General features: G+C 34.8%; 55 protein-coding genes (2 of these 55 cut by a window edge). 28 read left to right on the top strand and 27 right to left on the bottom strand.

Translation table 11 applies throughout. The features are described from left to right. Positions 1–219 carry the 5' end (the start) of a prenyltransferase gene (locus DOK76_RS01435; protein WP_206964442.1) on the bottom strand. It extends 690 nt beyond the left edge of the window, so 219 of the gene's 909 nt are visible here — the first part of the coding sequence; the start codon lies at positions 217–219; its stop codon lies beyond the left edge, outside the window. A gap of 134 nt (positions 220–353) precedes the next feature. Here DOK76_RS01435 and DOK76_RS01430 point away from each other — a divergent pair, with 134 nt between their 5' ends. From DOK76_RS01430 to DOK76_RS01390, 9 genes are all read left to right on the top strand, one after another. Further along, positions 354–1,334 (top strand): polyprenyl synthetase family protein, encoded by a 981-nt coding sequence (locus DOK76_RS01430; protein ID WP_206964441.1) that lies wholly within the window; start codon positions 354–356, stop codon positions 1,332–1,334. 265 nt (positions 1,335–1,599) lie between these two features. Continuing rightward, the gene (locus DOK76_RS01425) at positions 1,600–2,514 is read left to right on the top strand and encodes an AraC family transcriptional regulator (RefSeq protein ID WP_206964440.1); all 915 of its coding nucleotides are present in this window, start codon (positions 1,600–1,602) and stop codon (positions 2,512–2,514) included. 42 nt (positions 2,515–2,556) lie between these two features. Next, positions 2,557–3,063 (top strand): hypothetical protein, encoded by a 507-nt coding sequence (locus tag DOK76_RS01420; RefSeq protein WP_206964438.1) that lies wholly within the window; start codon positions 2,557–2,559, stop codon positions 3,061–3,063. A 2-nt stretch (positions 3,064–3,065) separates the two neighbouring features. Further along, positions 3,066–4,814, top strand: a complete 1,749-nt coding sequence (locus DOK76_RS01415) for a glycoside hydrolase family 3 protein (RefSeq protein WP_206964436.1) — start codon at positions 3,066–3,068, stop codon at positions 4,812–4,814. Positions 4,815–4,865: 51 nt separating this feature from the next. Beyond that, complete coding sequence (locus tag DOK76_RS01410) at positions 4,866–5,678, top strand: alpha/beta hydrolase (protein ID WP_242542152.1); 813 nt, start codon at positions 4,866–4,868, stop codon at positions 5,676–5,678. A gap of 26 nt (positions 5,679–5,704) precedes the next feature. Continuing rightward, positions 5,705–6,811 carry an alpha/beta hydrolase gene (locus DOK76_RS01405; protein WP_206964432.1) on the top strand — a complete coding sequence of 369 codons (1,107 nt, stop codon included), beginning with the start codon at positions 5,705–5,707 and terminating at the stop codon, positions 6,809–6,811. A gap of 3 nt (positions 6,812–6,814) precedes the next feature. Further along, positions 6,815–7,618, top strand: coding sequence for a phosphatase PAP2 family protein (locus DOK76_RS01400; protein WP_206964431.1), 804 nt, complete (start codon positions 6,815–6,817; stop codon positions 7,616–7,618). A 151-nt stretch (positions 7,619–7,769) separates the two neighbouring features. Continuing rightward, complete coding sequence (locus tag DOK76_RS01395) at positions 7,770–9,053, top strand: serine hydrolase domain-containing protein (protein ID WP_206964429.1); 1,284 nt, start codon at positions 7,770–7,772, stop codon at positions 9,051–9,053. A 118-nt stretch (positions 9,054–9,171) separates the two neighbouring features. Continuing rightward, positions 9,172–10,236, top strand: coding sequence for a bifunctional transcriptional activator/DNA repair enzyme AdaA (locus DOK76_RS01390; RefSeq protein ID WP_206964427.1), 1,065 nt, complete (start codon positions 9,172–9,174; stop codon positions 10,234–10,236). 36 nt (positions 10,237–10,272) lie between these two features. On the opposite strand, the gene DOK76_RS01385 is transcribed toward DOK76_RS01390, so the two are convergent. Then, positions 10,273–10,641 (bottom strand): hypothetical protein, encoded by a 369-nt coding sequence (locus DOK76_RS01385; RefSeq protein ID WP_206964426.1) that lies wholly within the window; start codon positions 10,639–10,641, stop codon positions 10,273–10,275. 158 nt (positions 10,642–10,799) lie between these two features. Here DOK76_RS01385 and DOK76_RS01380 point away from each other — a divergent pair, with 158 nt between their 5' ends. Together DOK76_RS01380 and DOK76_RS01375 are read left to right on the top strand one after the other, a co-directional pair. Continuing rightward, complete coding sequence (locus tag DOK76_RS01380) at positions 10,800–11,648, top strand: glycosyltransferase family 8 protein (RefSeq protein WP_206964425.1); 849 nt, start codon at positions 10,800–10,802, stop codon at positions 11,646–11,648. 20 nt (positions 11,649–11,668) lie between these two features. Continuing rightward, the gene (locus tag DOK76_RS01375; protein WP_242542163.1) at positions 11,669–12,394 is read left to right on the top strand and encodes a MerR family transcriptional regulator; all 726 of its coding nucleotides are present in this window, start codon (positions 11,669–11,671) and stop codon (positions 12,392–12,394) included. Between the two features lie 33 nt (positions 12,395–12,427). Here the strand turns inward: DOK76_RS01375 and lepB are convergent, their stop codons facing one another. The 3 genes from lepB to DOK76_RS01360 form a co-directional block, all read right to left on the bottom strand. Beyond that, the gene (gene lepB / locus DOK76_RS01370; RefSeq protein ID WP_206964423.1) at positions 12,428–12,979 is read right to left on the bottom strand and encodes a signal peptidase I; all 552 of its coding nucleotides are present in this window, start codon (positions 12,977–12,979) and stop codon (positions 12,428–12,430) included. Positions 12,980–13,068: 89 nt separating this feature from the next. Continuing rightward, positions 13,069–14,715 (bottom strand): MutS-related protein, encoded by a 1,647-nt coding sequence (locus tag DOK76_RS01365; protein ID WP_206964422.1) that lies wholly within the window; start codon positions 14,713–14,715, stop codon positions 13,069–13,071. Positions 14,716–14,771: 56 nt separating this feature from the next. Then, the gene (locus DOK76_RS01360; protein WP_206964421.1) at positions 14,772–15,089 is read right to left on the bottom strand and encodes a hypothetical protein; all 318 of its coding nucleotides are present in this window, start codon (positions 15,087–15,089) and stop codon (positions 14,772–14,774) included. A gap of 177 nt (positions 15,090–15,266) precedes the next feature. Here DOK76_RS01360 and DOK76_RS01355 point away from each other — a divergent pair, with 177 nt between their 5' ends. Beyond that, on the top strand, positions 15,267–15,698 hold the full coding sequence (locus DOK76_RS01355) for a GNAT family N-acetyltransferase (RefSeq protein ID WP_206964450.1): 432 nt from the start codon (positions 15,267–15,269) through the stop codon (positions 15,696–15,698). A 105-nt stretch (positions 15,699–15,803) separates the two neighbouring features. Next, positions 15,804–16,349: a GNAT family N-acetyltransferase gene (locus DOK76_RS01350; RefSeq protein ID WP_206964419.1), complete on the top strand. Its 546-nt coding sequence runs from the start codon at positions 15,804–15,806 to the stop codon at positions 16,347–16,349. 35 nt (positions 16,350–16,384) lie between these two features. Here DOK76_RS01350 and DOK76_RS01345 read toward each other — a convergent pair whose 3' ends face one another. Continuing rightward, a complete protein-coding gene (locus DOK76_RS01345) occupies positions 16,385–17,605 on the bottom strand; it encodes a M20 metallopeptidase family protein (RefSeq protein ID WP_206964418.1) in 1,221 nt (406 codons plus the stop codon). Positions 17,606–17,831: 226 nt separating this feature from the next. Here DOK76_RS01345 and DOK76_RS01340 point away from each other — a divergent pair, with 226 nt between their 5' ends. The 6 genes from DOK76_RS01340 (at position 17,832) to DOK76_RS01315 (ending at position 26,111) form a co-directional block, all read left to right on the top strand. Then, complete coding sequence (locus tag DOK76_RS01340) at positions 17,832–19,325, top strand: AcpB/EbpR/MafR family transcriptional regulator (RefSeq protein WP_206964417.1); 1,494 nt, start codon at positions 17,832–17,834, stop codon at positions 19,323–19,325. 189 nt (positions 19,326–19,514) lie between these two features. After that, positions 19,515–21,410, top strand: a complete 1,896-nt coding sequence (locus DOK76_RS01335) for a beta-glucoside-specific PTS transporter subunit IIABC (protein ID WP_206964416.1) — start codon at positions 19,515–19,517, stop codon at positions 21,408–21,410. A gap of 13 nt (positions 21,411–21,423) precedes the next feature. Next, on the top strand, positions 21,424–22,857 hold the full coding sequence (locus DOK76_RS01330; protein ID WP_206964415.1) for a glycoside hydrolase family 1 protein: 1,434 nt from the start codon (positions 21,424–21,426) through the stop codon (positions 22,855–22,857). Positions 22,858–22,983: 126 nt separating this feature from the next. Continuing rightward, complete coding sequence (locus tag DOK76_RS01325) at positions 22,984–23,793, top strand: Cof-type HAD-IIB family hydrolase (RefSeq protein WP_206964414.1); 810 nt, start codon at positions 22,984–22,986, stop codon at positions 23,791–23,793. 11 nt (positions 23,794–23,804) lie between these two features. Next, positions 23,805–24,761: a LacI family DNA-binding transcriptional regulator gene (locus tag DOK76_RS01320; RefSeq protein ID WP_206964413.1), complete on the top strand. Its 957-nt coding sequence runs from the start codon at positions 23,805–23,807 to the stop codon at positions 24,759–24,761. A gap of 264 nt (positions 24,762–25,025) precedes the next feature. Next, on the top strand, positions 25,026–26,111 hold the full coding sequence (locus tag DOK76_RS01315; RefSeq protein ID WP_206964412.1) for an AI-2E family transporter: 1,086 nt from the start codon (positions 25,026–25,028) through the stop codon (positions 26,109–26,111). A 52-nt stretch (positions 26,112–26,163) separates the two neighbouring features. On the opposite strand, the gene DOK76_RS01310 is transcribed toward DOK76_RS01315, so the two are convergent. The 7 genes from DOK76_RS01310 to yfmF all read right to left on the bottom strand — a co-directional run bounded on the left by DOK76_RS01310 (position 26,164) and on the right by yfmF (position 32,477). Beyond that, entirely contained in the window at positions 26,164–26,877 is a 714-nt protein-coding gene (locus DOK76_RS01310) for a B3/B4 domain-containing protein (protein WP_206964410.1), read from the bottom strand. Positions 26,878–27,026: 149 nt separating this feature from the next. Then, entirely contained in the window at positions 27,027–27,563 is a 537-nt protein-coding gene (locus tag DOK76_RS01305; RefSeq protein WP_206964408.1) for an HdeD family acid-resistance protein, read from the bottom strand. 88 nt (positions 27,564–27,651) lie between these two features. After that, complete coding sequence (gene pgsA / locus DOK76_RS01300) at positions 27,652–28,230, bottom strand: CDP-diacylglycerol--glycerol-3-phosphate 3-phosphatidyltransferase (protein ID WP_206964406.1); 579 nt, start codon at positions 28,228–28,230, stop codon at positions 27,652–27,654. 5 nt (positions 28,231–28,235) lie between these two features. Next, a complete protein-coding gene (locus tag DOK76_RS01295; RefSeq protein ID WP_206964404.1) occupies positions 28,236–29,195 on the bottom strand; it encodes a helix-turn-helix domain-containing protein in 960 nt (319 codons plus the stop codon). Beyond that, positions 29,183–29,908, bottom strand: a complete 726-nt coding sequence (gene ymfI, locus DOK76_RS01290) for an elongation factor P 5-aminopentanone reductase (RefSeq protein WP_206964402.1) — start codon at positions 29,906–29,908, stop codon at positions 29,183–29,185. Before ymfI ends, DOK76_RS01295 begins: the two co-directional genes overlap by 13 nt. A gap of 5 nt (positions 29,909–29,913) precedes the next feature. Next, positions 29,914–31,209, bottom strand: a complete 1,296-nt coding sequence (gene yfmH, locus DOK76_RS01285; protein ID WP_370590069.1) for an EF-P 5-aminopentanol modification-associated protein YfmH — start codon at positions 31,207–31,209, stop codon at positions 29,914–29,916. Continuing rightward, on the bottom strand, positions 31,209–32,477 hold the full coding sequence (gene yfmF / locus DOK76_RS01280) for an EF-P 5-aminopentanol modification-associated protein YfmF (RefSeq protein WP_206964397.1): 1,269 nt from the start codon (positions 32,475–32,477) through the stop codon (positions 31,209–31,211). The genes yfmH and yfmF overlap by 1 nt, the downstream gene beginning before the upstream one ends. Positions 32,478–32,715: 238 nt before the next feature. On the opposite strand from yfmF, the gene mscL reads away from it, so the two are divergent. Continuing rightward, the gene (gene mscL / locus DOK76_RS01275) at positions 32,716–33,147 is read left to right on the top strand and encodes a large conductance mechanosensitive channel protein MscL (RefSeq protein ID WP_206964395.1); all 432 of its coding nucleotides are present in this window, start codon (positions 32,716–32,718) and stop codon (positions 33,145–33,147) included. Positions 33,148–33,167: 20 nt separating this feature from the next. Here mscL and DOK76_RS01270 read toward each other — a convergent pair whose 3' ends face one another. The 11 genes from DOK76_RS01270 to DOK76_RS01220 form a co-directional block, all read right to left on the bottom strand. Then, positions 33,168–34,136, bottom strand: a complete 969-nt coding sequence (locus DOK76_RS01270; protein ID WP_206964393.1) for a ribose-phosphate diphosphokinase — start codon at positions 34,134–34,136, stop codon at positions 33,168–33,170. A 94-nt stretch (positions 34,137–34,230) separates the two neighbouring features. Further along, the gene (gene glmU / locus DOK76_RS01265) at positions 34,231–35,604 is read right to left on the bottom strand and encodes a bifunctional UDP-N-acetylglucosamine diphosphorylase/glucosamine-1-phosphate N-acetyltransferase GlmU (RefSeq protein WP_206964391.1); all 1,374 of its coding nucleotides are present in this window, start codon (positions 35,602–35,604) and stop codon (positions 34,231–34,233) included. Positions 35,605–35,705: 101 nt separating this feature from the next. Further along, entirely contained in the window at positions 35,706–36,533 is an 828-nt protein-coding gene (gene purR, locus DOK76_RS01260; RefSeq protein WP_206964389.1) for a pur operon repressor, read from the bottom strand. Positions 36,534–36,655: 122 nt separating this feature from the next. Further along, positions 36,656–37,477, bottom strand: coding sequence for a metal ABC transporter permease (locus DOK76_RS01255; protein ID WP_206964388.1), 822 nt, complete (start codon positions 37,475–37,477; stop codon positions 36,656–36,658). Continuing rightward, positions 37,450–38,130: a metal ABC transporter ATP-binding protein gene (locus tag DOK76_RS01250; protein WP_206964387.1), complete on the bottom strand. Its 681-nt coding sequence runs from the start codon at positions 38,128–38,130 to the stop codon at positions 37,450–37,452. Before DOK76_RS01250 ends, DOK76_RS01255 begins: the two co-directional genes overlap by 28 nt. A gap of 131 nt (positions 38,131–38,261) precedes the next feature. Continuing rightward, positions 38,262–39,119: a 4-(cytidine 5'-diphospho)-2-C-methyl-D-erythritol kinase gene (ispE, locus tag DOK76_RS01245; protein WP_206964386.1), complete on the bottom strand. Its 858-nt coding sequence runs from the start codon at positions 39,117–39,119 to the stop codon at positions 38,262–38,264. Positions 39,120–39,271: 152 nt separating this feature from the next. After that, positions 39,272–40,345: an ABC transporter substrate-binding protein gene (locus tag DOK76_RS01240; protein ID WP_206964385.1), complete on the bottom strand. Its 1,074-nt coding sequence runs from the start codon at positions 40,343–40,345 to the stop codon at positions 39,272–39,274. A gap of 13 nt (positions 40,346–40,358) precedes the next feature. Next, on the bottom strand, positions 40,359–41,180 hold the full coding sequence (locus DOK76_RS01235) for an ABC transporter permease (protein WP_206964384.1): 822 nt from the start codon (positions 41,178–41,180) through the stop codon (positions 40,359–40,361). Then, positions 41,177–41,986, bottom strand: coding sequence for an ABC transporter permease (locus DOK76_RS01230; protein ID WP_206964383.1), 810 nt, complete (start codon positions 41,984–41,986; stop codon positions 41,177–41,179). Before DOK76_RS01230 ends, DOK76_RS01235 begins: the two co-directional genes overlap by 4 nt. A 12-nt stretch (positions 41,987–41,998) precedes the next feature. Next, positions 41,999–43,087, bottom strand: a complete 1,089-nt coding sequence (locus DOK76_RS01225) for an ABC transporter ATP-binding protein (RefSeq protein WP_206964381.1) — start codon at positions 43,085–43,087, stop codon at positions 41,999–42,001. Between the two features lie 14 nt (positions 43,088–43,101). Next, the gene (locus DOK76_RS01220) at positions 43,102–43,644 is read right to left on the bottom strand and encodes a helix-turn-helix domain-containing protein (RefSeq protein WP_206964379.1); all 543 of its coding nucleotides are present in this window, start codon (positions 43,642–43,644) and stop codon (positions 43,102–43,104) included. Positions 43,645–43,837: 193 nt separating this feature from the next. On the opposite strand from DOK76_RS01220, the gene DOK76_RS01215 reads away from it, so the two are divergent. The 7 genes from DOK76_RS01215 (at position 43,838) to DOK76_RS01185 (ending at position 51,758) form a co-directional block, all read left to right on the top strand. Next, a complete protein-coding gene (locus DOK76_RS01215; protein ID WP_206964375.1) occupies positions 43,838–44,833 on the top strand; it encodes an acrylyl-CoA reductase family protein in 996 nt (331 codons plus the stop codon). Positions 44,834–45,225: 392 nt separating this feature from the next. Then, a complete protein-coding gene (locus DOK76_RS01210) occupies positions 45,226–46,638 on the top strand; it encodes a helix-turn-helix domain-containing protein (RefSeq protein WP_206964373.1) in 1,413 nt (470 codons plus the stop codon). 34 nt (positions 46,639–46,672) lie between these two features. Then, positions 46,673–47,191 (top strand): recombinase family protein, encoded by a 519-nt coding sequence (locus DOK76_RS01205; protein ID WP_206964372.1) that lies wholly within the window; start codon positions 46,673–46,675, stop codon positions 47,189–47,191. A 76-nt stretch (positions 47,192–47,267) separates the two neighbouring features. After that, positions 47,268–48,281 carry a DUF916 domain-containing protein gene (locus DOK76_RS01200; RefSeq protein ID WP_206964371.1) on the top strand — a complete coding sequence of 338 codons (1,014 nt, stop codon included), beginning with the start codon at positions 47,268–47,270 and terminating at the stop codon, positions 48,279–48,281. A gap of 1 nt (position 48,282) precedes the next feature. Continuing rightward, entirely contained in the window at positions 48,283–50,664 is a 2,382-nt protein-coding gene (locus DOK76_RS01195) for an L-type lectin family protein (RefSeq protein WP_206964370.1), read from the top strand. Positions 50,665–50,700: 36 nt separating this feature from the next. Next, positions 50,701–51,384: a WxL domain-containing protein gene (locus DOK76_RS01190; protein WP_206964369.1), complete on the top strand. Its 684-nt coding sequence runs from the start codon at positions 50,701–50,703 to the stop codon at positions 51,382–51,384. 32 nt (positions 51,385–51,416) lie between these two features. Beyond that, positions 51,417–51,758, top strand: a complete 342-nt coding sequence (locus DOK76_RS01185; RefSeq protein ID WP_206964368.1) for an EF2685/EF0750 family sortase-dependent surface protein — start codon at positions 51,417–51,419, stop codon at positions 51,756–51,758. A gap of 53 nt (positions 51,759–51,811) precedes the next feature. On the opposite strand, the gene DOK76_RS01180 is transcribed toward DOK76_RS01185, so the two are convergent. Together DOK76_RS01180 and DOK76_RS01175 are read right to left on the bottom strand one after the other, a co-directional pair. After that, positions 51,812–53,254, bottom strand: coding sequence for a M20 family metallopeptidase (locus DOK76_RS01180; RefSeq protein WP_206964367.1), 1,443 nt, complete (start codon positions 53,252–53,254; stop codon positions 51,812–51,814). Between the two features lie 28 nt (positions 53,255–53,282). After that, on the bottom strand, positions 53,283–54,569 hold the full coding sequence (locus DOK76_RS01175; RefSeq protein WP_206964366.1) for an anaerobic C4-dicarboxylate transporter family protein: 1,287 nt from the start codon (positions 54,567–54,569) through the stop codon (positions 53,283–53,285). A gap of 450 nt (positions 54,570–55,019) precedes the next feature. Between DOK76_RS01175 and DOK76_RS01170 the strand changes: the two genes are divergently transcribed. Then, positions 55,020–56,231 (top strand): chloride channel protein, encoded by a 1,212-nt coding sequence (locus DOK76_RS01170; protein ID WP_370590068.1) that lies wholly within the window; start codon positions 55,020–55,022, stop codon positions 56,229–56,231. Between the two features lie 111 nt (positions 56,232–56,342). On the opposite strand, the gene DOK76_RS01165 is transcribed toward DOK76_RS01170, so the two are convergent. Then, positions 56,343–57,671, bottom strand: partial view of a sigma 54-interacting transcriptional regulator gene (locus DOK76_RS01165; RefSeq protein ID WP_206964365.1) — the 3' portion only. The gene runs 39 nt beyond the window's last position; only the last 1,329 of its 1,368 coding nucleotides appear in the window; its start codon lies beyond the right edge, outside the window — the gene reads right to left on this strand; it ends in the stop codon at positions 56,343–56,345.

Raw genomic sequence — 57,671 nt, 5'->3', positions numbered from 1 at the left:
GTAGTCATGGACATCTGTTGCATTGTGATAGTCCATGTAGTTGTCCATAATGTCTACAGCCATATTAAATAAAACCATAGAGATGAAAAAGAGAAGCATGTTCCCTAAATAAATTTGTTGATAATGATACCATGAAAAAAGAAATCCCATTAAAAATGGAAAAATACTGGCTGTTTTAGCTTTTAATTCCACTAATTCAGCGAAAATTTTAAATGTCACTTACTATTCGTCCCTTCACTTTTCTTTCAGTGTTTATTATACTGTTATAGTAGGAATTTTCAATGATTTAAAATTGACACACACGACTTAATGAGCTAAATTGAAGCTATTATTATTTTTCTAGGAGGCCAATAATGGCAGTACATCCACTTTGGGAAAAATATCCCACTATTCAAAAGGATTTAATCGAAACAAAAAAAGTCATGGAGAAATCTGTGAAGATTAGAAATAAAGATATCACTCAAGCGTTGCAACTTTTTTTTGAGGCTGGTGGCAAATTACTTAGACCGGCTTATTTCTTGCTATTTTCAAAACTTGGCGAAGAGGTATCTGAAAAAAAAGCACACCGTATGGCGGCATCTTTAGAGATTTTACACGTAGCCACACTAATCCATGATGACATTATCGACGACTCACCAATGAGACGTTCGATGCCATCTATCCAAGCTATGTATGGCCAAGATATTGCTGTTTATACAGGTGATTTTTTATTTACTGTGTACTTCCATTTACTAGCGACCTCTACTAAAAGTTTTAGAACGATTGAGATGAATGCTCATAGTATGAAACGTATATTAGTAGGTGAGTTGGATCAGATGAAGTTAAGATACAATACAGATATTACTGTTAAGCAGTATTTCCAACACATTAAAGGAAAAACGGCTCAATTATTTGAGTTTGCCTGTTTTGAAGGAGCTCATTTTGGCGGTTCATCTAAAGCAGTCCAATTAAATGCAAAACGAATTGGCTATAACATCGGTATGGCCTTTCAAATCATGGATGATGTACTTGATTACAAAGCCACAGCTACAGACATGCAAAAACCGGTGTTTGAAGACATGAAAAATGGTTATTATACATTGCCTCTGATATTAGCTATGGAGAAGAACCACGATGCTTTTGTGCCTTATTTAGAGAAAAAAACAGAGCTGAGTAACGCAGAGATGAAAGAAGTGCAAGACTTAATTGCTGAATCAAAAGGTATTGAGAGAGCTGAAGAAATTGCTAAGCGATTTACAGATAGAGCTCTATCTGGCATTAAAAAATTACCAGCAAGCCAAGAAAGAGATATTTTATTTGATGTGACGTCTACTTTGTTAAATAGAAATAACTAAATGACTTAAAGGAATCTTCATTAATGAGTGAAGGTTTCTTTTTTTATTTCAAAGTGGTCAAAAATTGATGTAGATGACTTAAGATACGTTTAAAAACCAGATATAACAAGGGTTATTCGCGAATATCAATAAATGACCATAATGTGCTTAATTAATCGGATTAAGTGAAAGCGGTTTAAATGTATAATAAAAGCAAGATAAATATAAAGAAAAGGGGTAATATAAAAGAAAAGACATCTAGTTTAGAAGTGAGAGGTTATCATTTATGGAAAAAACAACATTTGAATTTGTCCAAATGGATCAAGACTTACCTATGAGAATACTGCATTTTTCTAAGGAAAATCCTCAAATTTATTCTCAAATGGACATAACAGAAGGAAATAGTGGTGCAATCAGCTTTATTCCAATTCATTGGCATAAGGAGCTAGAATTAACGTATGTTGTCAAAGGAAGTTTAGAGCTTAGAAAAAATACTAAAAGCAAAGTCTATGAAGATGGCTCATTTTTTATCGTAAATTCAGGAGAGATTCATGAGTTAAAAGGGACATTATCCCCAGAATTTAATGTGATTTGTTTTATTATTTCTTATGAATTTGTCAAAAGGTATTTACCGAATATTGACACATTATATTTTGATTTAGGCCAAACTCAACAAACACATGATAAGATGGCAGCGCTTTTTTTATCTATTTTAGAAAGTTCCCAATCAGAAGACCCATTTGCTAATCTGAGTATTCAATCAGATTTACTTGCCTTGTTTCATCTGTTATGTAGTCATCATTTAGTGGATAGAAAAGAAGAAGTCTTGCGGAGTGATTACACAAATCAATTGAATCAAGAAATTCTTGAATATATCCATGGGCACTACGCAGAAAAAATAACCTTAGATGATATTGCCACTCATTTTAATTTTTCCAGAGAACATTTTGCACGAGTTTTTAAAGAGCAGTTTAGTCGGACTTTTTTAAGTTATTTGACAGATTATCGGTTGTATCGAGCGTTTCCAGAAATCATGAAAGGAAATAAAACAATTGAAATAATTAGTCAAGAACATGGGTTTCCAAGTTCAAAAGCATTGATTCGACATTTCAAAAATGTTTATCAAGACACACCGATTCAGTATAGGAAGAAAAATGATGTGAAGATTCTGGATCATAACGACGAGATAAATGAGAGTTAATGCTTAGTTTAAAAATAAAACAAGCAGAAAGGTGATTCCACCATGACCATTAACCAATTTCGTTTGAAAAAATTGATGACTGATTTTGTCATTATTAATATTATCCTTAACGGCGCTTTTTATCTTATCAATTTTCGTAAACACACAGGAACTGTTACTTTTGGAACAATTTCCACAGATTTAATGATTGGATTAACAATTCTAGCAGTTGCCTGTCCTGCAGCAGGATTTTTAAATATTCCGAAAGCGCTTAATAAGTCAACTTTAGATGTTACTAACCGAAAAAAAAGTTTTTTTAACAGAATGTTTCCAAAGAAAAATAGTATGAGAAGTCTTGTACTAACAGTATTCACACTTGCCTTCTCATTTGTCTTCTTTTTGGTATTACCTAATGCACTAGGGGTTAACACTATCAACCATTACATCGGTTTTAGTATCAAAGTTATCACAGCTATTATCATGTCAGGAATTGTTGGCTATGTTGTTATAGAGCTAACAATGGATGATTATCAAGACAAACAAATTACATTATTAAAGGAGAGTTATTAAATATGGTTCAATTAAGACAAGCGCCCTTCAACTTAGATGAAAAAGGGATTGAATGGGTAGAAGAAACGCTAAATAAGATGACAGTAGAAGAGAAAATCGGCCAATTGTTTTGCACAATTGGTATGTCAGATGAAAAAGAAGCTCTTGATTACTTAACCAAAGAGGTGCAAATTGGCGGGATTATGTACCGTCCTGCAAATGGCAAAAGTTTAATTGAAACTCATAGCTACTTACAAGAGAGTTCAAAGATTCCGTTACTGATTGCAGCTAACTTAGAATCAGGAGGTCAAGGAGCTGTTACTGAAGGAACACAATTTGGAATGCCAATGGGAGTTGCAGCGACAGATCATGCAGAGATGGGCTATCGTTTAGGGAAAGTTAGTTGTAGTGAAGGAGCAGCCGTAGGAATTAACTGGTCATTTGCTCCGATTGTGGATATTGATATTAATTTTAGAAACCCAATTACTAACTTGAGAACCTTTGGTAGTAGTGTGGAAAAAGTCCTTGAAATGAGTAAAGGGTATTTAAAAGCAGCTGACGAAGAAGGTTTAGCAGTAAGTATCAAGCATTTCCCAGGAGATGGGGTAGATGAGCGTGATCAACATTTAGTAACAAGTGTGAATGACTTATCTGCAACAGAATGGCGTGAAACATATGGTCGTGTGTACCAAGAATTAATCAATGAGGGTGCTAAAACAGTCATGATTGGTCATATTGCACAACCAAATGTGGTGAAAAGCTTTAAACCAGAAGCAAGTCATAAAGAACAATACACACCAGGAAGCCTATCGCCGATTCTTTTAAATGACTTACTACGTGATGAACTTGGCTTTAACGGTTTAACAGTGACAGATGCAACTTTAATGGTTGGTTTTACAAGCTTCATGAGCCGTAAAGATGCTGTTCCTGCAGCAATTGCTAATGGGTGTGACATGTTCTTATTCAATAAGAGCGTGGCAGAAGATTACTCTTATATGTTAGCAGGTTATGAAGCAGGTGTGATTACCGCAAAACGTTTAGATGAAGCTGTGACACGTATATTAGGGACAAAAGCCTCTCTTAACCTACATGAGAAACAAGCAGCAGGAACACTAGTGCCAACTTTTGAAGAATTACAATCTGTTTTAGCTAATGAAGAGCATCAAGCATGGACGAAAGAATGTGCTGAATCAGCCGTGACTTTAGTTAAAGACACACAAAACCTATTACCATTAGATGTGACTAAACATAAACGTTTATACTTAAATGTTATTGAACGCAGTATTGTAGCTGAGAGTGATTTTGCAAAACAAGTGAAAGAAGCACTTGAAAAAGAAGGGTTTGAAGTAACATTAAGAAATCGTCTAGGAAATATCGATGCCGCTAAAATGATGGCAGGAGACGCTAGTGAAGAGATGATGGCTTCTCTAGCTGATATGCAAAAACCGACAAGTGATTTTACAGAGCAATTCGATGCTGCTTTAATCGTTGGAAATTTAGGTACATCAAGTAATGAAGTGACAATTCGTTTGGCCTTTGATGCCCTAGGTAATGATATTCCTTGGTTTGTTAATGATATCCCAACGGCTTTTGTGAGTTTTGGTAATCCGTATCATTTACTTGATGTACCAATGGTCTCAACTTTCGTTAATAGTTACACAGCATCACCAGCTGTGCTAGAAGCAACAGTTGATCGTTTGTTAGGTCGAGCTAAATTTACTGGTGTATCACCAGTTGACCCATTCTGTGGTCGCGAAGAATTGTCATATTAAAAAAACAAAAAGAAAGAAGAGATAAAAATGGCTATATTAGAAGTAAGTTTTATGTCAAAGAAATTATTAAGAACGGTATCGTTTACTGCGATTTTACCAGCAGATAAATTATTATTTGGTGGAGAACAACCTGAACCTAAAGAATACAAAACTCTTTATTTATTACATGGTGGCTTTGGTTATCGTGGGGATTATATTTCAGGAACTCGTATTCAACGTTGGGCAGAGGAAAATAATTTAGCAGTTATTATGCCTTCTGGAGAAAATCAATTTTATGTAGATAAACCTGAAAGAGATGAATATTTTGGTGCCTTTGTTGCTGATGAATTAGTTGAATTCACTAGAAAAGTTTTTCCTTTATCAGATAAAAAAGCAGATACTTTTATCGCAGGCTTATCTATGGGTGGCTACGGAGCTTTAATCAATGGATTGAAGTATCATGAGACATTTAGTCATATTGGTGCTTTCTCACCTGGCTTAATGAATGATGTTCTAGCATTAGGTGATCCATCATTAATGGTGGGAGGACTTTGGCAACAAGGCTTCTACGATAATGCGATTGGGAAACCAGAAACCATTAAAAATAGTGAAAAAGATTACTGCTACTTGATGGATCAATTATTAGAAAATAAACAAGCGGTGCCAAATATCTATATGGCTATTGGAACAGAAGACTTTTTATTAGAGCCTGTTAGAGCTTATCATCAATTTTTAGAAGATCGCAAAGTCGATGTGACTTACATCGAAGATAAGGGTGGACACGAGTGGGACTTCTGGGATAAATATTTGAAGAATTTCTTAGATTGGTTGCCGTTAGATGAGCAAGAAAAGGGATTAAATAGCGGAAATGTTATGGTTGATTAAGACGAAATATAGAGGGGAAAAGTAAAATGAGCAGAAAATACGATGAGTCATTGGTAAAAACTATTAAAGATAAAGAATATCAAACAACAAAACGTGGCGTGGAGATTACAGTTAAACCTATTCCAGATTTTGAAGGAAAAGGAGCTATGGATCCAAGATTATTAAAATCAACGAAGAAAATGAATCTGATGATGAAGTTTATGCCTAAAAACCTCATGAAAATGGATGGTAGTCCTAAGTCAATTCAGCGTTTAAGAAAAATCTTCAATAGTGTAGACAGTACAGAGTTTATTCATGATCATTTTACAAGAGATAATCGTGTTGTAAAAGCAACAGACGGTTATGATATTCCAATATCTATTTTTAAATCAGACACACCTCTGGAAAACGCTCCGATTCTTTACTTTATTCATGGGGGAGGATTCTTTGCAGGGAGTACGGACGTTGTGGCTGAAGCTTTGAAACTATTTGTTACAACAACTAACATGATTGCAGTTGGTGTTGATTACCGTTTGGCACCAGAGAACCCTTATCCAATTGGACATAATGATTGTTACACGGTTTTAAAATGGATTGGGGAGAATGCGGCTAGTTTTGGTGGCGATCCTAAAAATATCTTTGTTGGTGGCGATAGTGCTGGAGGAAACTTGACTCTTTACTGTAGCAATAAAAACATTGAAGATGGACTTGATTTAGTTCGCGGTCAATTATTATTCTATCCAACTGTTAATATGGGTGGCGTAAAAGATGCTGATACAGAGTTTACGATTGATGATATTGATATGTACCCAGAACATGAAAAATACATTAGACCAGGAATTGAAATGTTTAGTCAATCAACTGCTTCATTGTCTGATATTATTGGAACCAATGACGTCATGAATAAATATTTGACGCCTTATATGGACGTTTCAGAGAAATCACCAGTGACTTTTATCTCTTCAGGTGAACATGACTTCTTAACGATTGAAAGTCTAGCTTATGCAAAAAAATTAAACAAATTAGGTGTGGATACAACCTTTACTTATTATTGTGGTTTAGGTCATGCTTACTTAGATCATGTTGGTAATTACCCTCAAGCAGAAGATTGTGTAGCTGACATTGGCGAGTTCATCAGAAAGAATCGAGTATAGACTATGAGAAAAGACGTTAAAATAACTATCGGTGTTTTTGTCGTACTACTAGCTATTTTTACCTTTGCAGATTTGAGCATTTCTAATGCTCTGTATAATCCAGATAGCACATTTGGTTGGTTTTTTGAATCATTTGGTGAATTAGTCTTATCATTCATCGGGTTATTTAGTGCTTGTGTATTATTTAGAACACAAACAGAAAAAGTTATCCCAATGCGAGTATTGTATGGTGTATTAGGTTTGTTTAATGCTTTGATGGCAGCTAGTTTGAATAAAATGTACTTACATTTATCTACGGTTGTGATGGTATTAATCATGATTGCTTATCTAGCTATCTTCTACTTCTTAGCAGGTTTTGTGAAGGAGTCAGAAACAGGATTAGTTCGAAAAATTGCTAAAATAGGGATTCTTCTATCTCTATTACCAATCTTAATTATCACTATCCTTAAAATGGTGTGGGGACGTCCGAGATATCGTTCAATGGCAGATCCTAGTAGTGAGTTCACACCGTGGTACTTAATCCAAGGATTTACAACGGATAATGAGCATATGTCATTCCCGTCAGGTCACTCGGCTAATAGTGCTGTTGTGATTTGGATTACCTTACTACCATTGTGGTTAAAGAAATTACAACCTTATCGTAAGCTAATCACTGTAGGAGCTTTCCTTTGGATTGTTTGTGTCATGATTAGTCGTGTTATTATGGGAGCACACTTTGCTTCTGATGTGTTAATGGGAAGTATGATCACCCTATCTCTATTTTATTACTTACGACATGTCTTTTTGAAAGATGAATTAACTTATTAAGCGAAATTCCCTCTATAAATTGGTATAGAGGGAATTTTTTTAACTATTTTAAGTACTTTGAACAGTAAAAAAAGTCAACAAATAATTTGTTTATCTTCATATTTGTGTGGTAAACTATCCTAGATTTCAAACAGAAAAGGTAGGGTAATTAATGGAACCATCAAAAATAACTATAAATTACTTTAGAAAAAAATTTAGACAACAAAAAAGACGCACTGTTTTTATGTTTTTTGTGGGACTCATATTAGGTGGGGCAATTGTTTTCAATGTGTACTATTGGTATCCGTTATTACAAAAGCAATTTGATTTACCAACTGTTAAACAGTTCGGTAATGCTAATAAGCCCTCACCTAAAAAAGTAGAGGCTAGTACAACAAAGCTCTCAACTGAAGAAACCGCTCAAACTACTGAAAAAAAAGAAAAAACCTTCAAGCCCCGAACAGACGTAGCCAATTTTACGAAAGTTGACCCAAAATATGAAGCATTAAATAAACAATTAAATCAAACAGTTGAGTCCTTCAACACAACAGGAACTGTTTTAGCTGTTAAAAATAATCAAGTAGTGCTACTAAATAACTACGGAAATGCTGCAGAAGCTAGTAATGATCCTGTTAACAGTAAATACATGTTGGCATCTATCCAAAAGATGGTGACTGGCTTACTAGTGATGAAGTTGATTGAAGAAGGTAAAATAACACTAAATACGACTTTATCAAATTATTTTCCATCTATTCCCAACAGTCAAAATATAACCGTTGATCAAATGCTCACCATGACATCTGGTTTATTTTTAAAAGAAAAACTAGCAGATTCAACTTCTAAAGAAGAGAGTATTGATTATGTGGTAAAGAACGTCACGTATCAACCTCTAGAAAAATGGCGCTATTCAGATGTGAATTTTTTCTTATTAGCTGCTATTGTTGAAAAAGTAACGAATATGTCATATGAAGACTACTTTTCTCAAGTGATTGGAACGCCTCTAAATCTAGAAAATACTGGTTTTTATGATGTGTCAAATGTGCCAGAAGGGATGATTGCTTCTCATAGATATAATGAGTCAGGTGAGCTAGATCCCAAACCAGTTAAATTTTCTGAGTCAAATGTGATCAATGAACTTGGGACAGGCAATATGTATGCCTCCGCTGGTGATTTATTGACAATTGTTCAAGGAATGTTTGATGGCAAAATTGTCTCTAAAAAAGTGCTAACGGATAGTTTAGCCCAAAGACCAGCATCTGTGTATTACGATTATAAGGCGGGCTTTTACGATAAAGGCAGTCATTATTATGGACATGGTGTATTCAGAAGTTATGAACCAACGATTGTTTTTAGCAAAGACGGAAATAATGCGGTGATTGTTATGAGTAACGCCGTTACGGAAAATAAAACAAACGTTAATTTAGCCAATCAATTATTTACTGACATTAGTCAATAACAATTACTTAAGAGGTGGTTCGAAAGAATCATCTCTTTTTTAGAAAAATACTTGTTAAATTTTCGAAAGCTTTTTTTGAAGAAGGCTTTTATAATAAAGTCAAAGGGAGGGATGCTATATGACAGTATCTGAGGCAAAGAAGAAAGAATACTATGAGGCGTTAATAACTAAAAATTCTCAGTACGATGGGATTTTTTATGCAGGAATTGTAACAACAGGTATTTTTTGTCATCCAACTTGTACAGCGAGAAAACCTAAATTTGAGAATTGTCTATTCTACGAAACAGCAGAAGAAGCTTTAATTGCAGGATTTAGACCATGTAAAATTTGCCGACCATTATCCTATCCAAGGGATATTCCTGAAGAAGTTCAGTTATTAATAGATGCAGTAGAAGAGCACCCTGAAAAACGTTGGCAAGAACAAGATTTTAAAGCATTAGGTATTCATTCAGCAACAGCTAGAAGAAAATTCAAGCAAGTTTATGACATGACCTTTGTTCAATATGCAAGATCAAGAAGGATGGGTCTGGCATTTAAAGAAATAATGAAGGGTGACAAAGTAATTGATCAACAATTGGCATCAGGTTATGAATCAGCAAGTGGCTTTAATGATGCGTTTACCAAAATAATGGGAAATCCACGTAAAAAAGAGAATATAAAGTTATTATGGGCTCATTTTATCTCGACACCAATTGGAACGATGCTATCACTAGCAGATGAAGAGTATTTGTATTTACTTGAGTTTACTGACCGTAGAGGATTAGAAAGAGAGATTGAGCGTTTGCGGTTGTCAGAAAATTTCAGGATTGTACCTGGGAAAAATCATATTAATCAACTAACAGAAAAAGAACTTCAGGCATACTTTAGAAAAGAGCTAAAGAGTTTTAGTGTTCCTATCAGAAAAAAAGGCACACCCTTTCAACAATCTGTTTGGGCTTTATTGGACGAGATACCAATTGGCAGTACGTGGACATACAAAGATATTGCCGAAAAGCTAGGCAATGCAGATAAAGTTAAAGCAGTAGGAAACGCTAATGGTTGTAATCAACTAGGGATTATTGTTCCGTGTCATCGAGTGATTAAAACCAGTGGAGAACTGGGAGGTTATGCAGGTGGTATTGAGAGGAAAAACTACTTGCTGAGTTTAGAAAAAGAGATGGTGCTAACTAAAAAAGGACAGTAACATAAGCAAAAAACTTATGTTACTGTCCTTTAACTATTAGTAGCCTAAACGGCGTGGGTATAAAAGAGAAAACGCATTGATGATTAAGAGAATACTAATCAATAAGCTAAGATCTGTTTTGATTTCTGAAGCAGATAATAACAGGTTTAGTCCGTTTATCAACAAGGCAATAGCTGGAATAGCGAGTTTGACTTGATTGATAGAAAGACTTAGATCTTTTTGGCTAAATAATAAAACAAACAAAGCAAGTATAGGAGTTGTCATCAAGAGACCAGTTGCACTTAAGTTACTGGTAGAATACCAAGGAAGACTTTTGATGTTAGTTGATAAAATAACTAAGTTAGTGATTAAAACGACAATTAAAAAGATGTAGCGACCTTGAAGTGCTTCGTGACGATGTCTCATGATAATTCCCTCCTTTTTGTTTTCGAGCAAGTAAAAATGTTATCTATAGTGTCACATGTTTTAAGAAGATGAACCTCAGACCAAGGACTGATTTAGGTATCCACCTCTGAAAGGATTTGTTTTATAATAGAGATAACAAGTGATAAGGAGATAAGTATATGACTGAAGAAATGGCAATTTTGGTGACAGTAGATGAGAATTATTTAGAACCCTTAGAAACCATGTTGTTTTCCTTGCGAGAACATCATTTGAATCAGCGAATGACGATTTGGCTCATTCATGAGGAAATCCCTGAAACTAAGTTAGAAAAGCTTCAACAGTTGATAGATTCTTTTGGTTGGCAATTGGCACCAGTAGCAGTAACTCAATATATTTTTAAAGAGGCACCAACAGTGACACGTTATCCTAAAGAGATGTATTTCCGTTTATTATGTGGAAAGATATTACCTAAAGAAGTGGAACGCATTCTTTATTTAGATCCTGATTTATTAGTGATTAACTCATTGAATCCTTTATGGGAGCTAGATTTAGAAGGTAAATTATTAGCTGCTGCTTCTCATAGAGGAGTTACTAATATTACAAATAGTTTGAATCAACTACGTCTCAATACGGATCATCCTTATTATAATTCTGGTGTGATGTTGATTGATTTAGAGAAGGCTCGTGAGACGATTTCCATAGAAGCAATTAATGAAACTATTGATAGATATGGACCTTATTTGTTGTTACCTGATCAAGATGTATTGAATCATTTGTATGGTAAATATGTTAAGGAAGTCCCTGATGATGTGTGGAATTATGATGCTAGAAAGTATGTTAGTTACTTAGCAAAAAGTATGGGAGAGTATGATATTCATCAAGTTATGAATCAAACGGCTATCGTGCATTTTTGTGGTAAGCCAAAGCCGTGGAAAGAGAAAAGTGATACGCGATTTACTGGTTTGTATTTGGATTATGTGCATCGTTTGAAGCATTATAAACAGCAACATAAACTGGTAAAAGAGTAAGAGGAGAGTTGCTTGTGGAAATGTTACTAACAACAGGACAGTTAGCTAAATTGTTTGATATACCTAAGTATACCATTAGATACTACATAGAGGAATCCCTTTTATTACCTAAAACAAATAAAGATAACGGCTATCATTATTTCGATGAATCAGATGTATACCGGTTGTACCAAATTCTCTTTTTGAGACAATGTGACTATACAATTGAAGAGATTAAACATCTATTACAAGAGGAGGCAATTTACCCTTTCTTTACTAAAGGTATTGCTAAATTAGAGGAGCAAATTAATGAACTAACTCGGGTAAAAGAAGAATTAGAAAGAGTAGTCGAGGAGAATAAAGTTCTATCTGTAGGAGACTCAAAAACAGTTAAAAGAGCAAAGCGTTACTTAAAAAAGATTCCTGATGCAGTTGTAGTGAGTGGACAAGTAGACTTATTAAAGGCTAAAGAACAAGGATTTGGAAATTTAGAATTATTTATTAGAGTTGCAAACGAAGAGGGAGAAGAGCATATTTATGTTTTTGGTACTCAAGAAGATTACGACCTAGTTCTTGAAGAAGTCCAATACGTAAAGAAAACAATTGAAGTCACTAGTGAAGAGCAGTTGCAAGGTCAATTAGCTACTTTTATTAAAGAAAACATACATGACACTAGCTATGAGCTGATTTATTATGAAAATATAGATGTATCACTAGGCTATCGTGATAAGTTATTTGTTACATTAGAAGTCAAAAATAGAGACTGACATGTTAGTCAGTCTCTATTTTTTTGAACTTCTTTATTTGACCAAAGCCCATTCGCTAGGTGGCCAAATAATCATTTTTGCTTTTCCAATAATATTTTCTTTAGGAATGAAGCCTACTTCTTCAAAGCGGCTATCTTTTGACACTTGTCGATTATCACCTAAGACAAAATACATATTTGGTGGTACTGTGTCATGCCCAGTTAACTCTTTTAAAGTGAAGTCATCTGTTAGTGGTGTGGTGTGTCCTTCTTGTTGCCATTTGATTTTTGTGTCATTTAAGTAATCTTCAGCTAAAGGTTCACCATTAATATAAAGTTGATCGTCTTTGTATGCGACAGAGTCACTAGGCAAGCCAATCACACGTTTCACATAATTAAGTGACGGATCATCTGTTGCCACTAGTGGGATGACGTCAAAGCGATGAACATCGCCAAGCTTATAGGCGATGGCTTTTTCACCATCTTCTAAAGTAGGCATCATTGATTCTCCTTGGACTTTAATAGGAGCCGCCACGTAAATTCGCACCATCGTTAGGACAAGAAAAAGCGCAAAAAACCATAAGACATCTTTAAAAAATGTTTTCATCATTATCACCTCTTAAGTACTGCTAGCATACCACAAAACCTATCAAAACAAGGCAATATACTCATTAAAATCATAAAAAATTAATAGATTTAAGCTTTCCAGTGTCTGTTTTCATCAAAGAATTGCGCTTTCTTTAAGGAGTCAGTAATAATGGATGACGGGAAATTCATACTATCTATTAAGTTAATGGCATTTCGTGAAGTAGCTACGCCTTCTTTTAACAAGTAGTCAAAAGAAATCCCGTCTTCTTTTGACACGGTTTCTTCAAAATGAATATTGGCACAATCTTTACCAAGAATTTGTGGTAATTCAATGTCGTGAGTGGCCACAAAGGCTAATTGATTTTGTTTTGTCAGCCAAGAAAGGATACTAGAAGATGCAGCAATTCTTTCAATAGTGTTAGTTCCTTTAAGAATCTCATCAATAAAGCAGTAGCAAAATGTATTCGTTTCAACTACTTCAATCAATCGGTACAAGGATTTTAGTTCAGCGATAAAGTAACTATCCCCGTCAATCACGCTATCTTGAACACCCATAGAAGAAATAACATGTCCAGGTTGCAACTGAAAAGAAGTGGCTAGACAGGTATTTAGTGTTTGAGCAAATAAGATGTTAATGGCAACGGCTCGCACATAAGTGGATTTACCAGAGGCGTTTGAACCAGTGATTAAGGTACTTTGTTGCCAATGAATAGGATTCGGAACAGGTTCTTGCAATAGAGGATGAATGACTTCCTCAGCTGTTACCCCATTATCACCAAAAGTAGGATGGCACCAATACTCACCGTAAACAGTGCGTAAGTTTAAAACAGCAATCGCCACTTCTAGTTGGCCCATTAATTCCCAAAGCGCTAAAGCTTTTTCATGGTCTTTTTGCACTTTTTTAGAGACAATCCCAAAGGAAATAAAGGGAAGTAAAAAGGCTGCACTAAGCATTTCGATAAACATCTCAGATTCGCTACCGCTCTTGGTGCGAAAAGCAAAGGCCACTTTTAAAACCGGCTTGAATGTTTGATTATTTTGATTAATAGCTTCTTTTAGTGGTGTGTCTAGTTTACCTAAATAATTACTCAGTGATAAGCCTTGGACTAAATAATTCATGGCACTAAGTTCTATTTCTAGTTGCCCTTTTTTGATTAAATAGAGCACCGTATTAACACATAGTGAAGAGATGGCAATAATCAATCCTGGTGCACCAATGACAATGGCACTTAGTAAGCTAATAATTGGTAAGATACCTAAGAAAGTATAAAGATTTAAATGTTTAAAAGGATTGGTTGTTTCTTGATTTAAGTAAGCCTGAGCGTAGTTAAAAGATTTTTTTCCAAGACGAGCAAATCGGTAAGAAACAGTTTCCCTCGTATCAGGATGTTCTTTAAAATAAGTGATTAAGGTTTCAAGTTCATCTAATTGTGTCGTTGTTAAGTTATAGCCACGCAAGTAATGATAAAGTTCCTCAGAACCAATGCTTGAATAAGTTAAATTAATTCGCTTGAAAACTTCAAACATATCTAAATCATGCCATGTTAAGTCATCAATCAAGACATCTTGGTCTTTTTTTCTAAAACCATAGGCTTTTAATAAACTTTCCTCACTGTCTTTTGAGCTATGGCGAGGTAGTTTTCCCCAGTCAGATTTAATTTGTTGCTTTAGTTTGATTTTATTCACTATATCTAGTAATAGAAAAAGGATAATAATGCCTATAACAAAAGCAGCAATTAGTTGATATTCATTCATCAGACAACACCTCAGATTCTTTTTGTATATATTGTAGCACAGAGGGGGGAGCTAATTTAATGATTGATGAAATCTTTGATAAGGTGATAATTAGTGTCATCAGGTAGTTTAGTTAATGAATCAACCTCTAACCAGTCATCTTCATTAATACCAATTGTTTCGTAGAACACTTCATCACTTAAGTGCAAAGCTTCTTTCTTTTGTTTGGCATCCACAATAGCAATGATTTTCTCTAAGTCTTCATCAGAAATTTGTTGGGTGTCAGTTTGTTCAAAGCTTAAAATATTTTTGATAGAATCCTTACTAAGCATTGCTCCTAGACCTTCAGCAAGTTGTTTGACCTGTCCCATAATCCAATCTTTTTCCTCGTACATAGCAATCAACTCCGTTTCATCTTTATTGTTAATTATACCATGTTGATTTAGAGAGTTTGTTTTGGGTATTGAGAGTTATGATTTGTAACTATCGTTTAAGACGAATGCATTAATTATGGTAGTATTAAAACAAAAGGAGTTTTAAACGTGGCTATTAGACGAGAAAAAGATTCTGAAATGAAACAATTAATTGTCAAAGAAGTTCTTATGGATCTACCTGAGTGGTTTGGCATAGAATCAGCTATTGATGAGTATGTAGAAAAATCATCAGAGTATCCATTATGGGTTGCTAGAGAAGAAGACACTATTTTAGGATTTATTAGTTTGAAACAAACAGCTCAAAAAGTGGGAGAAATTTACTGTATGGGTATTAAAAAGAACTGGCACAATCAAGGTATAGGGACTCAATTAATGACTGAATTAGAAGCATATGCTAAAGAAAAATATGAATTTTTACAAGTGAAAACTGTTGAAGAAGGTCGTTATAAAGAATATAATCAAACCATTCGATTTTACAAATCAATTGGTTTTACTGAGTTTGAAATATTTCCAACTCTTTGGGATGAGTGGAATCCTTGCTTAGTTATGATTAAGTCTTTGGGGTCTTAAAAAAGGAATGATTTTATTGAAAAAATATAATTGTTCATATAAATATATAGAGAGTTTTAACAATGTGTATTCATTGTCATTCAGACTTATCTTTAGGAGGAATCTATGAAAAAGCAAGTATCATTACAACCAATTTTAGAGGAAGATATCAAAGGTATTTGGGAGATTAGTTATGGACCAAAAGCTGATTTAGAGTGGATGAAATTCAGTGGTCCTTATTTTAATGACCCAGTGGAAACATGGGAAGAATTTTCAACAGGTTTTGGGAAAAGTCTAATCAATAGTCCTATGAGAAAAGCGATAGTTGTTGATGACACTATAGTAGGTCTGGTAACAGCTTATTGGGAAGATGGTCAGTTGAAGCAATGGTTAGAGGTAGGTATTTTAGTGTACGACTCTAATATGTGGGGGAAAGGGATTGGCGGTATTGCTCTTTCTAACTGGTTGAAGGAGTTATTTGGGCAATTTGATTACTTACCTCACATTGGCTTTACGACATGGTCAGGGAATCATGGCATGCAAAAAATAGGTGAAAAGTGTGGTATGACAAAAGAAGGAGTTATTCGAAAAGTAAGGTATTTAAATGGACAGTATTACGACTCTGTGAAATATGGTATCTTAAGGGACGAGTTAGTAATAGATAATGAATAGAAAAAGCTCTCATTTTCTGAGAGCTTTTTTCTGTTTTAGTCAATAGTTGATTGAGAATTTTCTTTTAAGTATTCCATAGCCATTCCTACAAAAGCAGTGACACCAGAAGCCATACAACTCTCATCTAGTACTAGTTTTGGATGATGGACAGGATAAGGTGTAGTAACACGAGCATCAGAAGCTGCAAGGTTAAGTAGAATAGTAGGTACTTCTTGAGAAATATAACCAAAATCTTCAGAAGCCATAATAACACCTAGAGAAGGAAGATTATTCGTATCTAACAGACTATTTTTGGGTAAATACTCTTCTAGATAGGTGCTTACTTTTGATGATAGATCAGCATTATTCATAAAGACAGGGCAATTATCTCCCCATACGACTTCTCCTTCACAACGGTATAAACTAGTAACCGCTGAAGTCATTTCTTCGACTCGTTTTTTCACAAAGGTACGAACCTTTTCATCACGTGTACGAAGTGTTCCCTTTAAGACAATATGATCCATAATAACATTACTAGTCGTACCGCCCTCTACACATCCAAAGGTTAAAGCGATAGGGTTATCAACAGAAAGTTCACGAGCTTGAATTTCTTGTAAAGCAGTAATTAGATTTGCCATAGCAGGTAATGGGTCAATAGCACTAGAAGGTGTAGATCCATGCCCACTAACTCCTTTAATATGAATTTCCAACCAATCGCAAGAAGCCATGATGACTCCTGGTGCGTGAGTTAAGATAGTTCCCACAGGTAAAGGTAGACCTGGAGCGATATGAATCATCATAGCAGCATCTACTTTAGGTTCAGTTAAAATGCCAGCTTCAATCATATCTGCAGCGCCAGCCATAATCTCTTCAGCAGGTTGGAACATTAATTTAACAGTTCCGTGTAGTTCAGTTTCATATTGTTTTAATAGTTTGGCAGCTCCTAGTAACATAGTTGTATGCATGTCATGTCCGCAAGCGTGCATCTTTCCATTAGTCGATTGAAAGGGCAGGTTCGTTTCTTCTTTGATTGGCAAACCATCCATATCGGCTCTTAATAAAAAAACAGGTCCATTGCCATTTCCAACAGTTGTCGTTAAACCAGCTTTACCACAATTTTGTACCGTGTAGCCCATTGTCTCTAGTTCTTGTCTGACTTGTTCCACGGTTTCTTTAATGTCAAATCCTGTTCCTGGGTGTTCGTGTATACGTCGTCTAAATGCGACCATATCAGAGTTTAAAGCTTGTGCATCCTTATAAATCATTTGTTTATCCAATTTGTTTGCCCCCTTCTTTATCATTACAGTCTACTACTAAAAAAAATTAAAACAAGTTAAGTTTTTTTAGTAGTAGACTACTTATTGCAGTGGAAAGTATGAAAAAATAACCAAGAAAGCGCTACTAATTATTTTGACCAGCTATTAAAATTGTGCTATATTACGACACAGACAAAAGGATCGTAGAAAGAATACTTTGATTGATAAAATGAGAGAGGGAAAAGAGATGCGTGAACTATTAGGTGAGAAAGATAAGCGAAGATTGTGTTTGTTTGAAACGATTGCACTTTTTCCAGGGATAACGATAGATGAGTTGGCAAGTAAGTTAAATTTATCCACTATTCAAGTTCAAACAGATATTGGCTTTTATCATGGAGAGCTTGATCCGGTAAAAATTGTTGTGCAAAAAAACAAAGAATGCTACTTAGATATTCCTAGTGAAGCGTCCATCAAATTAGTTTATCGTTTTTTGCTAAAAAATAATCTGAATTTTCGGGTGTTAGAGAGTGTTTTTTTAAATAAATACGAGAGTTATGAGCAACTTGCTAAAGAATTATTTATTTCTCAAGCCACATTGAAACGCGCTCTGACCATGATTAATCAAGAGCTAAAACCTTATGAGATGAAGATAAAAAGTAGACCTCTTGGAATTTATGGAAAAGAAGAAAATATCCGTGGTTTTTATAGTTTTTATTTTCAAGAATGTTATCCAGATTTAATGTATTCCTTTGACCCAGCCGCTATAAAAATAGCAGAAAGTTTGATCGATACATTTATTCAAGAATTTTCCAATGACAAAAATAATTTTGCTAGTCGAAATCGCTTGCGTTTACAAGTTGTAGTAGCTTTGTACAGAGAACAAAGAGGCTACGTAGGCAAGGGCGCGACAACGTTACAACCTATGATTCAAAAAAGAATTGCTAATAGTATTCAAAGGTTTAAGTACAAAGAGATTTTTCAATTATATGTGGGAACTCCTTTGAGTGAAACGGTGTATCAAAGTTTGTTTCATCATTTTTTTAACGATCATTTTGCTTTTTCAGAAGAAGATTTTAAAGAAAGATTAGTAAAACAACCAGAAAACCAAGATCTTTTTCAAGGAGTTGAGGAGTTAATTACTGGGGTAAGTCGAGAATTAGCTCTTCCTGTTGAGAATCTAAACGCCTTTACCTTAAAAATTTATAATGTGTTAGCGATTACGTATCAGATGACTATTACACCCTATGTGTTGCATCAAAATCGTGAAGCTTTTACCTTACTGAGTGTGCCATTAAATGGAAAAATATTGAGAACGGTAAAAGAATTGTTTTACCAATATTTGCCTGAGGTAGCTCAACGGAATGAAGCTTATTTTTATGAGGTGTTTTATTTATTGATTATTCACTGGCCGGACTTTTATGAGTTGCTCATTCAAGCCATTCCAGCTTGTAAGATCGGGTTGTTTTTTATTAGCGATTTAGAACATATGAGCTACGTGAAATCTCATTTAATTTTTTTATACGGCAAGAAAATTGAGGTTGATATTCTATCAGTAAATGAATTACGAGAGTTACCAAGTGCTTGTAAAGACAAAGACGTCTTGCTTTGTAATTTTATTTTAGATGATCATGTAAAACTACCAATCCCTCATGTGAGTATTGTTGACGTCCTTAGTCAAGATGACACGGACCGGATTGAGAAAATAATAGATCGAATTTACTATCGGAATATGCACGAGTAGCAATTAATGTGACTAAATATAAATATTAGTAGACTGTGATAGGAGTTGTTACTCGTGTCACAGTCTTTTTTTTTATAACGTTAGTTCTATATAGCTCAAAATTTCAAAAAATAACTTAAAACATGAGCCTTTCACCTTTAGAATAGTTGCTACACTTAATGTGTAATTATCACATAAGGGGGAACAAAAGTGAAAAATCAAGAAATTGCTAAAGATGTGTTGAAACTTGTTGGTGGTCAAAAGAATATCAAAACAGTTGTTCATTGTGCAACGCGACTTAGATTTCAATTAAAAAATGAAAATAAAGCTGATACAGAAGGGCTAAAACAACACGAAGGTGTTATTCAAGTTGTTCAAAGCGGAGGGCAGTATCAAGTAGTTATTGGGAGTAACGTTAGTGATGTCTACGAGGAATTAATGAAAGTAGGTTCATTTAGCAGCTCTGATTCAGAAACAGGATCAGGTGGTGAGAAAAAAGGCTTTGTCAGTAACGCCATTGATATTATCTCATCTATTTTTACACCTTTCTTAGGAATTATTGCAGGGTCTGGGGTATTAAAAGGGTTATTAAACTTATCTGTCTTTTTAGGATGGATTGGTGTTGATTCAGGCACGTATCAATTACTTTATGCAGCAGCAGACGGTGTTTTCTTCTTTATGCCAATGGCATTAGCGATAACAGCAGCTCGCAAATTTAAAACAAATGAATTTTTAGCTTTAGCTCTGGCGATGGCTATGCTTTATCCAGGTTTTGGTACGTTTGCTAAGAGTGTTGCTGAAGCGGGTGGTAGCTTAACATTTTTAGGATTACCAGTTATTTATTCAGCAGATATTGGTGGATATGCTTCAACAGTTATTCCAATTATTCTAGCTGTTTGGATTCAAAGTTATGTTGAAAAATTCTCCAAAAAAATTGTCCCTACATTTTTACGTATTTTCGGGGTATCGTTGATAACTTTATTAATTATGGTACCACTAGCTTATATCGTTATTGGACCACTAGGGTTAGTATTTGGTCAGGCGATTGGTGCAGGCTATAAAATGATTTACGGCTTTAGCCAAGTCTTAGCAGGGGCTATATTAGGTGGCTTCTGGCAAGTGTTAGTTATTTTTGGTATGCATTGGGGCTTAGTGCCAATAGCCTTAAATAACCTAGCTACGACTGGTATGGATACAATGATTCCAATGTCACTACCAGGCGTTTTAGCTCAAGCAGGTGCAGCGCTAGGTATTTTCTTAAAAGCAAAAGATACAAAATTAAAAGGGCTTGCTGGTTCTGGGACATTAACAGCTTTATTTGGTATTACTGAACCAACGGTATACGGAGTTACTTTGCCGTTGAAAAAACCATTCATTTTTGCTTGTATCGGTGGAGCAATTGGTGGAGCGATTACGGCTTATAATGGTGTTATTTCTTATGCATTTGGTCAAAGTATCCTAACTTTCCCTAACTTTATTGGCCCTGATGGGGATACAAGTAAGGTGATTGCTTCAATGATAGCATGTGGTATTGCTTTTATCTTTGCTGCAGTAATGACTTATTTCTTTGGTGGGGTTAATAATAAAAAAGAAGAGGTTACAGAGAATAACCAAACAGAGCCTTCAAAAGATGTGACTGAATCAAGTGAAAAAGAATTATTATTAGTTAGTCCTTTATCTGGTCGAGTGATGCCACTAGATACTATCGCAGATCCTGTTTTTTCATCAGGAACAATGGGGAAAGGTTTAGCTATTGAACCTGTTGAAGGAAAATTATTTGCTCCAGCAGATGGTGAAATTGCTTTGATGTTTCCAACAGGTCATGCAGTTGGGTTGAAAACAACAGATGGTGCTGAGATATTAATCCATATTGGTATGGATACAGTGGAATTAGATGGTGAAGGTTTTACAACTCATGTGACACAAGGGGAAAAAGTTCAAAAGGGACAATTACTTGTTGAATTTGATATTCCTTTTATTCAATCAAAAGGTAAGCCGATTGTGACACCAATTGTTGTGACAAACTCTTCAGATTTTTCAGACTTAAAGGTAGCCGATTTAAAAGAAACTAAAGTCGGTGACTTACTAGTAACAATTGAAAGATAAGAAAAGTGGTGTGATGATGAAATTTCCAACTAATTTCCTTTGGGGTGGCGCGACAGCAGCTAATCAATGTGAGGGTGCGTACCTTGAAGACGGCAAGGGTTTATCTATCGCAGATGCTATGCCAGGCGGTAAATTACGATTTAAAAAAATAAATGCAAAAGAATTTGATTGGACGATTGATGAAACAAGCAATCAATACCCGAATCACACAGGCATTGATCATTATCATCGTTATGAAGAAGACATTGCCTTATTTGCTGAGATGGGTTTCAAGTGCTATCGATTCTCCATTGCTTGGACAAGAATTTTTCCAACAGGTATAGAGGATATACCAAATGAAAAAGGCTTAGCTCACTATGAAAAAATGATTGATACTTGTCTAAAATACGATATCGAACCAGTTATTACCATTTCTCATTATGAAATGCCTCTTTATTTAGCGAAAGAATATGGCGGTTGGCAAGATCGTCGTTTAATTGATAGCTATGTTAGGTATGCAACGACGTTAATTGAGAGATTTGGCTCAAAGGTCAAGTATTGGATGACATTTAATGAGATTAATGGTGCGCTTCATTTTCCATCTTTGAGTCTAGGTATGGTACCTTCAACGGGATCTTTAGACAAGCAAAAGGTTTTCCAAGGTCTACATCACCAATTCGTTGCTTCTAGTTTAGTGGTTAAAAAAGCTCATGAACTTGTTGAAGGGATTCAAGTTGGAATGATGACTATTTACGCAACGGGCTATGGATTTGATTGTAATCCTTTGAATCAAGTAGCTAACATGGAGAAAAATCAGGAAGTAAATGGTTTTTGTTGTGAGGTTCAGGCAGGTGGAGCCTATCCGACTTATACAAAACGCCTGTTTGAAAAATATGGGATACAGTCATTAGAAATGGAACCAACTGACATAGAACTTCTTAAAAGTTATCCTGTTGACTATATTGGGCTTAGCTACTATATGTCAACAAGTATTGATGTTGTTGATCCAGAAGCGGCTAAAGTAGCTGGTAATCTAACAGGTGGGATTAAAAATCCACACTTAGAGACAAGCGAGTGGGGTTGGCAAAAAGATCCTATTGGTTTACGTATTGGACTAAATGAGCTCTATACTCGTTTTAAAAAGCCTTTATTCATCGTCGAAAATGGTTTGGGCGCAATAGATACACTAACTGAAGAGAAGAAAGTTTACGATACTTATCGAATTAGTTATCTACGTGAGCATATTGAGCAAATGGGACTTGCGATTGCTGATGGGGTGGATTTAATCGGATATACACCGTGGGGATGTATCGATCTAATTAGTGCTTCAACTGGAGAGATGTCAAAACGTTACGGTTTCATTTATGTCGATCAAGATGATCAAGGGGAAGGCACATTGAAACGTTACAAAAAAGAGTCTTTTTATTGGTATAAAGAGGTTATTGGTTCTAATGGGGAGCAACTATAATCTATATGAAAAGTCAAACCTTGATGGTATCAGGTTTGGCTTTTTTGAGCATACTCACCTTTTTCTTGACCTGAAACGGGTTTTAGTCGCTATAGTAGAGTCAATAAGTTCAAGGAGCGATGACTAGTGATTAAACATATTTTTACCGATTTAGATGGTACTTTATTAAATGAACAAGGACAAGTAACTGATGTGACAGCTCAAACTGTGATAGATAGTCATATTCCTTTTACACTTGTATCAGCAAGAACCCCTAATGACATGGAACCAATTGTAGCCAAACTGCAATTAAACTCACCTCAAGTAGCTTTTAATGGGGGGCTTATTTACCGCAAAGAGGAAGAGAAACGAGTGATTCTTTCAGAAAGCTTTATTAGTTGGGAATTAGCTAAAGAAATCATTACGTTAATCCAAACAAACTTTGAGGAGTTAGGATTTAGTTTTTATGATGACGACAATTGGTACACGTGTCGATTAGATGAGGGAATCGAAAAAGAAGCAAGCATTGGTAGTCAAACACCTCAATTAGTTGAGCGAGAGGCTTTTTTTAAGCAAAAACCCGTAAAAATTTATAAAATTATGCTATGGATTTTTGATGAAGATAAAATGAAAGAAGCAACAGATTTCTTTGAAGGATTAGGCATTGAAGAACTAGCGATTGTACAATCAAGTCCATTCACGTTAGAATTAACAGATAGCCAAGCTAAAAAATCTAAAGGAATTGATTTCATATTGAATCATTACCAATTAGAAAGTCATGAGGTAGCTGCTTTTGGCGATGGGCATAATGACATTCCCATGCTAGAAAAAGTAGGTCATCCAGTGGTGATGGCTAATGCCTCTGATGAAGTTAAAAGCTATGCTAAGTATTTGACGAAAAGTAACTTAGAAAATGGCGTTAGCTACGGGATTAACACATTTTTTAATCAAAAATAAGAGGTGGAGAGATGGCAACAATTCATGATATTGCTCGTTTAAGTGGTTATTCGGTCTCAACGGTTTCTAGGGTTTTAAATCAGAAGAATCATGTGTCAAAAGAAGCAGAGACGGCAATAAAAAAAGCCATTGAAGAGCTAGATTATGTGCCAAGTGAGATTGCACGAGATTTAAGTCGCGGAAAGACTCTCAATATTGGGATTGTTTTACCCCACATTAAACATCCTTTCTTTTCTGATATTTTAAATGGCGCTATTAATGCTTCATTTTTAACAGAGTATCACTTGGTCATTTTGCCATCTGCCTATGACGAAAAAAGAGAGTTGGGTTACTTAGAACAATTAAGAAGTCATGCCTTTGATGGATTGATATTTACGTCTCATGGGTTACCCTTAGAAACCTTAGCGACTTATCAAAAGTATGGACCTGTTGTGTGTTGTGAGAACCCTTACGAGGTGCCAATTTCTGCCGTTTATTCTGAACGTTCTATGGCACTGCAATCATCATTATCATGGCTTAAAGAACAAGGCTACAAGAAGATTGGCTTTTTCTTTAGTAGAGAAGAAAAATTGAGTGCTACAACTAGGGAAACTTTAAATGCGTATCGTTCAGTTTTTAAAAAAGAGCCAGAGACAACTTATGTCAAAACAGGGGTAGCAACTTATGCAGAAGGTTATCAAAAGGCGAAAGAGTGGGTCGATGATTCTGTTGAACTTGAAGTAATTTTTTCAAATGGCGATGATATTGTAGCAGGAGCGAGACAGTATTTTTTAGATCAAGGTTTACCAGTGCCGTATTTAGTGGGGCAGGAAAATCAATTAAGTAGTCAATTAATGTCCATTTCAACGAATGACTACCAATTCCAAGAGATTGGTAAAAAAGCTTTCGAACTTGTTTTAAAACAAGGAGAGATCGAACAAATTAGTGTCCCATCAACTTTTATGTTGAGAGAGACAAAGAAAAACTAGGTTCAAGTAAGAGAAACTTATTTGAACCTAGTTTTTTAATAGATCAAGAAGGGTTTGTCCTACTCGTTGTTCATTTCTTTTGTAACAAAATACTCCTGTTTTTTATTAATAAATATAGCATAGGAGCAAACAGTTTAAAAAAGAGTAAAGGGGAAAAGAATCCGTTAGATGTGTGGGAATGACTATCTTTTGCCGAATTTTTATCGTAAAATATGAGTATCATACCGTTTTTGAAAACGGCATTTGAGAGGTTGTGTGAAGGCGATGGTAGGTATTTGGCAGAAAATTAAAGAGAATGATTCACTTAGGCGGACATTAGTTTTAATAAGTGTGTGTATCATTTTATATTTGATTCGTAACATTTTAAGTTTAATTTTATTAACATTTATTCTGACATACTTGATTGTCAGAGGGGTTGAGGTGATTTATCGATACACTAAAATCCCTAAAAAAATCATTGTAGTCGCCGTATACTCCTTGATTTTAATCTTTTTGTATTTCGCCATTACGGTGTATGTTCCAAAAATGTTTACTTCTTCCATCAAGACAATTGAAGAAGTGTTTGCATTCTATCAGAAGATGAATACAGACAATCGGATGTTTGAATGGATTATGGAAAATATTAACTTTAATGACATTAAGACCCAGTTAACGACAGGGGCTAAGGTAATCTTCAGCACCCTAACTAGTATCGGTTCAATGGGACTAACGTTTTTCTTATCCTTCTTACTAAGTTTCTTCTTTAACATAGAAAAAGAATGGGTCACTGATTTTGGTAAAGCTTTTTATAATAGTAAAATTGGTGTGTTTAGTAAAGATGTTGGTTATTTAGGAAAAAAATTCGTTAACACATTTGGTGTAGTAATTGAAGCACAATTTATTATAGCTCTTGTTAATACAGGATTAACAACTATTGGCTTATTCTTATTACATTTCCCACAAGAACAATTGCTTATTTTGGCTTTAATGATTTTCCTTTTGAGTCTGATTCCTGTTGCAGGGGTTATTATTTCTTGTATCCCACTAAGTTTGATTGCTTATACTATTGGTGGCATTCAAAACGTGATTTACGTATTAGTTATGATTATGGTGATTCATGCAATTGAGTCTTATATCCTAAATCCAAAATTAATGAGTAGTAAAACAGATTTACCTGTGTTTTATGTCTTCATTATCTTGATGTTCTCTGAAAAATTCTTCGGCATTTGGGGACTGATTATTGGGATTCCAGTGTTTGTCTTCTTACTAGATTTATTAGAAGTTAAGACAAATCATAAAAAACCAAATATTCCAGCCATCCCGAATATCCCAAATATGATTGGGACAAAAGAAAAAGAGGAACAAGAATAAATAAAAACCAGTTATTACAATGTTAATTGTAATAACTGGTTTTTTAGTTTACTTAGACAATAATCGCTTCAGGTTGCTCCTGGTTAAGGACATGTGCCGTTGTTTTAATCTGGAAGTAATCTTCCACTAATTGTTTCATAGCAGCCATCGCTAAGTCAGCTTGTTTACTTTGTCTAGGCTTGATGGATTCAATCACTAAAACAGCATGCTTGGTATTTTCTGTTAGCATCGTTCGTTGGGCTTCACGCCAGTTTAGAGAACGACAAATCGCGCCTTTATCATCTGCGTGGATAATCTCCTCAGGTAAAGCAGGTGCGTCGTCTTCTGCGCCTAAAGGTCTAAAGCTTTCGCCACCAGTTGCTTTTTTGAGTACTAGATTTCCCTCAATTGTTTCAATGTCTTCACCACCACAAGGAACAGCGAAAGTTAAAGAAATGGAGTTATAGATATCAACTAAAGGATTGATTGGGTGGAACTCACGGTCTTGACTCACTCGTTTAAGGAGAGCTTCAATAGAGGAACGAGCCCCTTTTTTTGTTTTGAATTGTCTAAAAGCCTCACGCCATTCAGCGATTACTTCGTTATCAGTGAAGGTATCTTCTGTCAGGTGGTTATGGGCTTCTTTTGCGCTTTTTTGAAGTAAATCATAAAAATACTGCTCGTCAGATTCTTTAATCTGATTATCAATACCATTTAATACAAGGAGATTAACTTGTCCTTCAGGAAACACTTGGAAAAACGTTGGATCAATGATCATTTTTTTCATTCAAAGCACCTCTTTATTTGATTATTGTTTATTTATTGTAGCATTCTTTTGAAGGAACTACAAAAAGTAGATGACCAACTCCCAGACTAGTAAAGAAAGTTAGGTAAAAAGAAAAGAGACTGACATGGGAGTCAGCCTCTTATCTGAATTTATTGAATGTCGAAATCTTTTAGACGAATAAACGCAATTAATTCTGAAATACCAGAGATAGTTAAGATGATTCCAAAGAATCTAAAGAACATCATGGCACTTGAGAAAGGATTGATAACTAGTAAAATACCAGCGACAATCATAAATACACCGTAAATTAACATTGGCAACCAGTTAACATTTGCATAGTGACGTAAGTTAAGTGATTGAGATAAGCGCATCGCACCACCAATAATAAAGCTGATACCTAAAAGAATAGGCAACATAGAAACAATTGGTTTAGCAAATAACCAAATTAATAAGGCACAAACAAAATAAAAAATAGCAAATCCAGTTGTTGGGTTATAGCCACTGACTTTATTTTTGAAGGCACTCACTAAGTTAAAGATACCCATTAATACATTGTAAGCAATAATGATGTTTAAGATAATTTTTGAAACGCCAACTGGGTCAAACATAATAAAGATTCCTAAAAGAATATAAGCAGCACTACGTAAAATCGCATGCTTTTGAACGGATTTAAAAACAGATTTCATCGATAATCATTCCTTTTTTTCAAAGTGTAAAACATAGTCTAAATTTAAGCTTAAATAAAGAAAAAATCAAGAGATGTCTCTTGATTTTTTACATAGAATCTTTAAATACGTCTTTGTTTTTAGCGAAGTAATCAATACCTGAGTAAATTGTAAAGATTAAACAAGTATAAAGCATGATTTGGTCTAATGGGAAATTAAAACTAGCAAACGGCACGTTGTTGATTAATAGTAAAATAATAGCCACCATTTGAGTAGCTGTTTTAATTTTTCCTGGCCAAGCAGCAGCCATAACTTCTCCACCTTCAACTAGTAGTAAACGTAAGCCTGTTACAGCTAATTCACGACAGACGATAATAGCAACAATCCAAGCAGCCGCTTTACCTTGTTCTACTAACACGATAAAGGCTGTCATAACTAACATTTTATCAGCTAATGGATCCGCAAATTTACCGAAGTTAGTAACTAAATTATGTTTTCTAGCAATTTTTCCGTCTAACCAGTCAGTGATACTAGCAACAGCGAAAATAATAGCAGCAACTAATTGACTCACTTCTAAATTGGTTCCTAAGATATCAACGCTTCCCCAGTTCAAAGGAACTAGAGCAACGACGATAAAGATAGGAATCATGAAAATTCGTAAGACCGTTAACTTATTAGGTAAGTTCATTTTATTTATCTTTCCTCTCCTGTAGATTGAGTATCAAGTGTTCCTTTTTCTAATGTTATCACTTTTTTGCCATCAACGGGAGTTTTTTCGTTAAATTTAATTTCCTCTCCATTAATAGTGATGCTCACATTTCTTGCAGCACCAACGACAATAGCAAAGCTATCTAAGTCATCAGGAACAAACGTCTCTAACTCTTCTCCAGGTTGAATCGTGTATTGGTAGAATAATTCTTGGGTTTGGGGATTTTCTAAACCAATCCAAGCAGCCGCATCTAAGCCTTTAAAAGCAACCTTCATTGGTTTTTCCCATTCAGAGACTTTATAAAGAACGGCTTCACCAGTATCAGATTCTAAGGCGATATTATCTTTTGCCTTTTTCTCTTTTTTATCTTTGTTCTTTTCTTTTTCAGGTGTACTACTTTCAGTGGTTTTTTCTTCTTTTGCAGAAGAAGTTACTGTTGACTGAGTCGTTGAATTATCCACAATAGTTGTCTTATTTGGTGTTGGGACAATAGGTCCTTTTTCAGAATCAATCATAATTGCCCACACGATAGTACCAATAATTCCTAGTACCACTAAAACAAGTAACACAACAGGAAGGTAGGCAGCTATCATGGATTTTTTTGAATTTGTTTCATTGTATTTTGATTTTCGGGAACCCTTAACCGGTATGCTCAAAGCCATGGTATTCGATAAATCAGTTTCTTCTGGTTTACCATCTAAACGTCTTAATAGAGGACGTGGATTTAAACCAACTGCTTCAGCAAATTGTCGGATAAAAGTTCGTTTATAGTAATCGCTAGGCATTGCGTCGAAGTCATTTTCTTCAATGGCTTCTAAGTAACGTCGTTGAATTTTAGTAATTTTTTGTAAATCACCAATTGTTAAACCACGATCAATGCGGGCTTTTTGTAATTTTTCCCCAATGGTTTCCAATGTATTGCTCCTTCTTTCTAAATTTTCCATCCACCTGTCATTGGTAGGGTTGTCCCAGTGATATAACTTGCTTCTTTCTTAAATAAAAATGAAGCAAAGCTAGCAATCTCCTCAGGTAACGCCATTCGGTTGACAGGGATAGTTTCAAGTAATTCTTTTGTTTCTTCTTCGGTCCAGTCTGTGTTCATTCGAGTAGCTACTGCTCCTGGAGCAATCGTATTAACCGTAATACCTAAAGAAGCGACTTCTTTAGCATAAGCATTTGCAAAGGCAATTTGTCCGCCCTTTAGGGTACTGTATAGCACTTCCATTGAACTGCCAGAAAGACCATAAATAGAACTAATAAAAACGATGCGTCCTTGTTGTTGTTGGCTTAGTTTACTTTGAAAAGCCTGACAAAGTCTCATGGGTGTTTTTAAATGAACGCGCCACATGTCATCAAATTCATTTGATGTGTGTGTCGTCAACAGCTCATACGACGTGTCCCCATGAGCAAAAATAATACCATCTAACTGAAATACAGATTGAGTGATGATCTCAAGGCTACTATCAAGAGACAAGTCTGCTTGAATTATCAAGAAGTCTTGTTCGGGATAAGCTGCTTTAAGTTCAGTCACAAGGTTTCGTATTTTTTCTTCATTGCTGTGGTAATGACAGTAAAGAGAATAACCCTCTTTAGCAAGAGCTCTCGCACAAGCGGCTCCGATATCACCACTAGCACCTGTAATGAATGCGTATGTCATCTGACTCACCTTTTCTTAGGATAGATAAAGAAACGACTTAATCCATCAGGTCTGATGAATGCTTCATGAACAGCCATTAAATCTTTTAATTCAATGCTATCAATGACTTCAGCTAAATCAAATAGAGTGGTATCACCAAACTTCATGCCACTAAATTGATTAGCAATATATTCAAGAGAATCTAGAGATTGTAAATGTTTTCCCATCATTTTGCGTTTAGCTAAATTTAAGTTTCTTTCTGTTAGCTCTGGGCTATCCTTTGATTTTAGAATCAAGTTAATCATTTGGTTGGCAAAACGTTCAGGTTCAGTTGTATCTGAACTAAAGTCAGCAAAGTGGAAGCTACGATCCAAACTAAATTCAAAAGAGAAAGAATCATCAATTAAGCCATCATTGTACATGTTTAAATAACTCTCAGACGTGTCTCCAAAGAGTAATTGAAGTAATAATTGAATACTTGTTTGATATTTTAATCGTTCAAAACCATCTTCAGGTACGGTATCTAGTCCTTTAAGGCCAATAATGGCTTTAGGTCGACTGACAGATAGTTCAATGCTACTTTCTTTGACAATATCTTTAGCCGTCTCAATAGGGAAACGACGTTCAATAGGTGTACTAGGAACGAATTCTTTTGATTGTTGGTTTTCAATAATAAAATCCATCAATTTTTCAGCATCCATATTGCCCACAATAAATAAATTCATATTACTTGGGTGATAGAAGGTGTTGTAGCAAAGATATAGATTTTCAGCAGTGATTTTATCAATGCTTTCTTCTGTTCCAGCAATATCAATGTGTAACGGATGTTTTGGATACATGTTGTTTAATATCCCAAAAAACAAACGCCAATTAGGATCGTCTTGATACATTCTAATTTCTTGAGCAATAATGCCTTTTTCTTTATTAACAGATTCTTCTGTAAAGTAAGGGTCTTGAACAAAATCAATCAAAGTAGCGATGTTTTCTAAGGTATTGTCCGTTGAAGAGAAGAGGTAACTTGTACGGGTAAAGCTAGTAAAAGCATTACTTGAGGCACCTTGGCGACCAAAACGTTGAAAGACATCTTCATCTTCTTTTTCAAATAATTTGTGCTCTAAAAAATGAGCAATTCCATCAGGGACTTTAGTAAAGGCCTCTTGTCCTAGTGGGACAAATTCGTTATCGATAGAGCCATAGTTAGTCGTAAATAAACCATAAGTTTTATGGAAATCAGGTTTAGGAAGTAAGGTTACTTCTAAACCATTATCTAGGACACCTGTATAGATTGTTTCGTTGATTGAAGGATAAAAAATCTTTTTCATCATTGTTCTTTTTCTCCTTCCATAAAGTAAACCGCTTGTAGCTTGATGTGTTTAGCAACTGCTTGAACATCTTCAATGGTAACGTCTTGAACGCGTTTTACCCATTCTTCTTGAGAAATATCCGCATTAGGGACTTTAATTTTTAAGAAAGTTTGTTCTAACAAGGCACGTTGATTATCTAGGCTAAGTAGGAACTGATTGATTAGCATGACTTTAGTTTGCTCTAAGTCATCTAAGCTTACTTTTCCAGATGCTAAGTCTTTTAGTTGTTCATTGACTAAACGAAGGACTTTTTCTCTGTTTTTGCCGTCAATACCAGTTTGAACCGTTAATAATCCTCTAAAAGGCTCAACAGAACTACTCGCATAATAAGCTAAACTGTGTTTTTCTCTCACGTTTAAGAATAGTTTTGAGTGAGGGAAGCCACCAAATAACCCATTAAACACCATCAAAGCAAAATACAACTCATCGTAATAATAAATGTCACAATGATAAGCTAAATTTAGTTTAGATTGGACCACAGGAAGTTGTTCGGTTTTTTGATGAATCACATTTTGTAAGGATTGTTGATAGAACAAGGGGCCTTTGTCATAAGGACGATCAGAGAATCCGAAGTCTTTAAAACATCTGGCAACATATCCTTCAGCAACGTCTCCAATGACTAAAATATCAATCTTATCTTGAGCAATCATTTGCTGGTAATAGGCAGCCATAGATGAAGCTGTTTCTTTTTCGATGCCTTCGATACTACCAAAACTAGGTGTTCTTTGGCTACTAGAGCGGGCAAAGAATAAATTCTGAAGGCTAAGAGACGCATAGGTTTGTTTATCATCAAAAATAGAGCGAATATATTCCATTAAGTTTTCTTTTTCTCTTAAAAACGTCTCTGGCTCAAATTGATTATTAATAATATGAGGGGCGAATATGATTTCTTTTAAAAACGCCACAGCAGATTCTAAAACAGAAGTCCCACTTGGAACTAAATGGTCGTTAATAATATTCATACCTAAGGTTAAATAATGTTCATTCCCATTACGGCTGACGCCGATACCAAAACTAGCACCAAACAATTCAGATAATTGTTTACTTAAACTAGTTTGATCAGGGAAATTTAAGCTATTTGTTTCCATTAGACTAGCTAATAGAGCTCGTTTACTACTGGTTTCAGTTGAAAGAGGTGCGGAGAAACGAACAAGAAGCCGAACCGTCTTATATTTATTAGTTGGAATAACGTGTAAATTCACGTTTTGATTTAATTCAAAAGTCATAAATCTAATCTCCTTTGTTGATCAGATAGGTATCATTTTTAATAAATAGATACACCCTTTAGAGTACCAAAAAATTGACTGATTTGATAGGAAAAGGCAAGATTTTCTAGTAAAAAAATAAAGTTTAAGAAAAGGTTAATAATTAAACGTAGGATTTTATTTTTATGAGGAGAAAGCAAATTAGAAGAAAAAAGAGAGACAATAGAATATAATAACAGTAGAAAAAGGAGTTGTTACAATGATAAAAGAATTTAAAGAGTTTATTATGAGAGGGAATGTCCTTGATTTAGCAGTAGGGGTCATTATTGGAGGAGCTTTTACAGGGATTGTTACTAAGTTAACAGAAAATTTAATTACACCTTTAATTAGCTTAGTGATTAGTTTGATTTTCCCTGGTTCAACTAATGTGGACGACGTGACTAAGAGTTTGTCATTTACAGTTAATGGAGTTGAATTTAACTATGGATCAGTCATCTCAGCTATTATTACTTTTTTAATTACCGCATTTGTTTTATTTATGATTATTAAAGGTGTTAACAAAGCTAATAGAATGGTACCTAAAAAAGAAGAACAAGAAGAAATTGTTGAAGAGATAGAAACAACAGAAGTAATTCTTCAAGATATTCGTCAATTATTAAGTGAGCAAAACGAAAAAACATCTGGAAAATAACCAGATGTTTTTTTATTAGCTTATTTTTTTGATTCAAAAAGTGGACTAACAGGTTTGTTTTCATGAATACGTTTGATCGCATCTCCCATTAATTCTCCAACACTGACAATCTCAATTTTATCTGAATGTTTGTCTTCAGGTAAAAGAATAGAGTCTGTGATGATTAATTTTTCAATTGAAGAGTTATCAATACGCTCAATAGCGGGACCTGAAAGAACAGGGTGTGTACAACAAGCGACAACTTCAGTTGCGCCTTTTTCTTTCAATGCTTCTGCAGCTAGGGTAATAGTTCCAGCTGTATCAATCATGTCGTCGATTAGGACACATTTTTTCCCTTTAACTTCCCCAATAATATTCATTACTTCAGCAACGTTTGCTTTTGGACGGCGTTTGTCAATAATAGCGATAGGTGCTTTCAAGATTTCAGCTAATTTACGAGCTCTTGTTACACCACCGTGGTCAGGAGAAACAACGACAACATCGTCACCTTCATAACCATGGTCAATAAAGTAATCTGCTAATAGTGGAGCAGCCATTAAATGATCCACAGGAATATCAAAGAATCCTTGGATTTGAGCTGCATGTAAATCTAATGCTAAGATACGAGTTGCTCCTGCTTTTTCAAGCATATCAGCTACTAATTTAGAAGTGATAGGCTCACGAGAGCGTGCTTTACGGTCTTGACGAGCGTAACCATAGTAAGGAATAACAACGTTAATTGTTTTAGCACTAGCGCGTTTTAAGGCATCAATCATAATTAATAATTCCATTAAATGGTCATTAACAGGATTACTTGTTGATTGAATTAGGTAAACGTGACCACCACGAATACTTTGTTCGATATTGATTTGAATTTCACCGTCGCTGAATTGTTTTACTTCAGACTTTCCTAGTTCTACTCCAACAGCATCAGCAATTTTTTTTGCAAGTGGCTTGTTAGAATTTAATGAAAAGATTTTTAGTCTTGGATCAAAGTAATGATTAGACATGAGGACCTCCGCTTTCTTGTTTTTAACTTGTGATTATACTTCCCACTAAATAGTAGTCATTTTTAACGAATAAATCAAGTGATTTGAGCGCTTTTTATTCGTTATATGGCATTTTTTTAGCATAACCCTCTAAATTTGATTGACGTCCACGTGCGATTCCTAAAGCATCTTCAGGAACATCTTTTGTAATGGTAGAGCCGGCAGCAATGGCAGAGTTACGCCCTAAAGTCACTGGCCCAACTAAATTGGTACCACTACCAATGAAGCTATGATCTTCGACGATTGTATGGAATTTATTTTTGCCATCATAATTAACAAAAACAGTACCACAACCAACGTTAATATCTTTACCAAGAGTCGCATCCCCTACATAAGTTAAGTGACCAACTTTAGTGCCTTCACCAATTGTTGCTTTCTTGATCTCAACAAAGTTTCCAATATGAGCATTTTCATGGATATCTGCGTTTGGACGTAAATGAGCGTAAGGACCAACATCAGCACCATCTTTAACAACAGCTTGATTTAAAGTAGATGATTTAATGACAACGTTGTTTCCAATATGGCTATTACTAATATCAGAATTAGCCGTAATGAAACAATTATCACCAATCACTGTTTTTCCACGTAACATAACGCCAGGTTCAATCACTGTGTCTTGACCAATGACAACGTCACTTTCAATGTAAGTTGTACTTGGATCTAAGAAAGTCACGCCATTCTTCATATGGTTTTCGTTAATGCGAGCAGTCATTAATTGGTTGGCTTTTGCTAAGGCAACACGGTCATTGATTCCCATAGATTCTTCTTCTGAATCCATGATATACGCACTCACAATGTCACCTTGTTGTTTTAAGATACTAATCACATCTGGTAAGTAATATTCGCCTTGTGCGTTGTCATTACCCACTTGTGTTAATGACTCAAATAAAAAGGCGTTGTCAAAACAGTAAGTTCCTGTGTTGAACTCATTGATGCGTAATTCTTCCTCAGAAGCATCTTTGTGTTCAACGATTTTTTCTACATGGTTTTCTGCGTTTCGAACGATACGTCCGTAACCTGAAGCGTCTTTGGCTATAGCAGATAAAATAGTTGCTTTAGCGCCGATGGCTTCATGATGGTTGATTAACTCTTCTAAAGTTTCTGCTGTTAGAAGGGGAGTATCTCCACAAATAACTAGAGTTGTTCCGTTTTTAGCTTTTAATAAATCAGCTGTAGCTAACACGGCATGACCTGTTCCTAGTTGTTCTGTTTGAAGAGCATACTTTGAACGATCGCCTAATTGTTCTTTGACCATTTCTGCACCAAAACCGACAATTGTAACAATCTCATCAACTTTAACTGCTTCGATTTGTTCAATAACATGCTCTACCATTGGTTTACCAGCAACAGGGTGTAGAACTTTATATAAAGAGGATTTCATACGAGATCCTTTACCTGCAGCCAAAATAATTGCGTAACGATTTTTCACGTGTTAACACTCCTTAAGACTTCTCTATAGTTTCGATTTATTGTAACAAAAAAAGAGCTGATACATCAAGCTCTTTCCTTTAATATAATTGACTATACCAATTAAGATAGTTTAGGATCAAAGTAATTTCCAGGAACTACTGTAATATTTTTTGTACGTGTGTCTACATCTTTCACACAAAGTAGGGACGTATAATCGTCAATCATTCTACGGCCACCAAAAGTTGATTCTGCAAATACAGTGATACCAACTAGCTCAGCTTCGAACTCTTCGATTAAGGCTTTCATACCGTTAACCGTTCCGCCACCTTTCATGAAGTCATCTACCACAAGGACACGCGAGCCTCTTTTTAGGCTACGTTTTGAGAGTTCCATTTTTTCGATACGCTCAGAACTACCAGATACATAATTCACACTAACTGTTGAGCCTTCTGTGATTTTTGAATCACGACGAACAATAACAAATGGCACGTTTAAGTAGTATGAAACGGCTTGAGCAATTGGCACACCTTTTGTGGCAACAGTCATAACAGCGTCAATTTCTTGACCAACGTATTGAGACGAGATAATTTGACCAATTTGTTTTAGTAATTGTGGGTCACCTAATAAGTCAGATAAATAAACGTAGCTACCAGGCAATAATCGGTCTTGTTCAGATAAACGTTCACATAAATCATTGACCATTAATCTAGCTTGTTCAAAAGGAATCTCTGGTGTGAAAATAACGCCACCAGCGGCACCAGCCATTGTTTCTAAGGTACCAAAACCTCTATCTTTGAATGTTTTTTTAATGATGGTTAAATCTTCACTAATAGATGATTTTGCCGACTCGTATTTATTAACAAAATAAGTTAAAGGAGTGAGCTTGTGGGGATTGTTTAAAATATAGGCAGTCATATCAATTAAACGTTCACTTCTTTTTATTTTCATATGTATAACTCCTTCTAATTAATTAAAGTAATACTAACCATTATAGTATGTTTTGAGCAAAAAACAAAGTATTTTTAAGAAAAAAAAGTAAATGTTCGCAAATAAACGAAAAAAAAGAAAGGCTAAGCCTTTCTTTTTCCTTTCTTCATAAGGGATTGAATCAAATTGACTAGAATAAACATAAAAATGAATATTAAGGTAATCGTTGCTCCAGGGGGAGTATCTAACTGGTAGGAACTAATTAAACCAGAAATCATACCGAAGAATCCGACGATAATACTAATAAAGATAACTTGGTTAAATGTCCGTCCTAATTTCATCGAAATCGTTCCTGGTAAAATCATAATGGCAGAGACTAAAAGAGCCCCAGCAATCGGAATCATTAAAGTAATTGCGACACCTGTCATCACGTTAAATAAAGTGGATAATAAGTTCACAGGAAGGCCGTCTACGTGAGCAGTGTCTTCATCGAATGTTAAGACGTACATTGGTTTTCTTAAAAATAGAAATAGCACAACAATAGCTACCATCAATACGCCAAGAACTTTCACTTGAGCCCAATTAATCGTAATAATAGAACCAAATAAATATTGATTGATATTCATACTAGTCTGTCCTTTGTTTAAATTCATTAAAACAAGAGCAGTTGCTAGTCCTCCAGCCATTAATACGGCAGTTGATACTTCAGAATAAGAAGGGTAGAGCTTACGAATGTACTCTAGGGCTAAGGCTGCTACAATAACAACGATTAAGGTAGTTACTGTTGGATTAAAGTTAATAAAGAAACCTAAAGCAATCCCAGCTAAAGACACATGAGACAAGGTATCGGCCATTAAAGATTGTCTTCTTAAGACAAGAAAAACGCCAAGTAAAGGAGCGATAACAGCCATAAAGGACGCTGCAATTAAGGCTCTGATCATGAATGCATATGAAAACATCTCCATTCTGTATCCTCCTTTCTAACTAACTGGATATGACGATCCATGTATTCTTTAATATCTTCGTGATCGTGAGTGATCATTAAAATCGATTTACCATGAACGTGAGAGCTATGGCGAAGTAGTTGATAGAAATCTCGTCGTGAGGTCTCGTCCATTCCAGTTGTAGGTTCATCTAGAACAAATAAATCAGGGTCAGAAGCAAATATTCTCGCTAAACAAATACGTTGTTTTTGCCCACCTGATAACTCACCAACTCGTTTATGTCGCATGTCCCACATGCTCACTGATTTGAGTGCTTTTTCCACATGTTCATGGTCGATAGCAGTAAGTCGCTTGAACCATTTACCGCTATTAAAGCGTCCAGACTGGACAAGCTCTAAAACAGTACTAGGAAATCCCGCGTTGAATGACGCAATTTGTTGTGGACTATAGCCAATCTTTAAAGGTTGTCCCTCCGCGTTAGTTGGAGAGATTGTAATAGAACCTTTAGCAGGCTTTAATAGACCTAATGTGTTTTTTATTAGGGTTGATTTTGCTGCACCGTTTTCTCCTGTTAGAATAACGAATTCTCCCGGATCAACGTGATAAGAAATATCTTGTAAAACGGGTTCTTCACCGTAATAAAAGGTAAGTCCTTTAACATCAATGTAATGCATGGCAATGCTCCTTTCTTATGAGCTAACTCTATGTAAAATGTAATCGTTACGTTTTAAACAAGTAGTAGAATAGCATGATATGTAAAAGAAGGCAAGAAAAAAGAGCTCTTTTTTGTAAAAAGCTCTTTTTTCTACTGGTTTAATGTACGCACGACATAGACTTCTTGGCAAAATCCTTTTAAGGAATTGGCAATGTGAATGGCACGAGAATGTTTGTCGCATAATGCAAGAACTGTTGGACCGCTACCACTCATCACAGCTGCATCAGCACCAAAGGCAAGCATCTTATCTTTAATCAGTTGCACAATGGGGAACTTTGCTGTGGTATAAGCTTCAAGAGAGTTTCCTAATAGTTGCGTCATGCCTTGATAGTCATTACCTTCAATAGCTTCTTTTAAGCCGTTGATGTCAGGATGAGGTAATGTATTGACATCAATTTTAGAAAAAACACGTGGCGTTGAGACACTGACTTTAGGTTTCACTAAGACAACCCAACATTGAGGCATAGGTCTAGAAAGTGGGGTGACGATTTCCCCAAGACCTGTGACTAAAGCAGTTTCACCTTTTAAACAAAAAGGAATATCTGTGCCAATAGGAATCGCTAGTTGTGTCATTTCTTCCGTTGATACACCTAAATCAAATAGACGATTAATCCCTCTAAAGGTTGCGGCAGCATCACTACTGCCGCCGCCTAAACCAGCCGCAACAGGAATTCTTTTTTGTAGTTCAACGTGAACGCCACCTTCAAAAGAGTAAGCCTCTTTCATGGCTTCAATGGCTTGAAAAATATTATTTTTTCGATCCGTTGGTAAGAAACCACTATTTGTGGTAATTGTAATGGTATCTTCTGGTTGTTTTCTAAAGGTCAACCGATCAGCTAAATCAATGCTAGCCATAACCATCTCGAGTTCATGGTAACCATCTGGTCGTTTGTAGAGAACATCTAAACCAAGATTGATTTTTGCAGGGGCTTTTTCGATGATTTCCATAGGCTCATCTCCTTGCTAAAAAATATGATTGTCATTATTATACCTTAAAAAAGGTTGTTTTAAAATTATTGACTTTCAAAATCAAAAGGAAAGTTTACCATAAAAAAAACAAACTAGTGAAGTCATTTTTTTAATGACTCACTAGTTTGTCGTTATTTACGGTACATTTTAAATTCTAAAAAGCGATCGTTGTAGACTTCTAAATACTTAGAGCCTAAGTCTTCATAGACTTCTAAATTAGCCATAGTTTCTGGACTTGGGTAAAATTGTTCATCTTCAACGATTTCTTTTGGTAAAAGTTCTACGGCCTTTTTATTAGGAGTAGAGTAGCCAATATATTCAGCGTTAGCTGCAGCATTTTCAGGCTCTAGCATAAAATTAATGAAGTCATATGCTCCGTCAACATTTTTAGCTGTCTTAGGAATGACGATGTTATCAAACCATAGATTAGAACCTTCTTCAGGAATCACATAGTGCAGATGTTCGTTGTTATCTAACATCTCTCTAGCTTCACCAGAAAAAGTCACAGCAGCAGCACTTTCTTCATTAATCATATACATTTTAATCTCATCAGCCACGATAGCTTTGACGTTACTTGTAAGACCTGTTAGCTTTTTAGAGACAGCTTCAAGTTCTTGGTCATTTTTACTGTTTAATGAATTACCATCACTATTTAAGGTTAAACCAATTACTTCACGAGCCCCGTCAATAAGCATCACGTTATTTTTTAGCTCAGGTGCCCATAGATCGTCCCAATGTTGCATGTGTTTTGCATCAACGAATTTATCGTTGTAGATAATCCCTAAAGTTCCCCAAAAATAGGGAATAGAGTATTGGTTTTGTGGGTCAAAATCAATGTTAAGAAAACGTGGGTCAATATTGTCTAAGCCTTTGATTTTACTGTGGTCTAGTTTTAATAATAGATTTTGTTTCATCATTTTTTGAATCATGTACTCACTAGGAATAGCGATGTCATAGGCTGTTCCACCTTGTTCAATCTTAGTGATCATGGCTTCATTTGAATCAAATGTTTCGTAAATGACTTTATAGCCATATTCTTTTTCGAATTTTTTTAATAAATCAGGATCAATATAATCTCCCCAGTTGTAAATCGTCACGACTTTAGAGCCTGCTCGACCAGAACTTTTTTCGAGGTTATAAGAAACGATTGTCAGGCATAAAATAATCCCGATAATTCCAATGATTAAAGAATTTAATTTTCTCATAGTGGCTTCCTTTCTAGCGTGTCGCTTTTTTACGATGTTTTTTAGCCGTATTGTCTTTACTAATAAAGTAATAGCCAATGACTAAAATTAATGAGAACAAGAATAGTAGGGTACTTAGGGCATTGATTTCTAAGCTAATCCCTTGTCTAGCTCGTGAGTAGATTTCAACTGATAGGGTACTAAAGCCATTTCCTGTAACAAAGAAAGTTACCGCAAAGTCATCTAAGGAGTAGGTGAAGGCCATAAAGTAACCGGCGATGATACCAGGCGTGATATAAGGCAGAATAACTCTATTCAATACTTGAAAATTATTTGCACCTAAATCTCTTGCTGCATCAATCAGAGACTGATTCATCTCCTGCATTTTAGGTAATACCATTAAGACAACAATAGGAATACTAAAGGCAATGTGAGATAACAGCACAGAAGCAAAACCTAATTTAAAACCAAACCAACTTCCTAAGAAGGTAAATAGAATTAAAAAACTTGCCCCAATAATAACATCAGGAGAAACCATTAAGACATTATTTAAACTAAGGATGGTGTTACGGATGCCGCGTTGTTTTGTGTAATGAATCCCCATAGCCCCAAATGTTCCGATGATGGTTGCAACAAGAGCTGATAAGAAGGCAAGTAAAAAGGTATTTACCACAATGCCGATTAAACGTGTATCATCAAACACGGTTTTGTAATGTTCTAAAGTAAAACCAGTGAAGGAAGTCATATTACCACCTTCATTAAATGAATAGAAAATCAAGTAAAAAATAGGAATATAAAGCAAGATAAAAACAAAGATTAGGTAGAGATGTGACCATTTAAATGATTTTTTTGTCATTTCGTTCTACCTCCTTTTTTCTTCTCTCTTGTAAAGAACATAATGACAAACATAGTGATGATTAGGATAACTCCAATCGTTGACCCCATGCCCCAGTTTTGGGTCACAAGGAAATGTTGCTCAATGGCTGTTCCAAGAGTAATGACGCGATTACCGCCAATTAAACGAGTTAACATGAATAAGCTTAATGAGGGAATGAAAACAGCTTGTACCCCACTTTTAACACCATTCATAGATAAAGGTAAAATAACACGTCTAAAAGTTTCAAAGCCATTAGCCCCTAAGTCGCGACTTGCTGAAATCAAAGAAGGGTTAATTTCTTCTAAGGCATTAAAAATCGGCATAATCATAAAGGGGATTTCAATATAAGTAGCAACAAAAATAAAACTGAAATCAGTAAAAAGTATCTGCTTGCCACCAATGCCGATCATTTCTAGAAAATGATTCACACTACCATGGACACTAAAGATACCAATAAAAGCATAAGCTTTTAATAGTAGATTAATCCAAGTAGGTAAGATAATTAGCATTAACCAAAGTTGTTTGTGTTTTAGCTTCGTTAACAAATACGCGGTAGGATAGCTAATAAGTAACGTAAAAAGCGTAATTAAAAAAGCATAAAACACAGAGTTAAAGGTCATTTTTAAATAAGTTCCAGAGGTTAAGTACTGCTGATAATTGGCTAGTGTAAAGGCACCATTTGTATCAAAGAAAGATTGATACACAATGAGTAATACAGGTGCAATGACAAAGAGTAGTAGCCAAAAAACATAAGGAATCGTATAAAGTTTTTTATTAACAGTCATTTTTCAACCTCCTTACTCTTCGTCGTAGCTTTCAAGTCGCGCATCAAAGTCTTCCTCAGACTCACCAAAACGCATGACGTGAATATCTTCTGGTTCAAAGTAAATACCAACTTCTTGTCCTTCGGTAGCTCGTTTTGTTGAGTGAACTGTCCATTCGTTGCCTTCTTTATCAATACAGAAAATTTCATAATGAACACCTCTAAAGAGAAGAGAGTCAACTTTAGCAACTAGCTTACCTTTTTCAATAGGGACTAGACTTAAATCTTCAGGTCGAATCATGATTTCAATGGGCTCATTTTTTCTCATCCCACTATCCACACACTCGAAGGATTTTCCTACAAACTCAACTAAGTTGTCTTCAAGCATGGTCCCATCAACGATATTACTCTCACCAATGAAGTTTGCCACAAAACGGTTAATTGGCTCATCATAAATATCTCTAGGAGTGCCACTTTGCTCAATGTTCCCTTGGTTTAGGACAAAGATTTCATCACTCATAGCTAAAGCTTCTTCTTGATCATGAGTAACAAAGATAAATGTAATGCCAAGACGTTTTTGTAATTCGCGTAATTCAGACTGCATAGCTGTCCGTAATTTTAAATCAAGCGCTGATAAAGGCTCATCTAACAGTAAAATATCTGGCTCATTGACCAAGGCGCGAGCAATGGCCACACGTTGTCTTTGTCCACCAGACATTTCGCCGATTTGTCGCTCTTCAAAACCTGATAATTGAACCATGCGTAAGGCATCTTTTACTTTGCGTTCGATGACGTCTTTAGGTAATTTTTTTATTTTCAATCCAAATGCCACATTGTCAAAAACATTCATATGAGGGAAAAGGGCATAATCTTGGAAAACAGTATTAACTTTTCGTTTATTAGCAGGAATTTGATTGATTTTTTTACCATCAAAAAATACATTTCCAGAAGTAGGCTCAGTAAAGCCTGCAATTAATCTTAAAATGGTGGTTTTACCACAACCAGAAGGACCCAACAAGGTATAAAATTTCCCTTGCTCTATCTCAAAACTTACCTCTTTTAAAACTACTGTATCGTCGTATTCTTTTACTACATTATCAAATTTAATAATTGTTTTACTCACTAATGCCACCCCTTTTATAAATATGAATTAGTTGCTACTAATAATAATTGACTTGTGCCATCAAAATCATTTTTGATTTGATGTTTTTTGAGTGCTTGATAATAAATGGATTCTCCAGTACTAGCGTAGTACTTATCTCCACCAATTTCAACACAGACTCGTCCCTTTAACACATAAGCAAATGTATCTGAAAGAGAGGGCTCGAATTCTTTGTACTCGCCGTTTTTATCTAAAGAAAGAATGATCGGCTCCATGTCTTTTTCATTAGAATCAGACACTAACCAATTAATCTCATACCCTTTATCTTCTTCATAGTAAACGGTGTGGTCGTCCTCAGTATAAACAACCTGTTGAATTTGTTCTTTTTCATCAAAGAAGGCTTTTGGCGATACACCTAATACTTCTAATATAGAAAAGAATGTTTCCATAGAAGGAGAGCTTAAATTTCTTTCGAGCTGAGAGATGTAACCTTTACTTAAATCAGTACGTTCACCAAGCTCTTCTTGGGTAAGATTTTTTTGAATGCGTAAATTTTTTAGTTTATTACCAATATTCATAGGAATCCTCGTTTCAAAGTTTAGTATTACTAAACAGTAAAGCATAAAAGTTTACTAATATTAAACAATAAGTTTACTGACAACGGAATTATACAAGAAAGTTTACGATATTTCAATGATTTTGGCGGAAGAAATAAAGGAAAATAAGATATACTAATAGATGAAGTAAACTTAAATGAAATGAGGTAAAAAAATGACAAATGAAACATTTAGAGCCCTTGTTGTAGAAGAAGTTAATGAAGAGATTCAAGCAGGTGTGAAAGCGTGTACCTTAGAAGACTTATCTGCTGGTGACACTCTTATTAAAACAAGTTACTCAGGGATTAATTATAAAGATGCATTAGCTACTATAAAAAACGGTGGCGTCATTCGTAGTTACCCAATGATTCCAGGAGTAGACGCTGTGGGTGAGGTTATGGAAACCACAAGTGACTCTTTCAAAAAGGGAGATAAAGTTGTTATTACTGGAAATGGCTTAGGTGTAAGTCATACAGGAGGATTCAGTGAAATAGTTCGCATTCCAAATGAATGGGTGGTTAAATTACCGGAAGGTCTGACTGAAAAAGAGGCAGCCACTATTGGGACTGCCGGTATCACGGCTGTGGAGTCTATTAACGAATTAGAACGCAATGGCTTATCAGATAAAAAAGCTCGTATTTTAGTCACAGGAGCAACTGGTGGTGTGGGAAGTATTGCTATTGCTATGCTTAAAAGTTTAGGATATGAAAATATTACGGCCTTATCAAGAAAGAAAAATGAAGACTTTTTATATGCTTTAGGAGCGACTAAAGTGATTAGTTTAGATGAATTTATGCCAGAAAAAATCAAACCACTACAAAAACAAGAATATGATTTTGTATTAGATACAATTGGTGGAAAAGTTCTATCAGCTATCTTGCCACAAATTAATTACGGTGGCGCTATTACACTTTGTGGAAATGCTAGTGGGATTAAACTAGAAACAACAGTCTTGCCATTTATCTTACGAGGTATCAAGATGCTAGGTGTGGATTCTGTCCAATTACCAAATGAGAAAAAAGAAGCTATTTGGGAAAGAATAGCAAATGAGCTAGATAAAGAACGATTAAGTACTATTGGAGCAGTAGAAGAGCCAATAGATAGAATAGAAGAAATTGTAACTCATTTATTAGAAGGAACTCACTCAGGTCGAACACTTATTAAAATGTAAAAAAATTATTTTTACCAATAAAATGAACAAATACCTTTAGTTATTCATATAGCTAGAGGTATTTTTGTTTTTATTACGTTATTTTTTTTTAAATAACACGTTTTAAAAATGGGTTATTTAAAATAAAATTACACAAATTTATAGGTTGTATACAAAGGATTTAGCCGACTCTTAGAGAAAAGTTAAAAAAGGTATTTTTATTTTTTTTCATCAATAGTAAAAAAAATTAAAAAAATGAGAAAGGATCATGTCTTATACTTTTAGTTGTATATTTTTATAAAAACTATTTTTAGATGATTTATGTCAGATATATTGTAATTAAATTAGCAATTACTTCTTTTTTCACTAAGTCAGACGTTTTTTATCTGAAAAATGGAGGAGATTAGAAGTTAATGATTCATTTTTTTTTAGAAAAGGCTGATACACGTAAATTAGAGCTTCTTCGTTATTTAGAGAAAAATACCTCTAAACAAGCTTTAAGAGAAGATCTTATAAATGATTTGGATATAACGGAATTTATACTAAATAAAGTATGCGAAGAGATTAATTTAGATTTTGAAAAATATGAATTGGATTCGTATTTCAAGTTGGTGTCCAGTCATGCAGATGTTAGGTTAGTAATAAATTCGAACAGTCCCTCGAGTCAATTGGAAATATGTTTAATCAAAGATTCTTTAACTTTTTCATTAATGATAGCTCTTTTTTTTGAAGAATTTGTATCGATTAATCATTATGCTGCTAGTCATTTTATTAGTTACTCTACTGTCTATAATAAATTGTCTGATATTAGATTTTTTATTGATAAATTTGATTTCACTGTAAGTAAAAAAAATAAATTAGTAGGCAATAAAAAGAACATTCGATTATTTTTTACTTATCTTTTTTCAAAAGTGTGTCAACAAAGTTTAGTCATTTATCCAGAAAAAATAAGAAATCATTCTCTTCAATTACTTGAATCTCTAGAAATATATCATAAGAAACCATTTAAAGAATCCGAAAAAATAAGAATATCTCATTTTTTGAATGTTTTTCTGTTAAGTCTAGATAAAAGNNATCAAACCTATTTAGAAAGTGAACCAGTTTTTTTATTTCTATTAACAGAATTAGAAAAAATAACGAATAATCTATCAAGAAAACAATGCCTATATGAAGTAGATGAATTACTTGCTTATTTAGTGGCTAAAGACTTTGTTCAAGTAGATGGGTATTTGGAAAATGTCATCAAACAAAACTTTAAAGTATATAGTTTTAATTTTATTAATGAAGTAAAAGAAAAATTTGTTGATCTAAGTACTTTTATAGATAAAAGTACTTATCAAATTGAGTTAATCCATTTTAACGTATTAAATTTTGTCCTACCATTTGAAAATGAAATAAAAAGTATAGATACAGGAACGGTTACAAATGGATTTCCAAGATATGTCCAGTTCTGTAAAAATTATATAAACAAGCAAAGGAAAAACGTTGAATTTTGGCAATTTAATCGATATTTCTTTCGCAAGTATTTACTGGTATTAGTCAATGGTGAGATGAATAAGCACGTTGATAATCAGATTTATTTATATGTTGATTTTTCATATGGAAAAAAATATTCAAACGTCATTATTAATATTATTAAGAGGTTTATTGGAATCGAAATAGTCTTTCAAGAGTATGTTGATGACCAAACGAATATGATTTTATCAGATAATTATTTTGAAAAGCATCGTACAATTCGTCAAATAATTTGGGCAACGTCAGCTGAAGCAAAAGATTGGGAGTCATTAATTATTGAATTAGAGAAATTAAGAAAACAGGTGAATTAACCCATAACAAATGTTAAGTGTTAGGAGAATTGAAATGGAAAAAATAGGCTATGTCTATTCATCATTAGATGAAATGTATATTAAAGAACAAATTGAAGCGATTAAAAATTTTGGCGTCAAAAAAATGATTCTTGATGAAGAAGAATTTAAAGAATTGCGAAAAGGGGACGAATTAATTGTTTATGAGTTAAAAAGTTTAGGTAAGTCAATCACTCAATTAGCCAGTTTTTTTACGTATCTAGATAAAAAAGGAGTCAAGATGACTGTTATTTCTAAATGTAAAGATTATCCTGATGTGACAGACAAGCAATTTATTGACTTAGTTGTGGAATTAGCTGATTTAGAGAGTTTTATTATTAGTGAAAGAACGACAAAAGGAATTCAAATAGCTCGAAGAAGCGGCAGAGTGGGTGGTCGACCAAAAATTTCAAAAGAAAAAGTAGAAGAAATTCGTTACCTATATCATAACCAATCCTATACGTTAAGAAAAATTGCTGAAACATGTGATGTATCCCTTGGAACAGCGTATAAGTATATTCATGAGCAGGATTAATCATTAGCAAAGAATCTAGTAGTCAAAAGATTGCTTAGCAAGAATAGAAAAAATAAATTAAATGAGTGGTGAAATCGTGAAAAAAAATAAATTTTATGTGATGTTCCTTTCTGTTTTTTGTGTGTTTGTTTCGTTGATAGTGAGTCAGCAAGTATTTGCAGATGCAAAAGGATTACCTATTACTGTAACGGCTGAGATTCCTGAGAATCAGTTCAATAAGAATGTTTCCTATTTTGATGTATTGGTAAAACCAGGCGACATGCAAATCTTTAATTTAATAATTACCAATAGTGGGAAAGAACCTGTGGATATACTAGTAGCTCCTCATACAGCTAAGACAAGTAAAAATGGGGGTATTGATTATTCAGGAGTAGATACACCGTTAGATGACAGTTTAGCTATTTCATTTGAAGACATCACAACGGAAAAACAGAGATTAACATTAGCTGGTGAGCAGTCGCAAACTGTTACATTTACAACAAATATTCCTGAAAAAGATTTTACTGGTGTTCTTTTAGGTGGTTTCTATATTACACAAATTGAAGAAGAAGAAAAAACAGAAGAAGTACAAGAAGGCATTCAAATAAAAAATAAATTTTCTCAAGTGTTAGGAGTCGTGATTCAAGAGGAAGATAAAGCAGTGGAGGAATCCTTCTCATTAATAGACGTTAAGGCAGATGTTTGGAATAACAAATTTGGTGTCCAAACAACCTTAGCTAATCAATCTCCTATGATACTTTCAGGCTACTCCCTTGAATTTACGATTTATGATAAAGACCAAAAGAAAATCATGAAACTAGACAAACCAATGTTTTCGATGGCACCTAATAGTCATTATGTAATTTCAGAGAATATCTCTGAGGAGGCGCTGCCGATTGGTGACTACCTCCTGAAGATGACGATTCATAATAAAGAAGGTAATCAAAAATGGGAGCTTGAAAAGAAATTTAGTTTAGGCAAGAAAGAAAAAAGTGAGATTATGAAACAAACATTGATATCACAACATCCTTTTACCTTAATATTAATTGGTATCATTGTTGTTTTAGTGATTTTATTAATTGTTTTAATTAGTTTAAAAAGGAGGTACTAACGTGAAAAAAAGATATTGGTTAGTGATTAAAGCGATGATTTTAGTGATTTGCTTTGGAGCGCAGACTACCTATGCGATTGAGGAAGCGCCTGACCATCTACCTTTAGAAGATTTGTTTTTTGCACCAACAATTACAGGTGGCGATAATATGGTCAGCGTTGAAGAAGCTGGTGTGGCGACTCTAACTTCAGGTGCAGGTCACAGAGCTGCATTGTGGAGTTCGCCAAATAACTTAATGGATATGAGTGAAGATTTTAGGTTAGTGACATTTGTAAATCAGTCTTCTGAAAGTCAAACACCTAGTGATGGACTCGTGTTTGTTATGCAAGCAAAAACAGCATCAGACCCGGTTTGGTATACCCATCATAACCAGGCTATGGGGGCATACCCAACAGTAGGTGGTGGAGTAAATGGTGCAGCAAGTACCTTAACCAAAAAAGGGATTCCTAGAAGTTTTGCCATCGAATTCGACTTATACGTTAATGCAAAAACAAGTGCAGCTGCGGCAGATGCTTTTGATGCTTATAGTAGTTCGATTGGTTCTTTACAGGTAAAAGGGCAACATATAGCAAATACGTATCCTGGATCAGATAGTGCTTATATAGATACTAGATTTAGTAGTGGCGGACTATTACCAGTTTCTTATAATACAAGATTGCAACAACATTGGAATGTGCAAAATAACTTAACATTAAGTGATGGCAATTGGACAAAATTGGAAGTGAATTGGATAGCGGCAACAGCTCAGCTCTCTTATCGAACTAGTTCTGAAACGAGAGGGTATGATAGTGGATGGCTGCAGATGAATCCTACAACAATAAAAGAGCAACTAGGTCTTCCAGGGAATCAGTATGCTTATTGGGGATTTACAGGTTATAGTGGTAACTTAAATCCTGTTACCCAAAAGGCGATTTTTCAACAAATTCCAGGACTTGTAGATGCAGATGTTTTATACGTGGTTAATGATGTTAACGGAAATTCTATTGATTCTGGTAGTACCATCAAAGGAAATACTGAACTAGAGGTTGTTTTAGTTGGTTCATACAAGGGTGGGCGAACAACTTGGAAAAATGTAGATATTGCATCTCTTATACCTGAGCAGTTTGAAATCATTCCGAATACTACTCAAATGATGCCGCCTGGGTCTAATGATTTAGCTGAATTAACTAACCTGGCTGATGAAGAAGTTTGGATTGGTAATCAACTTTATGTTTCTGAGAAGATTGAAGAATTAAATCTAACATCTCCAAAAGTTGCAGTTAAGTTTAAAGTACGTGCTAAAAATCAAACAGCAAATGTCGTAATGACTTCTAAATTTAGAGGGTCTACCATGATTGAAGAAAGTGAACCATTCAATTTAACAATTGAAGAGGATCAGTTTGAGCTAGGGATAACGACTCCAGAAGAAGGTCAAGTGTTTCTGAATGATATAGAAGAGTTTCCTGTCGTATTTGATTGGAGAAATGCTTCTGGTGCTGTGACAGCGACCGTTTCTGTGGATGATACACTAATTGAAACCATAGAAGATTTACAACCAACAATAGAAATGGTTACGCAATCAGTTCCTCTAATAGAAACCTTTAAGACATTAGACTTTGGTTCTCACACGATTACTGTTACATTAACCAATGTTTTTAATGAAACGGTGACACGTAGTATTACTTTTAAAAAGGAAGACACACCTAGATTAACTGTTGCAACAGAAGCCGATAAAATAACTAATTTATTAGGAAGTAATATTCATTTTGATTTAACCTGGCTTGATGAAGATAGTTCATTGTTTAATGTTTACATGAAAGTTAACGATGGGGAGGAACAAATCATTGCCTCAGACATCAACACAAATGAACTTAGTTATGATTTTGAAACGTCCTCTGAAGACATTGTTAGTGGCGATTATAAGTTTGAGTTTTATGTGAAGGATGATAGTGGACATACATCTAATGTTGAGAGCATAACACCTGTTGTATTGAAGGGTGGTGTGTACTTTTCAGATGAACCAATAGATTTTCAAAAGGAAGAGTTAGTCTTAGGAAGTGGCGTGCAAAAAGTAACCTTATCACCCATTTCGGTAATCGATTCAACCAAATCGGAAAACCCTTGGAATCTTCAGGTATCTTTAGAAGAAAATTTTTATTATGAGGGTTTGTTTGGTATCAAACTATTTGCTCCAGCTAATTTCTTAACCTATCGCACAGAAGATAGTATTGCAACAATTGATACAGTAGGAAGCATCATCTATAATCATCAGTCGTTAAATCGTCAACCAGTAGTTATTTCTCAAGAGGGTAAAAATGGTTTTTATGTAGATATAACGAAGTCATTACATTCAGGTACTTATAAGGGAACAATTATTTGGAGATTGGAAAACGCTCCAATGTAATTTATATAAATAAAAAAGGAATAAGGGAGAAAATAAATGAAAAAAAATAAGTTATTAGTTAGTACATTAATTTTAGGAGGAATGTTTGCAACAGCTGCAAGTGCTTCTGCAGCAGAAGGGGATTTTGTACCAACAGAAGAAAATACAGCTGGAGAAATTACAATTAACGCACCAGACACGCAAACACCAGTAGATCCAGAAGGTGGAGAAGGAGACGGTGAAGGAACAGGACAAATTGGACTGTTAACATTAGACTACGTTCCAAGTTTTAATTTCGGAGAAATTGAAATTAGTAGTTCAACACAAACAGTGACGAATACTTCTATCAATCCATATGTCCAAACAACAGATGTCCGAGGTACAGGAGAAGGTTGGTCGTTGAGCTTAGAAATTTCACCTTTTACAAGTGGTACTGAAGCAACAGGAATTGAAACATTAAAAGGTGCGATTGTTACAATAAGCGGTTTAACTTCTTCTGTAACAGATACAGATTCAACATCAACAGCGCCAACATCAGGAACAGATTTAACCTTTGCAGTTGGTGAAGCAGCAGCTTCTAACGTGTTATTAAATAGTGGAATGAACAGTGGTATGGGGACTTGGGTATCTAAATTTGAAAAAGCAGGGGAACAATCAGTTAGTTTAACTATTCCAAGTGGTAACAAAGCAGGAACGTACACAAGTGACTTTAACTGGACTCTTGGAAATGCACCTGCATAATTCTTAGAAACTCAATGAAATGAGTGATAACTATGAAAAAAAAGATGTGTTTTCTTGTATTTTTGATTACTATCATTTTTATGATGTTCCCTAGTAAAACGTTAGCAGACTCTGCAACTTCAGAGGCCAGTGTTATAATCATTGATAAGTCGTCAATACCAAGAGTAGAAGAACCTAAAAAAAACGATGTCATATCAGCGACTATTATTGTTAAGAAAAGTAATTTTATTTTACCCAAGACAAATGATATACGTGAAATAGCTCTAAGTATTATGGGTGGGCTATTAATTGTATTGTTCTTTAGTTTCTATTTACAACAAAAGGGATTAATGTATTTCAATCATGTCCCTATTGACTTTAGAAGAATTAAGTGACATAAAAAAAGAAAAAACTTCCAATTGCTTAAAAACAATTGGAAGTTTTTTGATTATAATCCTAAGCTATTTGGTTTTACATCAGCAGGAATTGGGTTAATGTATGGTGTTTGATCTGTAATGGCTTTTAATTCAGCTTTAGCTTCTGCTAAAATTTCTGGGTTTTCGATAGCTTTCATAGCTGTTGCAGCCATAACTTTAGCCGCTTGCAGCATACCTTTTTTAGCAATTGGTGTTTTACCATTTGCTACCCATTGCCATGAATGTAGAGCAGTATTCATGACTTCTGTTGCCATAACACATTGTGCAGTTGGGACAACCCAGCTAACATCTCCCACATCAGTAGATCCTGGCATAACAACATTTGTTAAGGCTTCGTTGAATGGGTAGATATAATCAGCTAATACTTTACCAGGGTTAGCGCCTAACACTTGTTTTTCAACAGGTGTTACAGGTGGAACCATCATGAATTTTTTCTCGTCTTCAGTTAATGACGCATGCATTTCTTTAGCAAAAGCAATGTCTGCTTCGTCAAAGTTAGGGGCTCCAACTTCAAACATTGTTTCTGACATTAATTTAGATAAAACTTTGTTTGGCATGTAGTTTGAACATGCTTTATCAAAATGAACTTCTACCTCAGTACCAGTCATAAGAGCAGCACCTTTGGCACAGTTAACTAAACGGTCATAAATATCTTTTACTTGGAAAGCTTTAGGAGCTCTAATTAAGTATAAAGATTTCGCATGAGCTTGCACAACTGATGGTTGCATACCACCACCATCAAGAACAGCATAGTGATAACGAGCTTCAGGAGTAACATGCTCACGTAAGTAGTTAGCTCCGATGTTCATAATTTCCATAGCATCTAAGGCGCTACGTCCCATATGTGGTGAATTAGCAGCATGAGAAGAAACACCTTTAAATTCGAATACTGCTTGAATATTAGCTAATGTAGGAGAAGCAATAATGGCATTATCAGTTCCTGGGTGCCAACATAAAGCCATATCTAGATCGTCAAAAGCACCAGTACGGGCCATATAAGTTTTACCTGATCCACCTTCTTCAGCTGGACATCCGTAATATCTAATTTGAGCGTCAATATTGTTTTCTTTTAAGTAGTCTCTTGTTGCAATAGCAGCAGCTAGAGAAGCTGTTCCTAAAAGGTTGTGTCCACAACCATGACCATTTGTTGTACCAAGACTTGGATCTGCTTCTTTTTTAGTTGAACCAGCCTTTTGGTTTAATTCAGGAAGAGCATCATACTCACCAAGGAAACCAATGATTGGTCCTTTGTCACCATAAGTTCCGATGAAGGCTGTATCGATGTCGCCAGTATTTGTTTCTATTTTAAAATCTTCTTTTTCTAAGAAAGCAATAATCGTTTTAGCTGATTCTTGCTCGTGAAATTTAACTTCAGCGATATCCCAAATACGGTCGCTTAGCTCAAAGTATTCATTTTGTTTACCTTCAATTAATTTTTCGATATGTTTAATCATAATAGATAGCCTCCTGAGTAATATGTTTTTATATAAATAGTGTAATTCCGTATGATACAAAGATTGATAACGCTGTGATAGCAAGTCCTGGAACAATAAAGTTGTATGTCTTAGTTCGACCAGTTCTATCTAGTTCACAGGCAAGTAGCATAGTTGGTTGTGCGGGAATAATAAAGTTAACATTTAGACATTGAACAATAACTACTAATAATAAGGGCGAAACACCTAACGCTAAAGCTAATGGGAAAACGATGGCTGCAACAGCTGTTTGAGCTCCGATTAGCATAGCTACAAAACTACATAAGATAATGATAACCCATGGATAACTTGCTAGGATAGCACCTAAGCTATTTGTTAAAGTCTCTTGGTTACCCGGTGAACCAAAGATTGTACTACCTAACCAACCACCGCCTAATACAACTAAAGAGGCAGCTAAAGCGTTCATTGTTGCAGGAGCACTTAAAATTTTCTTAGAATCAACTTTGAAGAGTAATAGATTTAAGGCAGCAGATGAATACATAAACATTTGAACTAAGTCTGCTGTAGCTATTTTAACACTTTCTCCGTTAACTGTATATTGTGGCAATAAACCTGGGAATAATCCAAAAACAATGATACCAAGAACACAGCCTAAGAAAACAAGAGTTGAGTATTTAGCGTTTTTATCAAAAGTAGTGATTTCTACAGTGTCTTCTGTTACTTCTAAACCATCTTCAACAAACGGGATTTTTTTGTTAACCAGAATCATCATTAAGCTCAATAGGATAATTGAAATAATAGTTGCTGGAAGTACGATACTTAAGTAAGTACCCATTGAGATACCAAATGGCATTAATAACATGATGACAAAAGCAGTTGATGATGATGCTGGGCTACAGAGTAAAGCCATATTTGAAGCAAGTACTGATGAAATTAATGCAGCTTTAGGATTTACTTTAGATTTAATAGCTGTTTCAGCAATGATAGGCTCTAATGATAAGCTGATCATGGCAGTTCCCATACCGAAAACAAACATGAAACAAACAAGAGGAGCAACTAATGTGATTGCCTTAGGAAATTTTCTGATGATTTTAGTAGCAACAGAGATCATATAATCCATACCACCAGATGCTTGTAAAGCACCACTGGCAACACCAATCGAGATGATAATCAATACCGCGGTAACTGGTGGAGCTGAAGGTGGTAGGTTGAAAACGAACATCATAATGAATAAGGCAATAATAGAAGTAATACCTGAACCTAGGGCACCACCTTTAATTAAACCGTAGATGATGAATGTGACCATGATAAGAATTTCTAACAATAATAAAAACATATAATTCCTCCTAAATTTGTTTTTAAATCCAAAAATAACATAAAATAAAAATGATTAATAACAAAGTCTTTGTATTATTTAATAATCCNNACAATAATGAAAATTTAATGTTTTATATTTAAATAACTAAGTATATAAAACATGTTTTTGTTGTTTTTGTTTCTATGTGGTTTTTTATTAAACTTGTTATTTAATTAGTTTCGTTAAAAGAACATAAAATAACGATTATTCTTTTTATAAAAAAAGCTGATTTTACACCTTTTTCAAAACTTTAATAACAATGAAAATAAAACTATGAAAAATAACATGGAAGTTTACATAATAAAAGAAAGAAGACAACTAATGATTTTTAGTTTTCTCATTTTTTTTTAATGAATGGAGATTGAAATAGAAACTTTCTAGAAGTAGAATGGAACATGAATCATTCAGGGTGCGAGTAAGGAGTTAGTAATAGTGATAAAAAATGAAATAAAAAAATGTTTATTTAGTTTGTTGGTTGGTTTATCTGTTGGGGTTATTGAGGTTATTTTTGGTAAGATGCTGATACTAATTACTAGTATCAGAGAAAGTTATTTTTTCCCACTCATTCTTTTTCTACCTTTTGGAGGATTAGCAATAGTAGCTCTTTATTCTTTAATAGGTGGTCGTTCAAAAGAAGGAATGGGTCTTATTTTTAAAGTTGGACATGGAGAAGAAGAAAAAGTTCCGATTGTGTTGATTCCTTTAGTGATGGTGTCTACTTGGCTAACTCATTTATTTGGAGGGAGTGCAGGTAGAGAAGGTGTTGCAGTTCAAATTGGTGGAGCTTTTTCTAACTGGTTAGCAAGAGGGAAGTTGTTTTTAGATTTTAACCAGGTAGAATGGCGAAAAACTTCCATGATTATTGGGATGGCTGCTGGATTTGCAGGTCTCTTTCAAACACCGTTAGCAGCTACTTTTTTTGCGCTAGAAGTACTAGTGATTGGTAAGTTAGAGATGAAATCTATTTTGTATACTGGGCTTGCTGCTTATAGTGCGTATTTTGTTTCTTCAGGATTAGGACTGGAGAAAGCTAGCTTCCATATAGAGTCTACACTCACACTAACCCCTTTACTGTTAATAGAATTACTTCTTTTAGGACTTTTATTTGCTTTGGTAGGTGTTAGTTTTTCTGTTGGACTTAGAAAAGGGAAAGGACTATTCGCTAGGTTACTTCCGAATGGGTATCAACGAATATTTATTGGTGGAGTATTGGTAGCCTTAGCTATTTTTATGTGCCATGAAGGTCGCTATGCAGGATTAGGGACTAACCTTATTACGGCTAGTTTTACAGGAGAGACTATCTATTCCTATGATTTTTTACTGAAGATGTTATTAACTATCTTAACCTTAAGTATTGGTTTTCAAGGTGGAGAAGTAACGCCTTTATTTGCTATTGGTTGCTCTTTTGGTGTGGTAGTAGCTCCTTTATTCGGCCTACCTTCGACATTAGTGGCGGCACTAGGGTATGTGGCAGTCTTTGGTAGTGGAACAAACACCTTTTTTGCCCCGATTTTAATTGGAGGAGAAATTTTTGGTTTTGAATGGTTGCCTTTCTTTTTTGTCACCATGTTAAGTGCATACTATTTCAATTTTAATTATTCTATTTACGGTAATCAGAAAAATATTGAGGAATTATTATAAGGCAAGAAAAAAAGCTCATATCCAATTAGTATTATTAATTGGATATGGGCTGTTTATAAATAAAACTTTATTGTGATTGTCCTAAATTGAAAAGTTCAATAAAAATGTGAGTCACAGATATTTTTGAAGTTTTCTAACAACAGTGGGTTGGCTAATACCAAGATATTTAGCTATTTCAGTTGTTGTTTTACATTTTTCGTAGGCATTAAGAATCAATCGCTTTTCATAATAATCCATATAATCTTTGTAATCCACTTGGGCTGAAAAATGAGATGGAGAAAAAGGTGATATGTTTTCAGGTAAGTGATATGGCTGGATTGTGTCTTGTTCAGAGTTAATAACAAGTTGCAAAAGAACGTGTCGCAGTTCTTGGATATTACCTGGCCAAGAATACGCAGTTAATAAGTTCATTGTTTCAGGTGCCAAGGTGAGTTTGCGATGATACTTACTATTTAACTCCTCTAAGTAATTATGAACTAAGATAGAGATATCTCCAGTCCTATCTTTTAAATCAGGAAGATTGATGGTTAAAACAGAAAGTAGGTAATAGAGTTCTCGGTCTAAAATCGTCATTAACTCTTTTTGAGATTTTCGAGTAGTAGAAATGATTCTGAAGTCAGCCTCTTTGATGAGGCGGCTATTTTTTTTGAAGAATGTTTTGTTTTTGATAACATAGAGGAGTTTATTTTGGGTGGCAGCGTCCATACTTTCAATATTTTCTACAAATAAAATACCTGTATCAGCGACTTCACATAAACCAATTTTTTCTATTTCTTCTCCTGTTTGTTTATTAATAGTGACATTACCAAACAATTCATCGGATAGAATCTCATCAGTAAACGCACTACAACTTATATGAGCAATCGGTTTATCAGAGCGATTAGAAATTGAGTGAATGTACCGTGTGATAGTATTTTTGCCAGAACCTGTATCTCCTGTAATCAGTAAGGGTAAATCCATGTTTTTAATATGATCAATGTAATCAATTACTTTCTTCATGGTGTCACTCTCAGCAATAATCGCCTCAGGTAACATTTCATTTTTCATTTGTTTAACTTCGACTTGCTGTAAAGCAATCTGTTTTTGAAGTTGACCATAGTTTTGTTGTAATTCTTGGATGTTACTACTATCCCATGAAGCATAACTGACAACAAAAGCAATTTCTCCGATATCATCAAGAATTGGGATAGCTGTAACAAGTAGTTCTCGACCAAATTGATCTGGTTGAATCATAGATACTTTTTCTTTTTTTTGAATAGCAATCATGCTTAGAGAGGGATCAAAAACTTTATCAAATTCTGTGATGTGTCGACCAGTAATTTGTTCTTGTTTAATGCCATAGATTTTTTCGCAGCCTTGACCTGTGTATAACAGATATCCTTGACCATCAGTAATTGTCAGACCAGTATGCATGACTTCGAGGACTTGGGCAATACTTTG

Origin of the sequence: Candidatus Vagococcus giribetii, assembly GCF_017316185.1 — a bacterium.
GTDB classification, from domain to species: Bacteria; Bacillota; Bacilli; order Lactobacillales; family Vagococcaceae; genus Vagococcus; species Vagococcus giribetii.
Note: the sequence above shows the minus strand (reverse complement) of the source record. Positions and strands in the feature narration are given on the sequence as shown.

Coding starts and splice junctions, on each gene's coding strand:
- DOK76_RS01430 (WP_206964441.1), top strand. CDS start 354: ATGGCAGTACATCCACTTTGGGAAAAATATCCCACTATTCAAAAGGAT.
- DOK76_RS01425 (WP_206964440.1), top strand. CDS start 1,600: ATGGAAAAAACAACATTTGAATTTGTCCAAATGGATCAAGACTTACCT.
- DOK76_RS01420 (WP_206964438.1), top strand. CDS start 2,557: ATGACCATTAACCAATTTCGTTTGAAAAAATTGATGACTGATTTTGTC.
- DOK76_RS01415 (WP_206964436.1), top strand. CDS start 3,066: ATGGTTCAATTAAGACAAGCGCCCTTCAACTTAGATGAAAAAGGGATT.
- DOK76_RS01410 (WP_242542152.1), top strand. CDS start 4,866: ATGTCAAAGAAATTATTAAGAACGGTATCGTTTACTGCGATTTTACCA.
- DOK76_RS01405 (WP_206964432.1), top strand. CDS start 5,705: ATGAGCAGAAAATACGATGAGTCATTGGTAAAAACTATTAAAGATAAA.
- DOK76_RS01400 (WP_206964431.1), top strand. CDS start 6,815: ATGAGAAAAGACGTTAAAATAACTATCGGTGTTTTTGTCGTACTACTA.
- DOK76_RS01395 (WP_206964429.1), top strand. CDS start 7,770: ATGGAACCATCAAAAATAACTATAAATTACTTTAGAAAAAAATTTAGA.
- DOK76_RS01390 (WP_206964427.1), top strand. CDS start 9,172: ATGACAGTATCTGAGGCAAAGAAGAAAGAATACTATGAGGCGTTAATA.
- DOK76_RS01385 (WP_206964426.1), bottom strand. CDS start 10,641: ATGAGACATCGTCACGAAGCACTTCAAGGTCGCTACATCTTTTTAATT.
- DOK76_RS01380 (WP_206964425.1), top strand. CDS start 10,800: ATGACTGAAGAAATGGCAATTTTGGTGACAGTAGATGAGAATTATTTA.
- DOK76_RS01375 (WP_242542163.1), top strand. CDS start 11,669: ATGTTACTAACAACAGGACAGTTAGCTAAATTGTTTGATATACCTAAG.
- lepB (WP_206964423.1), bottom strand. CDS start 12,979: ATGAAAACATTTTTTAAAGATGTCTTATGGTTTTTTGCGCTTTTTCTT.
- DOK76_RS01365 (WP_206964422.1), bottom strand. CDS start 14,715: ATGAATGAATATCAACTAATTGCTGCTTTTGTTATAGGCATTATTATC.
- DOK76_RS01360 (WP_206964421.1), bottom strand. CDS start 15,089: ATGTACGAGGAAAAAGATTGGATTATGGGACAGGTCAAACAACTTGCT.
- DOK76_RS01355 (WP_206964450.1), top strand. CDS start 15,267: ATGAAACAATTAATTGTCAAAGAAGTTCTTATGGATCTACCTGAGTGG.
- DOK76_RS01350 (WP_206964419.1), top strand. CDS start 15,804: ATGAAAAAGCAAGTATCATTACAACCAATTTTAGAGGAAGATATCAAA.
- DOK76_RS01340 (WP_206964417.1), top strand. CDS start 17,832: ATGCGTGAACTATTAGGTGAGAAAGATAAGCGAAGATTGTGTTTGTTT.
- DOK76_RS01330 (WP_206964415.1), top strand. CDS start 21,424: ATGATGAAATTTCCAACTAATTTCCTTTGGGGTGGCGCGACAGCAGCT.
- DOK76_RS01320 (WP_206964413.1), top strand. CDS start 23,805: ATGGCAACAATTCATGATATTGCTCGTTTAAGTGGTTATTCGGTCTCA.
- DOK76_RS01315 (WP_206964412.1), top strand. CDS start 25,026: ATGGTAGGTATTTGGCAGAAAATTAAAGAGAATGATTCACTTAGGCGG.
- DOK76_RS01310 (WP_206964410.1), bottom strand. CDS start 26,877: ATGAAAAAAATGATCATTGATCCAACGTTTTTCCAAGTGTTTCCTGAA.
- DOK76_RS01305 (WP_206964408.1), bottom strand. CDS start 27,563: ATGAAATCTGTTTTTAAATCCGTTCAAAAGCATGCGATTTTACGTAGT.
- pgsA (WP_206964406.1), bottom strand. CDS start 28,230: ATGAACTTACCTAATAAGTTAACGGTCTTACGAATTTTCATGATTCCT.
- DOK76_RS01295 (WP_206964404.1), bottom strand. CDS start 29,195: ATGGAAAATTTAGAAAGAAGGAGCAATACATTGGAAACCATTGGGGAA.
- ymfI (WP_206964402.1), bottom strand. CDS start 29,908: ATGACATACGCATTCATTACAGGTGCTAGTGGTGATATCGGAGCCGCT.
- yfmH (WP_370590069.1), bottom strand. CDS start 31,209: ATGAAAAAGATTTTTTATCCTTCAATCAACGAAACAATCTATACAGGT.
- yfmF (WP_206964397.1), bottom strand. CDS start 32,477: ATGACTTTTGAATTAAATCAAAACGTGAATTTACACGTTATTCCAACT.
- mscL (WP_206964395.1), top strand. CDS start 32,716: ATGATAAAAGAATTTAAAGAGTTTATTATGAGAGGGAATGTCCTTGAT.
- DOK76_RS01270 (WP_206964393.1), bottom strand. CDS start 34,136: ATGTCTAATCATTACTTTGATCCAAGACTAAAAATCTTTTCATTAAAT.
- purR (WP_206964389.1), bottom strand. CDS start 36,533: ATGAAAATAAAAAGAAGTGAACGTTTAATTGATATGACTGCCTATATT.
- DOK76_RS01255 (WP_206964388.1), bottom strand. CDS start 37,477: ATGGAGATGTTTTCATATGCATTCATGATCAGAGCCTTAATTGCAGCG.
- DOK76_RS01250 (WP_206964387.1), bottom strand. CDS start 38,130: ATGCATTACATTGATGTTAAAGGACTTACCTTTTATTACGGTGAAGAA.
- ispE (WP_206964386.1), bottom strand. CDS start 39,119: ATGGAAATCATCGAAAAAGCCCCTGCAAAAATCAATCTTGGTTTAGAT.
- DOK76_RS01240 (WP_206964385.1), bottom strand. CDS start 40,345: ATGAGAAAATTAAATTCTTTAATCATTGGAATTATCGGGATTATTTTA.
- DOK76_RS01235 (WP_206964384.1), bottom strand. CDS start 41,180: ATGACAAAAAAATCATTTAAATGGTCACATCTCTACCTAATCTTTGTT.
- DOK76_RS01230 (WP_206964383.1), bottom strand. CDS start 41,986: ATGACTGTTAATAAAAAACTTTATACGATTCCTTATGTTTTTTGGCTA.
- DOK76_RS01220 (WP_206964379.1), bottom strand. CDS start 43,644: ATGAATATTGGTAATAAACTAAAAAATTTACGCATTCAAAAAAATCTT.
- DOK76_RS01215 (WP_206964375.1), top strand. CDS start 43,838: ATGACAAATGAAACATTTAGAGCCCTTGTTGTAGAAGAAGTTAATGAA.
- DOK76_RS01205 (WP_206964372.1), top strand. CDS start 46,673: ATGGAAAAAATAGGCTATGTCTATTCATCATTAGATGAAATGTATATT.
- DOK76_RS01190 (WP_206964369.1), top strand. CDS start 50,701: ATGAAAAAAAATAAGTTATTAGTTAGTACATTAATTTTAGGAGGAATG.
- DOK76_RS01185 (WP_206964368.1), top strand. CDS start 51,417: ATGAAAAAAAAGATGTGTTTTCTTGTATTTTTGATTACTATCATTTTT.
- DOK76_RS01180 (WP_206964367.1), bottom strand. CDS start 53,254: ATGATTAAACATATCGAAAAATTAATTGAAGGTAAACAAAATGAATAC.
- DOK76_RS01175 (WP_206964366.1), bottom strand. CDS start 54,569: ATGTTTTTATTATTGTTAGAAATTCTTATCATGGTCACATTCATCATC.